This is a genomic window from Sphingopyxis sp. YF1 (assembly GCF_022701295.1).
In the GTDB taxonomy this organism is placed as follows: Bacteria; Pseudomonadota; Alphaproteobacteria; order Sphingomonadales; family Sphingomonadaceae; genus Sphingopyxis.
In genome coordinates this window covers 3,370,655-3,426,473 of sequence record NZ_CP033204.1, presented here as the reverse complement: position 1 = coordinate 3,426,473, position 55,819 = coordinate 3,370,655, and the positions used below count along the sequence as shown (strand labels likewise).

The window sequence follows — 55,819 nt, the reverse complement described above, 5'->3', positions numbered from 1 at the left end:
ATTTCCCACGCCGCTTCGATCCCGATCGCCAGCGCCAGCGCGATCCAGAGCGGCCGTGCCGGGATCAGCCAGCGCGCGAGGCCGTAGAATATGAAGCCGTGGATGATGTGGCTGAAGCTGTACCAGTCCGAAACCTGCTGGCTGTTCTGGTTCGACTGGACCGTGCCGTGCCACAGGCTGATCGTGCCGCACGGGCAGATCGGCGGACGCCCCATCGCGAAGAGGATTGCGGCGAACAGCGCGAGCAACGTCGCCGCGACGAGCCAGCCTGCTCGAGAAACCCCCAGGAACATCGCCGTCCTTCCCGCTTGACCGCCGCCTTCGCTCGCGCAATTAGCGCCCATGGCTGATAGCGTCCACCTCAACCGCCGCGGCGTGTTGTTCGTCCTCTCCTCGCCCTCGGGAGCGGGCAAGACCACCATTTCGAAAAAGATGCTCGCCGCCGATCCCGATATCGCACTGTCGGTGTCCGCGACCACGCGCCCGCCGCGTCCGGGGGAGGTCGACGGCAAGGATTATCATTTCGTCGATGTCGACAGCTTCAAGGCGATGGCGGCCGAGGGCGAATTCCTCGAATGGGCGCATGTCTTCGGCCACCGCTACGGCACGCCGCGCGCGCGCGTCGAGGAACTGCTCGCCGCGGGCAAGGACGTGCTCTTCGACATCGACTGGCAGGGCGCGCAGCAACTCTATCAGGAGGCGGGCCCCGACGTCGTGCGGGTGTTCGTCCTGCCGCCGACGATGGAGGAACTCGAACGCCGGTTGCGCGCGCGCAACACCGACAGCGACGAGGTGATCGCCGCGCGCATGGCGCGTGCCGCGAACGAGATCAGCCACTGGGACGGCTACGACTATGTGCTGATCAACGACCAGGTCGAGGAATGCTATGGCGAGGTCGTCGCTATTCTGCGCGCCGAACGGCTGAAACGCCGCCGCCAGATCGGCCTGATCGGCTTCGCGCGCGACCTGATCCGCTCGGTGCCCGATGCGGATACGAAGCTCTGATCCTTGGCGTCATTGCGAGGAGCCGCAGGCGACGCGGCAATCTCCAGTCATCCGCTTTGCCCAAGGCCGATAGCTGGAGATTGCTTCGCTCCGCTCGCAATGACGGATTTCGAAAGTTCAGGCCGGCTTCGCCAGCTTTTCTTCCAGTTCCGCGACCGTTTCCGCGCGCAGCGGTTTTGCCTGTCCGTCGGTGCGGCACACGACGACCGTGTCGCAGGTCGCAATCGCGCGGCCGTTCTGGAACATTGCCTGGACGATGGTCCAGCTCGAGGTGCCGAGGCGGCCGATGCCCGTCGCGATCTGGACCGGATCGGGGAAATGGCCCTCGGCGAGATAGTTGATCTCGACCGCGGCGACCATCGTGCGCTCGTTCGCGGGGCGCTCGCCGAGCGGGCGCACATCGCGGTTGAGCAGCACGCGGCCGCTTTCGAACAGCGCCGCAAAGGCCACATTGTTGAGGTGGCCGTTGACGTCCATGTCCTGGAACCGCGTCTGCAGGTCGAGGTGGACGGGGTAGCTGGCGGCGTTCAGCCGCCAGCTCTCCGGTTTCGGCATATCAGCGCGGACCCATGCGGATGCCGCCGTCGAGGCGCACGTCCTCGCCGTTGAAATAGCCGTTTTCGATCATGCACAGCGCAAGATTGGCATATTCGGCGGGGTTGCCGAGGCGCTTCGGGTTGAGCACCGAGGCGCCCAGCGCGTCGCGGACATTCTGCGGCGCGCCGGCGAGCAGCGGGGTGTCGAAGATGCCGGGCAGGATGGTGTTGACGCGGATCTTTTCGCTGCCGAGATCGCGCGCGATCGGCAGGGTCATGCCGACGACGCCGCCCTTCGACGCCGAATAGGCCGCCTGGCCGATCTGGCCGTCCTCGGCCGCGACCGACGCGGTGTTGACGATCGCGCCGCGGTCGCCGTCTTCTTGCGGTTCGAGCGTCATCATGCCCGCCGCCGACTTGGCGATGCAGCGGAAGGTGCCGACGAGGTTGATCTGGATGATCCAGTTGAAGGCATCGAGCGGGAAATGCTTGATGCTGCCGTCTTCCTTCGAACGGCTCGCGGTCTTGATCGCGTTGCCGGTGCCCGCGCAGTTGACGAGGATGCGCTCCTGGCCGATCGCGGCGCGCGCCTTTTCGAAGGCGGCATCGACCGACGCGTCGTCGGTGACGTTGCATTCGCAGAAGACGCCGCCGAGTTCTTCGGCCAGCGCCTTGCCCTTTTCTTCCTGCAGGTCGAAGATCGCGACCTTGACGCCCTTCGAGGCGAGCAGGCGCGCGGTCGCGGCGCCGAGGCCCGAGGCGCCGCCGGTGACGACGGCGGATACGGTGGAATCGAGTTTCATGTCATTCTCCCTTGAAACGTCGCCCCCGCGAAAGCGGGGGCCGTTGGCAGCCTTGCGCCACCTCGATAGCGGCCCCCGCTTTCGCGGGGGCGACGCCAAATTGCTTACAGCCGTTCGATGATCGTGACGTTGGCCTGGCCGCCGCCTTCGCACATCGTCTGGAGGCCATATTTGCCGCCCCTGGCGTCGAGCACGCCGAGCAGGGTCGCCATCAGCTTGGTGCCCGAGGCGCCGAGCGGGTGGCCGAGCGCGATCGCGCCGCCGTGGACGTTGAGGCGGCCATGGTCGGCGCCGAGATATTTGAGCCACGCGAGCGGGACGGGCGCGAACGCCTCGTTGACTTCATAGGCGTCGATGTCGGCGATCGAGAGCCCGGCCTTCTTCAGCGCCTTTTCGGTCGCGAACAGCGGTTCTTCGAGCATGATGATCGGGTCGCCCGCGGTCACCGAGATGTGGTGGATGCGCGCGCGCGGGGTCAGGCCATGATCCTTGAGCGCCTGCTCCGACACGATCAGCGCCGCCGAGGCGCCGTCGCAGATCTGGCTCGACGAGGCGGCGGTGATCGACCCGCCTTCCTGCAGGATCTTCACCCCCGCGATGCCTTCGAGCGTCGCGTCGAAACGGATGCCTTCGTCGACGGTGTGGAGCTGCGACCCTTCGGCGGTCTCGATCGCGACGGGCACGATTTCGCGCTGGAACAGCCCGGCCTCGGTTGCGGCCCTGGCGCGGCGATGGCTTTCGAGCGCGAAGGCGTCGAGGTCGTCCTTGGTGAAGCCGTGCTTCTTGACGATCATCTCGGCGCCCATGAACTGGCTGAACATGATGCCGGGATATTTTTCCTCGAGCCGCGGCGATTTGTAATTGCCGAGGCCTTCCTTCATGAACAGCGTCGCGACGCTGCCCATCGGGACGCGCGTCATGCTCTCGATGCCGCTCGCGAGCACCATGTCCTGCGTTCCCGACATCACCGCCTGCGCGGCGAACATCATCGCCTGCTGCGACGATCCGCACTGGCGATCGATCGTCACCGCGGGGATGCTGTCGGGCAGCTTCGATGCGAGTACGGCGTTGCGGCCGAGATCCATCGTCTGCTCGCCGCCCTGGCTGACGCAGCCGGTGATGACGTCGTCGATCTTCGAGGTGTCGAAATCGTTGCGGTCGGCGATCGCGTCGAACACCGCGGCGCCTAGGTCGACGGGGTGGACGCCGGCGAGCTTGCCGCCGCGGCGGCCACCGGCGGTGCGGACGGCGTCTACGATATAGGCGTGGGCCATGGGAGAATTCCTTTCTTGATTCCCCTCCCGCAGGCGGGAGGGGTTAGGGGTGGGCGCGAGCGGAGCGAGCATCTCGGAGGTAGGTAGCCCACCCCGCTGCGACTAGGGAGCAAGCTCCCAAGTCTCACTGCCCCTCCCGCTTGCGGGCGGGGAAATTACAGCTTGCGCCCGATCAGTTCCTTCATGATTTCGTTCGTGCCGCCGAAGATGCGCGTCACGCGCGCCGCGCGCCAGGCGCGGGCGATCGGATATTCGTTCATGTAGCCCGAGCCGCCGAACAGCTGGAGGCACTTGTCCATCACCTCCCACTGGAGGTCGGTGTGCCACAGCTTCGCCGCCGCGCCCTCTTCGGGGGTCAGTTCCTTCTTCATGTGACGCGCGAGCGCCCAGTCGAGGTGCGCCCAGCCGACCTGCAGCTTCGCCTTCAAATCGGCGAGCACGAAGCGGCTGTTCTGGAAATCGAGGATCGGCTTGCCGAACGCCTTGCGCTCGCGCGTATATTCGACGGTGTCGTCGAAGGCGCGCTGCGCCGAGGCCTGTGCGCTGACCGCGATCGACAGGCGTTCCTGCGGCAGTTCGCTCATCAGATAGATGAAGCCCTGGCCTTCCTCGCCGAGGCAGTTGGTGATCGGAACGCGCACGTCCTCGAAGAACAGCTCCGAGGTGTCGGCCTCGTCCTGTCCGATCTTGTCGAGGTTGCGCCCGCGCTTGAAACCTTCGCGATCGGCTTCGACGAGCACGATCGACACGCCCTTCCACGCCGGCTGCACCTCGGTGTCGGTCTTGACGCAGACGAGGATCAGGTCGGCGTTCTGGCCGTTGGTGATGAAGGTCTTCGACCCGTTGATGACATAGTGATTGCCATCCTTCTTCGCGGTCGTGCGCATCCCCTGAAGATCGCTGCCGGTGCCCGGTTCGGTCATCGCGATCGCGGTGATCACCTCGCCCGACACCATCTTGGGCAGCCAGTGCTTCTTCTGCTCTTCCGAGCCATATTTGACGATATAGGAAGTGACGATGTCCGACTGGAGCGAGAAGCCGGTGGTCGCGCGGCCGTAATAGGCGCTTTCCTCGTCGACGATCGCATTATAGCCGAAGTCGAGTCCGAGCCCGCCATAGGCCTCGGGAACCGTCGGGCACAGCATGCCGAGTTCGCCCGCCTTGGGCCAGATCGACTTGGGGACGATGCCGTCCTCGGCCCATTGCGCGGCGTTGGGCGCGACTTCCTTTTCGAGGAACTGGCGCACCGTCGAACGGAACGCCTCATGATCCTCGGTATAGGCCGTGCGCGAGAGGTTATCGAGCGACATCGTCTTCCTTTCCCTGATGGCGGCCGGACGAAATCGGGGAGCCGGCCGCGCCAACAGCCGCGCGCGGGGCACGGCCTTCGCCGCCACCTGACCTTACGTTTACGTGCACGTCAAGTGGAAATGCCGCTACGGCATGAAAGTCGGGCCGTCGCCCGTACAAAGCCTTGGCGGTGAATAGCTTTGCAGGCGCTGGGCAGCGGCGACGGCGCGCGCTAGGCACGGCGCCATGATCGACCTTCTTCTCGACGCCGGCGCGCTGCTCGGCGAATCGCCCCGCTGGCACGCCGACGAAGCCTGCCTCTATTGGGTCGATATCGACGCCTTTCGTATCCACCGCACCGATCCCGCGAGCGGCCGCGACGCGGTGATGCAGCTCGACGGCCCCGTCGGTTGCGTCGCGCCGCGTCGCGGCGGCGGGCTGATCGCCGCGCTCCGTGCCGGATGCGCGCTGATCGACGGATGGGGCGATATCCCGCGCGCCTTCGGCGAACCGGTGCTCGCCGACAAGCCGCACCAGCGCTTCAACGACGGTTGCGTCGACGCAGCGGGGCGCCTGTGGGTCGGCAGCCTGACCGCCGACAAGCCGAAGCGCGACGCGACCCTCTATCGCGTCGACCCCGACGGAGCGATCACGCCGGTGATCGATGGTTTGATGACGAGTAATGGTGCCGCTTTCAGCCCCGACGGGCGCAGCTTCTATCATGCCGACACGCCGACCCACCGGATCGACGTCTATGATGTCGATCCCGACACCGGCATGCTCGGCGCACGGCGCACCTTTCATCAGTTCGAGGAGGGCAGGGGGCGTCCCGACGGCGGTGCGGTCGATGCCGAGGGCTGCTACTGGTCGGCCTTGTGGGACGGCTGGCGCATCGTGCGCTTCTCGCCCGCGGGCGAGCTTCTCCAGACGGTCGAGATGCCGGTGCAGCGCCCGACGATGATCGCGTTCGGCGGCGCCGACATGCGCACCGCCTTCGTCACCAGCGCCGGCAAGAATTTGATCGACGAAGAGCGCAGGGCGCAGCCGCACGCCGGCGGCCTCTTCACCTTCCGCGTCGACGTGCCGGGGGTGGTCGTCCCGATGTTCGCCGGCTGATCGTGCCCGCGCAGCATTGCGCGGCCCGTCGCATCGCCGGCGCCGCAACCTTGCGCATCGCTGTCATATCTGGTTAAGACGCCCGCCGACATGGTTTCGTCCGAAACCTTTTCCGCCGGGAGATTCCGAATATGTCGCGCAACGCGCCCCGTTTTGTCCGTCGCCTGTCGACTCTGCTTGCATCGACTGCGATGCTCGCGGGTATGAGCCAGATGACGACTCTTGCTGCCGAAACCGCCAAGCCCGCCGCCGCGACTGCGCCAGCGGGCGAGAATCCGATGCTCGCGCCGTGGACCGGCCCCTATGAAGGGGTGCCGCCGTGGGACAAGATGGATCCCGAACTGTTCCCCGACGCCTTTGCCAAGGGCATGGCCGAGGTGAAGGCGCAGGTACAGGCGGTGATCGACAATCCCGAAGCGCCGACGTTCGAAAACACGCATGTGCCGATGATGCTCGCGGGCGACACGATGGAACGCGTTTATGCGCTGTGGGGCGTCCAGACGTCGAACAAGTCGAACGACCGCGTCGAGGACATCGACGCCGAATGGAGCCCCAAGCTCACCACTTTCTACACCGAGCTGTTCCTCGAGCCCAAGCTCTTTGCGCGCTACAAGGCGGTCTATGACGCCCGCCATCAGAGCGGCCTCAATGCCCAGCAGGTCCGCATCGTCGAACGCAGCTATGACGAGATGGTGCGCGACGGCGCGAACCTGTCGTCCGCCGACAAGGCGAAGCTCGTCGAAATGAACGCGAAGCTCGAGGGGCTGTTCTCGACCTTCTCGTCGAAGCTGCTCGGCGACGAGAAGCTCTACACCTTCGTCACCGACAAGAATGAGCTCGCGGGGCTCGAACCCGGCTTCATCGCCTCGCTCGCCGCGGCCGCCGAGGCCAACGGCAAGCCCGGCCAGTGGGCGATCAAGAACACGCGCTCGTCGGCGCAGCCGGTATTGCAGGGTGCCACCAACCGGGCGCTGCGTGAAAAGGTCTACAAGGCGTTCGTCAATCGCGGCGACAATGGTGACGCGAACGACACCAATGCGACGATCGCCGAGATTCTGAAGCTGCGCCAGCAGCGCGCCGAACTGCTCGGTTTCGCGACCCATGCCAATTACCGCATGGCCGACACTATGGCCAAGACCCCCGAAGCCGCGATGGGGCTGATGATGAAGGTCTGGCCCGCCGCCGTCGCGCGCGTGAAGGAAGAGGTCGCCGACATGCAGGCGATCGCCGACGCGGAGGCCAAGGCAAACAAGGGCGCGAAGATCACCATCGAGCCGTGGGATTATCGCTTCTATGCGGAGAAGGTCCGCAAGGCGAAATACGACCTCGATGAGAGCGAGGTGAAGCCATACCTCCAGCTCGACAAGCTGGTCGACGGCATGTTCTGGTCGGCGGGTCAGCTCTATGACCTCGGTTTCCGCGAGAATACGGGAACGATCCCCGTGTTCGATCCGAAGGTGCGCACGTTCGAGGTCTACAACCTCAAGACCAATGCGAATGTCGGGGTCTTCTACCTCGACAATTTTGCGCGCGACGGCAAGCGTTCGGGGGCGTGGATGACGACCTATCGCAGCCAGCAGACGCTTGGCGGCGAGCGCAATGTCCTCGCCTCGAACAACAATAATTTCACCGAAGCCGCGAAGGGCGAGCCGACGCTGATCAGCCTCGACGACGCGCAGACGCTGTTCCACGAATTCGGCCACGGCATCCATTATCTGTTGCAGCACGTCTATTATCCTGCGCTCGCCGGGGTGCCGCGCGACTTCGTCGAATATCCGAGCCAGGTGAACGAGAATTGGCTGATGACCCCCGAAGTGCTGTCGAAATATGCGACGCACTACAAGACGGGCGCGCCGATGCCGCAGGCGCTGGTCGACAAGATCCTTGCCTCGGACAAGTTCAACCAGGGTTTTACCACGGTCGAATATCTGGGCAGCGCGATCGTCGACATGAAGCTGCACGACCGCAAGATTCCGGTGACCGACCCCGACAAGTTCGAGCGCGAGACGCTCGCCGAAATGGGGATGCCGAAGGAAATCGTCATGCGGCATCGCCTGCCGCAGTTCGGCCACCTGTTCAGCAGCGACGCCTATTCGGCGGGCTATTATTCCTATCTCTGGTCGGAAACGATGGATGCCGACACCTGGGCGGCCTTCACCGAAGCCGGCGGGCCGTGGGACCGCAGCGTCGCCGACAAGTTCCGCACCATCCTGCTCATGACGGGCAACGAGACCGACCGCGCCGACGCCTACCGCGCTTTCCGCGGTCGCGATCCCGACGTGAAGGCGCTGCTCAGGAAGCGCGGCTTCCCCACCGAATAGGGCGGGCAAAACGGATCGAGGCAAAGGGGGCGATTTCGCCCCCTTTGTTTTGACCGTCCGGCTTTTTCTGCTCCATGGTCGCTGGAGGGCCCGCGGCCTTGCCCCGGCGCGGGGGCATGAGCGACCGGACGGGGCCCAACGAAAAAGGGCGACCCGCGGGCCGCCCTTTTCCTTGTTCGTTCGGAACCGAAATCAGTCCTGATGGGGCTGCAGGTTCACCGCCGCGAACTTGCCGCGGTCGTCGACTTCGATGTCGAAGGCGACGCGGTCGCCTTCCTCGAGGCCGGCCATGCCCGCGCGCTGCACTGCGCTGATGTGGACGAAGGCGTCGGCCTGGCCGTCATCGCGGGCGATGAAGCCGAAGCCCTTGGTGGTGTTGAAGAACTTCACCGTGCCCGAGGTGCGTTCGCCGGTCAGCTGGCGCCGTCCGCGCGCGCCGCCCGGACGATCACCGCCGCGATCGTCGCGCTGGCGGGGAGCGAATTCCTCGATCGGCATCGGTTCGCCTTCGATCTTGAGGTCGATCGCCGACACCTTGCCGTTGCGTTCCACGAGGGTGAAGCCGAGCGGCTGGCCCGAGGCGAGACCCTGAAGGCCGGCCTGTTCGACCGCGCTGATGTGGACGAAGACATCCTCGCCGCCATCGTCGCGTGCGACAAAGCCGAAACCCTTCGACGGGTTGAAGAATTTGACGGTGCCCTGACCTTCGCCAACGACCTGCGCGGGCATGCCGCCGCCACCGCCGCGTCCGCCGCCGAATCCGCCGCGATCGCCCCCGAAACCGCCCCGGTCCCGGTCGCCGAAGCCGCCACGGTCACCGCCGCCGAAGCCGCCGCGATCCCGGTCGCCGAAGCCGCCACGTCCGCCGCCATAGCTGTCACCGCCGTAGGGCGCGGGTTCGAAACTGTCGAAACCGCCGAAATCATCGCGCTTGCCACGTCCGCGGTGGCCGCGCCGATCCTTGTTGAAACTCATTGTCTGATAGTCGCTTTCGGTTCGTCCACGCCCCGTTCAATCCGGCTCCTTGCGCCGGACGGAGACGCAGTTCACCACGGGCACGGACTCGCCCCGTGCCGCCAACGGCGCAATATATAACCTAAATAAACGGCGTGGGCGAACAGAAAATATCATCATGGCAAGATGTAAAAACAAGGGGCGGTCGCGCCGGTCCGGCCGGGCGATCCGGTGCGCGAAACCAGTCATTGAGCCGCAAGGCGGCTTGGCCTAAAGGCGGGGCCATGACTGTCCATTTCCACGAAGAAGATCTGCCCGAAGGCGCACTCGGTCCGGGACCGGTCGCGGTCGACACCGAAACGATGGGACTCAACCCGCTGCGCGACCGGCTGTGCCTCGTCCAGATCAGCGACGGTTCGGGCGACGAGCATCTCGTCCGCTTCGGTCCCGGAAGCCATTATGACGCGCCGGTGCTGAAAGCGATTCTTTCTGATCCCAACAGATTGAAATTATACCATTTTGCACGCTTCGATCTGGCCGCGATCGAGCATGCGCTCGGCGTGATGGCGGCGCCCGTCTATTGCACCAAGATCGCCTCGCGGCTGATCCGCACCTACACCGACCGTCACGGGCTCAAGGAACTGGTGCGCGAATTGCTGGGGCAGGACGTGTCGAAGCAGCAGCAGTCGAGCGACTGGGGCGCGGCGACGCTCAGCGAAGCGCAGCGCGAATATGCCGCCAGCGACGTGCGCTTCCTGCACGCGATGAAAGAGGTGCTCGACGCGCGGCTGGTGCGCGAGGGGCGGATGGAACTCGCGCAATCCTGTTTCGATTTCCTGCCGACGCGTGCGCGGCTCGACCTCGCGGGCTGGCCCGAGATCGACATTTTCGCGCACAGCTGAGCGAATCGGAGAAACGGGTGTCCGAACGCGCCGATCATGACCGCACGATGCGCCAGCTCTGGGCGGCCAGCGGCTCGAATCACGATCGTGTCGTGCGCATCCTGCGTTTCGGCTTGCCGCTGATCATCGGCGTCGTCGCCGCGGTGCTGATCTTCTCGCCCTTCACCCAGCGCACCGAGATCAGCTTCCTCCTCTCGAAGGACAAGGTCGCGGTCGCGCAGGAACGGATGAAGGTGACGCGCGCCGAATATCGCGGGCAGGATTCGAAGGGGCAGCCCTTCGCGTTGATCGCGGGCAGCGCGGTACAGAAAAGCTCGGTCGAACCGATCGTGCGGATGAGCCAGCTGTCGGGCGCGATCCGGCTGAACGACGGTCCCGCGACGATCGCCGCCGCCGAGGGGCAATATAACATGGACACCGAAAAGGTCGCGGTGCCCGGGATGGTGCAGGTCAAGAGCGCCGACGGATACCGGATCGACGCCAGCAACGTCGCGATCGACCTCAAGACGCGCAGCCTCGTCGGCACCGGCGGCGTTGCGGGTACATTGAACATCGGCCATTTTTCGGCCAACCAGCTGTCCGCCGACCTCGACCAGCGGATCGTCCGCCTGTCGGGCAATGCGAAGCTGCGCATCAATCAGGGAGTGCTGAAATGACGTCATCGCCGCGCTTGTTCGGGCGGACGAGCCTGCTCCTCGCCGGCGCGAGCTTCGCGCTGACCAGCCTCGCGATCCTCTCCACCGGGGGCGGCGACACGGCGCAGGCGCAGGCGCTCGCCAATCACAACAGCAACGCCCCGGTCGATTTCGACGCGGGCAGCATCGAGGTGCAGGACCGCGCCGATCGCGTCATCCTCGCGGGCGGGGTGCGCGTGACGCAGGCGGGCATGACCGTGACCTCGCAGCGCATGACCGTCGCCTACAGCCGCCAGGGCGGCACCGACGTCAACCGGCTCGACGCGACCGGCGGTGTCGTCGTGACCAAGGGCGACGAGCGCGCGTCGGGCAATGTCGCGATCTATGACCTCGACCGCCGGCTGATCACGATGGTCGGCAACGTCCAGCTGACCCAGCGCGGCAATCGCCTCAATGGCGGGCGGCTGGTGATCGACCTCAATTCGGGGCGCGCGACGGTCGATGGGCGCGGCGCGGCGCGCGGGCCCGACGGCCAGCCGATCCAGGGCGGCACCGGCGGGCGCGTGACGGGCACCTTCACCGTACCGGAAAGAAAGCAGTAACCACGCGCCTTTGCGAAAGCGAAACCCTGCGGCGCGAAGCTGCGCGGCAGGGACCAGACCATCTGCGGCGCCGGGGGCGACGCCGCACCGGCAAGGTCAGGTTCGCCCCATGCGCTTCTCCCCCCTCGTCCCCCCGCGTCGCCCGCTGGCGGGCCGCCGCATCGATCCGCAACCGCCCACCGAACTGCCGGGTCCGACCCCGGCGGAGCGCCGGCTGATCGATCGCCTGCTGCGCCGCGCCGGCTATCGCGATTCGCGCTGACGCCTGCGCGCGCGCGCCGGGGAAGCGATTGTTAAGCCATCGCTTCGTCCCTACATGCGGGGGCGATGCCGCCCGACACGACCACCAGCGCCGATGCGAAGCGCGAACCGCCCGTCCTCGCGACGCTCAAGCGCTTCCTGCCCTATCTGTGGCCGGCGGGGCATCGCGAGCACAAGATCCGCATCATCCTCGCCGGCCTCATCGTACTCGCATCGAAGGGCGTGCAGCTGTCGATGGGCTTCCTCTATGGCGCCGCGATCGACAGGATGGCGCCGGGAATGGAGGAGGGCGTCGCGCTCGCGATCGGGCTGGTGCTCGCTTACGCCGGCGCGCGCTTCGCCGGGGTCCTGTTCGACAACCTGCGCAACGTCGTGTTCGAGCGCGTCGGGCAGGATGCGACGCGCGAACTCGCGATCGCGACCTTCACCCATCTCCATGCGCTGAGCCTGCGCTTCCACCTCGCGCGGCGGACGGGCGAGGTCACCAAGGTGATCGAGCGCGGGACCAAGAGCATCGACACGATGCTCTATTTCCTGCTGTTCAACATTGCGCCGACGGTGATCGAACTGGCTGCGGTGCTGATTATCTTCTGGACCAAGTTCAGCTTCGGCCTCGCCAGTGCGACCGCGCTGATGGTGATCGTCTACATCATCTTCACCCGCAAGGTGACCGACTGGCGCAACGCGCTGCGCACGCGGATGAACGACCTCGACACGCTCACCGTCGGGCGCAGCGTCGACAGCCTGCTCAATTACGAGACGGTCAAATATTTCGGCGCCGAGGAGCGCGAGACGGCGCGCTACCGCGACGTCGCCGACCAATATGCGCGCGCCGCGGTGAAGAGCGAAAACAGCCTCGCCTGGCTCAACATCGGACAGAGCTTCATCACCAACGCCGCGATGGCGGGGGCGATGGCCTATACCGTGTGGGGCTGGTCGAAGGGCATTTTCCAGGTCGGCGACGTGGTGCTGGTGAACACGCTGCTCGCGCAGCTTTTCCGGCCGCTCGACATGCTCGGCATGGTCTATCGCGTCATCCGCCAGGGGCTGATCGACATGGAGGCGATGTTCCGCCTGATCGACACCCCGCCCGAGATATCCGACGCGCCGGGCGCCCGGCCGCTGGTCGTGAACGGCGGCGCGGTGGCGTTCGACAATGTCGTCTTCGGCTACGAGCCCGACCGCACGATCCTCAATGGCGTCCGCTTCGCGGTTGGCGCCGGCGAAACGCTGGCGATCGTCGGGCCTTCGGGCGCGGGCAAGTCGACGATCGCGCGGCTGCTCTTCCGCTTCTACGACCCGCAGGGCGGGCGGATCACCATCGACGATCAGGATATCGCGCAGGTGACGCAGGCGAGCCTGCGCGCCGAAATTGGCATCGTCCCGCAGGATACGGTGCTGTTCAACGATTCGATCGGCTATAATATCGCCTATGGCCGCGAAGGCGCGAGCGCCCCCGAAATCGCGGCAGCTGCCGAGGGCGCGGCGATCGACGGCTTCGTTGCGCTCCTGCCGCAGGGTTATGAGACCGAGGTCGGCGAGCGCGGACTCAAGCTGTCGGGCGGCGAGAAGCAGCGCGTCGCGATCGCGCGCACGCTGCTCAAGAACCCGCCGATCCTGATCCTCGATGAAGCGACGAGCGCGCTCGACAGCCGCACCGAGGCGGCGATCCAGGACACGCTCGAACGCATCGCCGAACGCCGCACGACGCTGGTGATCGCGCACCGCCTGTCGACCGTGACCGGCGCCGACCGGATCATCGTGCTCGAGCGCGGCCGCGTCGCCGAGACCGGGACGCACGACCAGCTGCTCGGCATGCGCGGGCTCTACGCCGACATGTGGGCGCGGCAGCAGGCAGAGAAGGAAGAGGGCACGGTTTAGGGCGGTCGCGCGCACCTATCGCAACAAAATTGCTTGAGTTGGGTTGACCCGCCACGCCTGCGCCCCCTACGCAAGGTTCATGCCGCACGACACGACATTGATCGGAACCGTGGTCGCCGGCCTCGGGGTCGCGTTCCTGATGGGAGCGCTTGCACAGCGGGTGAAGATTTCGCCGATCGCGGGCTATCTGCTCGCGGGCATCCTCGTGGGGCCGTTTACCCCGGGTTTCGTGGCCGACACGGGCCTCGCCATGCAGCTCGCCGAGATCGGCGTGATCCTGCTGATGTTCGGCGTCGGGCTGCATTTTTCGCTCAAGGACCTGCTTTCGGTCCGCAAGATCGCCGTACCCGGCGCGATCGCACAGATCGCGGTCGCCAGCGGGCTCGGGATCGCGCTTGGCCTGTGGCTCGGCTGGTCGGTCGCGGGCAGCGCGGTGTTCGGACTCGCGCTGTCGGTCGCTTCGACCGTCGTGCTGCTCCGCGCGCTCCAGGCGCGCGACATGGTCGAGACCGAAAAGGGCCGCATCGCGGTCGGCTGGCTGATCGTCGAGGATCTGGCGATGGTGCTCGCGCTCGTCCTCTTGCCCGCGATGTTCGGATCGCGCGGTGACGAGGGGCAGGGCGCGGGGCTGCTCCAGTCGGCGGGGATCGTGCTGTTCAAGGTCGTCGCCTTCGTCGCTTTCATGGCGGTGATCGCGCGCCGCGTGCTGCCGTGGGTGCTGCACTGGGTGGCGCACACCGGGTCGCGCGAACTGTTCCGCCTCGCGGTGCTCGCCATCGCGCTCGGGGTCGCGTTCGGTGCGGCGGTGGTGTTCGATGTGAGCTTTGCGCTCGGTGCCTTTTTCGCGGGCATGATCCTCGGCGAAACCCAGCTCAGCCGCCGCGCGGCGGAGGAGACGCTGCCGCTGCGCGATGCCTTTGCGGTGCTGTTCTTCGTGTCGGTGGGCATGCTCTTCGACCCGATGGTGCTGGTCGAGCAGCCGGGGCCGGTGATCGCGACGGTGGCGATCATCGTCGTCGGCAAGTCGGTCGCCGCCTACTGGATCGTCCGCGCCTTCGGCCACGGGTCGCAGACCGCGATGACGGTGTCGGTCAGCCTCGCGCAGATCGGCGAATTCTCCTTCATCCTCGCGGGGCTCGGGGTCGGGCTCCAGGTGCTGCCCGAAACCGGGCGCGACCTGATCCTTGCCGGTTCGCTGCTGTCGATCCTGTTCAACCCGATCTTCTTTACCCTCGCGGTCAAGCGCATCCGGTCGGAGGATGCGTCCGGGGCCGAAGCGGAAGCTGCCGCGCCCGCGTCCGACGCGCCCGCGCCGTGCAACGCGGGGGTGGTGCTGATCGGCTTCGGCCGCGTCGGCAGCCATATCGGCACGCTCGTCTGCGGCCGCGGCGAAGGGCTGACGGTGATCGAAGACCAGAAGGACATGGCGGCGGCGGCGGAAAAGGCGGGCGCGCGTGTGATCGTCGGCGACGCGACCAAGGAGAGCATCCTGCGCCAAGCGGGCATCGAGGATGCGTCGACCCTGCTGATCGCGATCCCCGAGGGGGTCGAGGCGGGGGCGATCGTGCGCAAGGCGCGCGCGATCAACGCCAGGCTGGTGATCGTCGCGCGCGCGCATTCGGACGAAGAGGTCGACGATCTCGTGCGCCGCGGCGCCGATCATGTCGTGATGGCCGAACGCGTGACCGCGGCGCGGATGGCCGAGCGGGCAATGCTCGCGCGGGCGTAAAGCCCCTCCCCTTCAAGGGGAGGGCTTGGTTTCACATCGCATCCGCCCTATCGCGCCCCCCATCATGACCGCCGACGCGCTGCTTCCCCTGCTCAAATCGACCTTCGGCTTCGACCATTTTCGCGGGAAGCAGGCCGATGTCGTTGCGCGGGTGATGGCGCGCGCACGCACGCTCGCGGTGATGCCGACGGGGGCGGGCAAGTCGCTGACCTACCAGCTGCCCGCGGTTGCGCTCGATGGCTGCGTCGTCGTCGTGTCGCCGCTGATCGCGCTGATGCACGACCAGCTGCGCGGTGCGCGCGCGGCGGGGATCCGCGCCGCCAGCCTGACCAGCGTCGATGCCGACTGGGCCGAGACGCGGCAGCGTTATCGCGACGGCGACCTCGACCTGCTCTATATCGCGCCCGAGCGCGCGACGGGCGAGGGGTTCCGCGCGCTGATGGAGGCGCGCCGCCCGGCGCTGTTCGCGATCGATGAGGCGCATTGCGTTTCGGAATGGGGGCACGACTTTCGCCCCGACTATCGCCTGCTCCGTCCGCTGCTCGACGCCTTTCCCGATGTGCCGCGGCTCGCGCTCACCGCGACTGCCGACAAGCACACGCGCGAGGATATTCTCGTCCAGCTCGGCATTCCCGAAGACGGGCTGATCCTTGCGGGTTTCGACCGGCCGAACATCCGCTATGCGGTGCGCCCGCGCGTGTCGCCGGCGAAGCAGCTCACCGATTTCATCGCCGCCAATCCCGGCCCCGGCATCGTCTATTGCCCGACGCGCGACGGAACCGAACGCATGGCGGCGAAGATCGCGGCGACCACCGGGCGCCGCGTCGCCGCCTATCACGCCGGGCTTGACCCCGAATTGCGCGCGCGCGTCCAGCACGACTTCGTCGCGTCGGAAGACGGGATCGTCACCGCGACGGTCGCGTTCGGCATGGGGATCGACAAACCCGACGTGCGCTTCGTCGCGCACGCCGGCCTGCCCAAGTCGATCGAGGCCTATTATCAGGAAACGGGGCGCGGCGGGCGCGACGGTGACCCTGCGGAGGCGCTGATGCTGTGGGGCGCCGACGATTTTGCGCGCGCGCGGATGCGGCTGTCGGAACTGCCCGAACTGCGTATCGCGGGCGAACGCGCGCGGTTGAACGCGATGGCGGCGCTGGTCGAAACGGTCGAATGCCGCCGCGCGTTGCTGCTCCGCCATTTCGGAGAAGACCCGCCGACACGCTGCGGCAATTGCGACAATTGTCTCGAACCCCCGGCGCAGATCGATGCGACGGTGCTCGCGCAGAAACTGCTCAGCGCGGTCTATCGCACCGGACAAAGCTATGGCGCGGGGCATGTCGAGGCGGTGCTGACGGGCAAGGGCGACGAGCGCATCGCGAGCCGCGGTCACGACAAATTGTCGGTCTTCGGCATCGTCGGCGGCGACGAGGCGCGGCTGATCAAGCCGCTCGTTCGCACCCTCGTCGCGCGCGAGGCGCTCGAGACGACCGAGCATGGCGGGCTGATGTTCGGCCCCGCCGGGCGCGCGGTGATGAAGGGCGAGACGCCGGTGCTGATCGCCGAGCCGCCGGCGCGGCGCTTGCAGCGCGGCGGGCGCGGTGGCGCGGGCGCCGCGGCCAACCCGGTCGGCGACCCGCTGTTCGACGCGCTGCGCAGCGTCCGGCGCGAACTCGCGGCCGAGGCAGGGGTGCCGCCCTATGTGGTGTTCCACGACGCCGTCCTCCGCGCGATGGCGAGCGAGAAGCCCGACAATCTGCACGCGATGGGACGGATTCCCGGCGTTGGCGCGAAGAAGCTCGAAGCGTGGGGCGACGCGTTTCTCGATGTGATCCGCCAGTTCTGACGAGCGCTGTCGCCCATGGGCGGGGCGGCTTTTGCGATGTCGGAAAACGACCGGTAGCGGCCATTCTTCTCCCCTCCCGCTTGCGGGAGGGGTCGGGGGTGGGCAGCGGCGTCGCGATGGCCCACCCCGCTGCGGCTAGCCGGCAAGCCTCGCTGCCCCTCCCGCACGCGGGAGGGGAAACCGGTTCGCCACTCAGTCGGCTGCTTCCCACCCCAAAGCTGCCGTCGTCGCAAACGCTCGCCAGCGCGACGATCGCAGGCGGCGGCTTTCACGCTTGTCAGCACCGGTCCATCGGCACTAGACCGGCCGCATGAGCGATTTTCGTCCCCTGTCCGCCGACTATAGCGTCGCCCCGCAAATCTCGATCGAGGATGTCGCCGCGGCGAAGGCGCAGGGCTTTGCGCTGATCGTCAACAACCGCCCCGACGGCGAGGAACCCGCGGCGCCGCAAGGCGACGCGATCGCGCACGCCGCGGCGGCCGAGGGACTGGCCTATGCCGCCATTCCCGTCGGCCATGCGGGTTTCAGCCACCCGCAGCTCGATGCGCTCGACAAATTGCTCGTCGCCGCGACGGGGCCGGTGCTCGCCTATTGCCGGTCGGGCACGCGCTCGACGCATTTGTGGGCGCTGGCGCGGGCCCGCGCCGGCGACGACATCGATGCGATCTGCGACGCGGCAGCGAAGGCGGGCTATGATCTTTCGGGGCTGCGGCCGATGATGGACGCGCTCGCGGGCGACAAGTGACAACGGCGTTTCTCGTCCAGACCGGGGCGTCGCTAGCCGCGGTGCTGGTCGTCGTCTGGCTGGTCAAGGCGATGGGGCTCGGCACCGATCCGCGCATCGCCGACGCCGATCATGCGATCCGGCTTGCCGAAGAGGCCGAAGCGGGGTTCGGCGGCGTCGATGTCGCGCGCGACCGGGCGGGTTTCGCGGCGATCGTGCGCAATCGCGAAGGGCGGATGATGCTCGTCCGCGCGCACGGCAATCATTTCGCGGCGCGGCCGGTCGATGCGAGCGTGATCGGGAGGCTCGACAAGGATTTCCTGACGCTCGAAACCCCCGAGCGAACCTTCGGGACGGTGACGCTGCAACTGGGGAAGGAAGCGGGGATGTGGGCGAGCCGGATGCGGGATCTGAACTGTGGATAGCCTGCCCGATCCCGTCGTCTATGCGGTGCCCGCCTTTCTGCTGTTGCTGATCGCCGAGATGCTGGTCGCGCTGCGCCGCGACAGGAGCCGTTATGAAGCGCGCGATACGCTGACCTCGCTGGTGCTCGGGACGGGCAGCCAGGTCGCGGGCGCTCTCGTCGGCGCGGCGGTCGTCGCCATGTCGGTGTGGGTGTATCAGTTCCACCTGTTCGACATCGGGATCGAATTCAAGACGTGGTGGTGGGCGTGGATCCTCTGCTTCTTCCTCGACGATCTCGCCTATTATGCCTTCCACCGCAGCGCGCACCGCATACGCTGGTTCTGGGCGAGCCACGTCATCCACCACAGCTCGCAGCATTATAATCTGTCGACCGCGCTGCGGCAGACCTGGACCGGCTTTTTCAGCCTGACCTTCCTCTTCCGTTTGCCTTTGTTCCTGATCGGCTTCCCGCCCGCGATGGTCTTTTTCTGCGCGGGGCTCAACCTGATCTACCAGTTCTGGATCCATACCGAGGCGATCGGGCGGATGCCCAAATGGTTCGAGGCGGTGATGAACACCCCGTCGCACCACCGCGTCCACCATGGCGTAAACCCGCGTTACCTCGACGCCAATTATGCCGGCGTCTTCATCATCTGGGACAAGATGTTCGGCAGCTTCGTTCCCGAGCGCGACGACGAGCCGGTGCGCTACGGCATCGTCAAGCAGCTCGGCAGCTTCAACATCCTCTGGGCCGCGGTGCACGAATGGGTCGGCATCGCGAAGGACGTCTGGCACGCGCCGTGGAAGCACAAGCTTTCGTACATGTGGCGCGAACCCGGCTGGAGCCACGACGGCAGCCGCGCGACCAGCGCGATGATCAAGGAACGCTGGGCGGCGGGGCGGCCGGGCGAAGAGACGGCGAAGTGAGTGCCGCGCGCTGGCGATATTGGGATGTGCTGGCTCTCGTCGCCGGTGCGGTCCCGATCTTTCTCGCCGTGATCGCGAGTGCCAATGATCTTCACTATGGCGGCTCGGCGATCTTCATCGGGTCGGCGGGTGCGTCATTCGCGCTGGCAGCGCTGCTGTCCGTCATCGTCTTCCCGATGAGCGCCGCTATGGGTTGGCGATCTGGAAACCGCTGGCTGATTGCTGCAGGCGGTGTGTTGCTGCTGCTGAGTGCTGCGCCTTCGCTGCTCCTGCTGGCGGGCTGCGCTCGGGGCGATTGCATCTGACGACTGCCGCATCTGGCCTCTTGCTTCGCCTTCTAATGACATTCATGTAAGTCCCGAATGACCACCGATCGGGTGGCGAGGGAGAGCAGCGCGTCATGGATCAGTTCGACATCATCGTCATCGGCGGCGGCAGCGCGGGGAGCGCGGCGGCAGGACGGCTCGCCGCGGACGGGTCGCGCAGCGTGTGCCTGATCGAGGCGGGCGGGACCAACGACACCGTCCGCGTCAAGACGCCGGGCTTCATGCCCTTTATCCCCGATGCGTCCAATTATCGGTACGAGACGGTGCCGCAAAAGGGGCTGAACGGGCGCACCGGCTACCAGCCGCGCGGGCGGGGGCTGGGCGGGTCGAGCGCGATCAACGCGATGGTCTATATCCGCGGGGTGGCCTTCGACTACGACCAGTGGGCGGCGCTGGGGGCGACGGGCTGGAGCTATGCCGATGTGCTGCCCTTCTTCAAGCGCAGCGAGGGGAACGAGCGCGGCGGCGACGACTATCATGGCGCCGACGGTCCGCTCAACGTGATGGACCAGCGCTGGCCCAATGTGACGAGCCGGCGTTTCGTCGAAAGCGCGGCGGCGCTGCAACTGCCGCAGACGCCCGACTTCAACCGCCCCAGCAACGAAGGCTTCGGCCTCTATCAGGTGACGCAGAAGGCCGGCGAGCGCTGGTCGGCGGCGCGCGCCTATGTCGAGCCGCTGCGCGGTCGCGCCAATTTCGACATTCGCACCGGCGCGCTGGTCGAGAAAATCCTGGTCGAGGAGGGTCGCGCGGCCGGGGTCGTGATCCGGCGCGGCGGCCGGCGCGAAACGCTGCGCGCGCGGGGCGGGGTGATCCTGTCGGCGGGGGCGTTCAACAGCCCGCAAATCCTGATGCTGTCGGGGATCGGCCCGGGCGCGCATCTTCGCGAGCATGGCATCGACGTGGCGCTCGACCGCGCCGGGGTCGGCGACAATCTGCAGGACCATATCGACTATGTGTCGAGCTGGGAGACGCGCTCGACCGACGCCTTCGGCAACAGCCTCGGCGGCACCTGGCGGATGGTGAAGGCGATCCTCGAACACCGCCGCCGGCGCACAGGGATCATGACCACCTGCTTCGCCGAGGCGGGGGGATTCTGGAAAACGCACCCCGACCTGCCCGCGCCCGACATCCAGTATCATTTCGTCCCCGCGATGCTCGAGGATCACGGCCGCACCAAGGTGAAGGGGCACGGTTTTTCGGTCCACGCCTGTGTGCTGCGTCCCGAAAGCCGCGGCACGGTGCGGCTTGCCGCCGCCGATGCCGCCGCCGCGCCCGCGATCGATCCGGGTTTCCTGACCGACGACCGCGACATCGCGACGCTGCGCGCCGGGGTGCGGATGATGCACCGCATCGTCGCCGCGCCGCCGCTGTCGGACTATGCCGGGGTCGACCGGCATCCGGTGGCCATCGACGACGATGCCGCGCTCGACGCGCTGATCCGCAGCCGCGCCGACACCGTCTATCACCCCGTGGGCACGTGTCGCATGGGCAGCGACGCCGACGCGGTGGTCGACCCGACGCTGAAGGCCAATGGCATCGACGGGCTGTGGGTCGCCGACGCGAGCATCATGCCGCGGCTGGTCAGCGGCAACACCAACGCGCCGAGCATCATGATCGGCGAACGCGCCGCCGATTTCGTGAAGGCCGCGCTGCAATAGGCCGCCCGCCCTTGCGCGAGAGCGCCCTCATGCCCGGCAGGCCTCCGCCAGCATCCGCCCGCGTCCGGTGAGGTCGTAGCGGCTCGCCGGCGGCCGCCCGTCGATCACTTCGCGCACGACCAGCCCATGCCCGCCGAGCGCCGCCAGCCCCTGCGACAGCGCACGCGGGGTCGCGGGCGCCAGCAGCCGCGACAGCGCGTTGAACCGGTCGTGCCCCGCGCCGATCCCGGCGACGAGCGGCAGGCCCCAGCGCGTCGCGGCGCCGGGGGCAAGGCCGATCGCGGCCTGCGCCGCGGCGACCGTGGCGGCGCGCGCCGCCGCCGCCGTCCCCGCCTCGGTCAGGATATATTCGGGGCGCAGCGGATGGCCGTGCCCCGGATTGCGCTGCACCCACCCCTGCACCGCCGCGGCGTCGAGCGTGCGCGCGAGGCTGTCACGCGACAGCGCGAGCCGGTTCAGCAGCTCGACGAAGCGCGCCCCGCCATGCCCCGCAAGATCGGCGAGCAGCGGGACCAGCCAGCGGTGGCTGGTCAGCTGCGCGAGAAGGGGATCGGGGATGCTTGACGGCATTTGCTAGTAACTATACAAACCGGACTATCGGTGCAACGGGAATCGCGCGCGGCATCGTTCGCGCGACCGCAGAGGGAGCATTTTATGGCGCTGAAGATCGGATCCGAACTTACCTGTTCGATGGGGGTCAGCGACATGACCGCGTCGATCGCCTGGTACGCGCGCGTGATGCAGTGCGAACTGCTCTACCGCGCCGACGAGATCGGCTGGTGCGAGATGAAGACGCCGATGGCGGGGGTGAATATCGGGCTCAGCGAGGTCGAGGATGTCGTGCAGGGCGGCGGCGCGACCAATGTGTTCGAGGTCGCGGATATCGCCGCGGCCAAGGCGCATCTCGATGCCGAAGGGGTGCGGCAGGACGGCGACATCCAGCATATTCCAGGGCTGGTCAAACTGCTCACCTTCTACGACCCCGACGGCAATGCCTTCATGTTCTCGCAGTCCGAAGCGGCGAGGTGATCGCCGCCTGGCTGGCGCCGCTGTTCGCGATTGCGGCGCCGGTCGGCCCGGAGCGACGCGAATCGCGTGCTGGCCGCGTGCATGTTTGGTGCCGCGCGACGCGGCTGCTGCGCCATCGCCGCAATACGCGCTGAAAAATGCGGCTTCGGCGCGGCCTTCATGCTGCGCACAAAAAAAGAGGGCCGGGACTTGCGTCCCGGCCCAGCCTTTCAGGCTCTCCCCTCCTGAAACTCTTGATGGTTGAATGCCACATTAATGCCATTGTGGGAAGGCCTAAATTTGCAGCAACCGTGCCTATTTATTGTGCGCCTGCGAAGGCGGTTTCGGCGCGCCGGGCCGCTACCGCGCCCGGCGCGGTTTTGCGCCATCCGCGCGATCGCTCCTGATCGAATGGCGGCGCTGCGATGCCGTCCTGCCGCAGCATAAGAGGGTGGCCGCGAGCTGCGGCAACCCGGCCACAATCCAAAAAAGAGGCCGGGGACAAGCCCCGGCCAGTGGTTCGCAGGAGGAACCTGGTCGGACCCCGCCGCCTTTTTTTGAGGAGAGAGCGGCGGCGGGTGTCCTGTCTCGTGTCAATAATTGTAGGCGCGCTCGCCATGCTCGCCGAGGTCGAGGCCTTCGCGCTCCACCTCTTCGGAGACGCGCCCGCCGGTGACCGCCTTGGCGACAGTGAAGGCGATGGCGGAACCGACCGCCGACCAGAGGACGGCGACACCGACCGACTTGACCTGGATCCAGAGCTGCGAGCCGAGGACATAGTCGTCGCCTGCCGGACCGCCGAGCGCCGGAAGCATCGTGACCGCGGTCAGCACCGAACCGATCAGGCCGCCGATGCCGTGGATGCCGAACACGTCGAGCGAGTCGTCGAAGCCGAGGCGCGGCTTGAGCTTCATTACGAACCAGCAGCAGACGATGCCGGCGATCGCACCCAGCAGGATCGCGCCGAACGGACCCGAATTGCCCGCAGCCGGGGTGACCGCAACCAGTCCGGCGATCGCACCCGAACAGGCGCCGAGCAGCGACCCCTTGTGGCCGAGTGCGCGTTCGGTGAGCATCCAGAAGAGCACGCCGGCGGCGGTGGCGGTGAAGGTGTTGATCAGCGCGAGGCCGGCCGAACCATTGGCTTCGAGCGCCGAACCGGCGTTGAAGCCGAACCAGCCCACCCAGAGGAGGCCGGTGCCGATCAGCGTCATGGTCAGCGAGTGCGGCGCCATGATATCCTTCTGGTATCCGGTGCGCTTGCCGATGATGAAGCCGCCGACGAGCGCCGCGATGCCCGCGTTGATGTGGACGACGGTCCCGCCCGCGAAGTCGAGTGCGCCCCAGCCGAAGATCAGGCCGGTCGACGCATCGTCGCCGCCGAGATACCAGACCATGTGCGCGATCGGATAATAGACGATGGTCAGCCAGACGATCGCGAAGACCATCACCGCCGAGAATTTCATGCGCTCGACCAGCCCGCCGAGGACGAGCGCGACGGTAATCGCCGAGAAGGTCATCTGAAAGGCGATGAACACGAATTCGGGGATTTCGACGCCGTCGGTAAAGGTCGCGACCGCCGAATCGGCGTTGACCCCGGCGAGGAAATATTTGCCCGACGAGACGAACTGGCTCGCGTCGCCGCCGAAGGCGAGGCCATAGCCGTACATCACCCACAGGATCATCGCGAGCGCGGCGACGGCGATGATCTGGGTCAGCACCGACGCCATATTCTTGGTGCGGACGAGCCCGCCGTAGAAGAGCGCGAGCCCCGGGACGATCATCGCCATGACCAGCACGGTCGCGGTCATCATCCAGGCGGTGTCGCCCTTGTCGACGGTTGCGGCAGGCGCTGCCGCGGCGGCCGCCTCCTGCGCCCAGACGGGCAGCGCGGCGAACAGTGCGAGGCCCCCGGCCCCGGCGGTCGCCGCAGATTTATGTGCGAAGTTCATTGCTTCCCCCTTCATTCTTTTCAGAGAGCCGCCTCGCCGGTCTCGCCGGTGCGGATGCGCACGGCCTGACCGACGTCGAGGACGAAAATCTTGCCGTCGCCGATCGACCCGGTCCCGGCGCTTTGCTGCAGTGTTTCGACGACCCGCGGCGCGAGCGCGTCGTCGCAGACGAGCTCGATCTTCACCTTTGGCACCATGTTGGTCGCATATTCGGCGCCGCGGTAGATTTCGGTCTGCCCCTTTTGCCGGCCGAAGCCCTTGACTTCGGTGACGGTCATTCCGGCGATGCCCAGCCCGGTGAGGGCTTCGCGCACCTCGTCGAGCTTGAACGGTTTGATGATAGCCAGGATCAGCTTCATGACGCCCCCTTTTGCTTGTTGCAAAATGCTGCGGTGCAACAGCCGTGCCAAATTACGCGGACGCGGCGTTCAGCGACATTTTCTGAAGAAAAGGGTGGCGATCACGACCGTTTCGATCCGAATCTTGGGCAGCGACATCACGGCTGTGCTTAAATTTTGGGCAGGGGGCTTCGAGGCGAAGGACGGTGTGGGGGCGGGGAGCGGGCATCGGTTGAGCGTCGCTCCCGCGAACGCCGGGGCCGCATCCGGTTCGCGCCGCGCTGGCGGATCGGGTCGCCAGCGGCCGCGTTCCAGGACGCGTGACTCCGGAACGCCCTTTGCGGGGACGATGGTCTTTTCTCCCGATCTCCTCGTCGCGCAGCGATGGGGAGGGGGCCGACGAGGCGCGGATCAAGGGGTCGCTGCGCGGCGTCATCCCGTCATGTGCGGCCGCGGTCCCGCACCATCTGCGCCTCCTGCATGACCGTGCTGCAAGCAGGGGTTATCGCAGAGCCAGTGCTACAGGTAATTCACCGTCAGCGTGAAGCTGCCGCTGTAGTCGCCCTCGGGCTGGTTTGCGGGGACGGTCAGCGTTCCGCCGATATAATAGGTCTGCACGCCGCTCGGCAGCAGCGTCGCCGAGGTGCCGAGCAGCGCGATGCCGCCGCCGCTTGTCGTCGCGGCGCGTGTCAGGCTTGCGGTCAGCGGCGCCGCGCCGCCGCCCGCACGCATCAGGCTGACGCTGTTGCTGCCGGTGACGGTGATCAGGATGATCCCGCCGGTGCCCTGGAAGATCGCGCGCTGTTCGCCGCCCCCCACGGTGGTGACCCCGCCTGCGGCCGTGCGTGCACCGGTCGCGGCGTTGATCGTCACCGTGCCGCCGCTCGTGCCGCTGATCAGCGTCCCGAAATCGAGATCGTCGGTCTTCACCAGCGTGTTCGGGCGAACGACGGTCGCGGTCGCCGTGCCCTGGTGATCGGCGGCGTGCGCGGGTGCGCACAGCGCGGCGAACGCCGCGGCGGCAGTCAGGGCGCGCGGTGCGCCCCGGTCGGTTCTGGTCCCTCGAATCCCCACGATCCTGCTCCTGTCCGGCACCGGCTATGCCGGTCGGACATGAATCGACGATGCGCGGGGTTGGTAAAGCCGCTGTTTACCCTGGGCGCGCGGGAGCGGGCGGGCTGGTTCTTGCCGGCAATCGACCTTGTTCGGCGACGCCGCCGGCGTTCAGCCCTTGTCGGCGATCCCGCCGATCAGGACAAAGCGCCGGTCGCAATAGCCGCAGTCGGCAAAGCCGTCGTCGGGATCGATCTCGAGCCACACGCGCGGATGGCCGAGCGCGGCGTTGGCGAGCCCGTCGCCGGTGCCGTCGCAGGCGATGCGGGTCTTGGGCGTGCGGATCGTTTCGGGGACGTTCTGGGTCATCGAGCGCGCCCATAGCAAGTGGGGGACAACGCCGCAATCGGGTCTGCGCGGGCTATTGATAGTTGAAGGTCACCGAAAAGCTGCCGCTATAGTCGCCTTCGGTCTGGTTGGCGTTGACGCGCAGGCGCGCGCCGACGGCAAAACCGATCACGCCGTCGGTGGCGGTGATGCGGTAATTATTGCCGTTGCCGATCGGCGACAGGCCGGTGAGCGCGCCGATCTCGAAATCGTCGACGCGCATCGGGGTGCCCGGGCCGGTCAGGAATATCTGGTTCGACCCGGTCCTGATGACGACGCGGTCGGCGCTGCCTTGACCCGCGAACCGCGCCGGCCGCGCGTCGCCCGAAGCCGCGACGACTCCGCCCGAACTCGTCACCGCGCCCGACGGGGCGACGGTGACAAAGCCGGTGGTCGCCGACGGAATCACCGATCCGAAGTCGAGCGGCTCGACGCCGATCAGCGACATCGGGCGGAGCACCAGCGCGCTCGCCCGGCCCTGCGTCTCCTGCGCCGCCGTCGGCGCCGTCCACAGCGCCGCCATGACGGCACCGGCAAGCGCGTTTCCCCCGAAACGCGCCAGTGGTCTTCCGGTGCCGTCCCCCCACATGCGGCGGTCAGAGATAGTTGAGGGTGATGGTGAAACTGCCCGCATAGTCGCCCGGTGCCTGGTTGGCGCCGACCTCGAGCGTCGCGCCGACCGGGAAATTATAATTGCCGAGCGGCGAGGTGATGCGGAAGCGCGTCGGCGTGGTCGACAGGATCGCGGTCGGGGTGCTGCCGATCTCGAAATTGCGCACGCGCATCGGCTGCCCCGGACCGGTGATCCAGATGCTGTTCGCACCCAGCGCGATATTGACCTGGCGGTTGAAACTGCCCAGCCCCGCGAAACGCGCGGGTTCGCCGCCCGATCCGGCCAGCGTCACGCCCCCGGTGCGGCTGCGCGACCCGTCGGGGGCGAGCGTCACGGTGCCCGCCGACGCCGACGCGACGATGTCGCCGAAATCGAGATCGTTAACCTTGAAGAAGGAGAGCGGCCGCAGCACGATGGCTTCGGCGTCGCCCTGCGCGCCGGCCTGCGCGTGCGCCGACGATGCGGCGAACGGCGCAAAAATGAGCGCGATAGCGGTCAGGCTCCACTGCGCGGGCAGCGGGCGATTTGTGTGTCTGGTCCTCACGCCGCCCCTCTTAGGCGCGATGTGACAAAATATGCTTACCCGCGATGGTAAAATATTCCTTGCCCGAACACGGGCTTTCGCATGCCCGGGCGCGCGGCTATGGAAGCGGCCATGAGTGAAGCCGCCATCCGCATCGACGCCGTCTCGAAACTCTATGCCGGCGGCAAGCAGGCGCTCGACAATGTCAGCTTCGACGTGCCGCGAGGGGCAATCTTCGGGCTGCTGGGGCCGAACGGCGCGGGCAAGTCGACGCTGATCAACATCCTCGCGGGTTTGGTCAACAAGACGAGCGGACATGCGAGCATCTGGGGTTTCGATATCGACGCCGATCCCCGCAACGCCAAATATTCGATCGGCATCGTGCCGCAGGAAATCGTCTTCGACCCCTTTTTCACGCCGTTCGAGACGCTCGAGAATCAGGCCGGCCTTTATGGTGTGCCCAAGGGGCGGCGCATTTCGGACGAGCTGCTCGCCGCCGTCCACCTCAGCGACAAGCGCGACGCCTATGCGCGCACGCTGTCGGGGGGCATGAAGCGCCGCCTGCTCGTCGCCAAGGCGATGGTGCATTCGCCGCCGATCATCGTGCTCGACGAACCGACCGCGGGGGTCGACATCGAGCTTCGCCAACAGCTCTGGGAATATGTGCAGTCGCTGAACGATCGCGGCGTCACGGTGGTGCTCACGACGCACTATCTGGAGGAGGCCGAGGAACTGTGCGACCGGATCGCGATCATCAACCATGGCAAGCTGATCGCGAACAAGCCGACGCGCGAGCTGGTCGACATGGCGCGCGAGAAGATCGTCGTCGTGACTTTGGATGCCGACGTGACCGAGCTGCCGACGCATCCCGCCTTCGACAAGGTCGAGCATGAAGGGACCCGCGGCCTCGCGATCCACTACAACAAGGACCGCACCAATGCAGGCGAGGTGCTCGCCGCGGTCAATGCGATGGGGCATGGCATCGTCGACGTCTCGACCCGCGAGGCCGATCTCGAGGACGTCTTCCTCAACCTGACGCGCGCGGCGAATGGGTGAGGGCGCTTGCCCTTCTCCCCTCCCGCGGGCGGGAGGTTTGCCATGCCATTGCTATTCCGCTCGCGCTGAGCTTGTCGAAGCGCCGTCCTTCCTTTAGCGCCAAAGAAATACGGTCCTTCGACAAGCTCAGGACGAACGGTTGAGAGGGACGCTTATGGCCTCGCAGCATAGCGAACACGACGTCATCATCGTCGGCTCGGGCGCCGCCGGGCTCACCGCCGCGATCGCGCTCGCCGATCATTGCCGGGTGCTCGTGCTCGCCAAGGGCGAGCTCACCGGCGGGTCGACCGCCTGGGCGCAGGGCGGGATCGCCGCGGTGCTCGACGCGGGCGACACGTTCGAGAACCATATCGAGGACACGATGGTCGCGGGCGCCGGGCTCAACCGGCGCGAGACGGTCGAGTTCGTCGTCGAAAACGCCCCGCATGCGATCGAACGCCTCGTCGAGATGGGCGTGCCTTTCAACAAGGACAGCGACGCGCTCCACCTCACCCGCGAGGGCGGGCATTCGCACCGCCGCATCGTCCATGTCGACGACGCGACCGGCTGGGCGGTGCAGGCGGCGCTATTGAAGACCGCCGAGGCGCATCCGAACATCACTTTGCTGCCGGGGCAGGCGTGCGTCGATCTGATCACCGGGCGGCACGAGGAGCGCTATTCGGGCTCGGGTCGCGTCTGGGGCGTCTATGCGCTCGACGAGAAGAGCGGCAAGGTGCGCGCGCATGTCGGCCGCGCGACGATCCTCGCCAGCGGCGGCGCGGGGCGCGTGTACCAGTTCTCGACCGCGCCGCGGGGCGCGACCGGCGACGGTATCGCGATGGCCTGGCGTGCGGGCGCGCGCGTCTCGAACATGGAAATGATGCAGTTCCACCCGACCTGCCTCTACAATCTCGAGGTCAAGAATTTCCTGATCACCGAGGCGGTGCGCGGCGAGGGCGGCCTGCTCAGGCATCCCGAGACCGGGCATCGCTATATGCCCGATTATGACGAGCGCGCCGAACTCGCGCCGCGCGATATCGTCGCGCGTGCCAACGACGACCAGATCAAGCGCTACGGGCTCGACTATGTCCATCTCGACATCAGCCATCTCGACCCCGATTTCGTCGCCGGGCATTTTCCCAACATCTATGACAAGCTGCTGACGCTCGGCATCGACATGACGAAGCAGCCGATCCCGGTGGTGCCCGCGCAGCATTATACCTGCGGCGGCATCCTGATCGACCTCGACGGCCGCACCGACCTCCCCGGGCTCTACGCCGCGGGTGAATGCACCGAGAGCGGGCTGCATGGCGCCAATCGCCTCGCGTCGAACTCGCTGCTCGAATGCTTCGTCTTCGGCGAGGCCGCGGCCAGGGACATCGTCGCGCGCTGGGACGCGCTCGAAGCGCCGCCGCCGATCCGTGCGTGGGACGAAAGCCGCGTCACCGACTCCGACGAAGAGGTGATCATCAAGCAGAACTGGACCGAAATCCGCCGCTTCATGTGGAACTATGTCGGCATCGTGCGCACCACCAAAAGGCTGGAACGTGCGCAGCACCGCATCAACATGATGACCCACGAAGTCGAGGACTATTACGGCCATTTCCGCGTCACGACCGACCTGATCGAACTGCGCAACCTGCTGCAATGCGCCGAACTGATCGTGAAGAGCGCGCTCCACCGCAAGGAAAGCCGCGGGCTGCACTATACGCTCGACTATCCGGCGATGCTGCCGCAGGCGGTCGATACGGTGCTGGTGCCCTGAGGCGGGAAAGGGCGCGCCGCGAACCGCCCGTCCGCGGCGCGCCAGCCGTGTCGACCCGTCGATCGCGGGCGCGATGGCACCGTCGATCGGGGCCCCACGCCGGGGCCGTCACGGACGGTGCCTGCTTGTGACGATTCGCGCGTTCGCGCCTTGATCGGCGTCAAATTTTCACGATGGGCATCAACCGAACAGCAGTCGCCCGACGAAGATCAGCACGATCGCGCCGACGACCGACGCGAAGCAGCCCGCACCATGAAATTCGCGCTGCCCGCGCGAGGTGACGAGCCCCGCCAGCAGCGACCCGCCGATGCCGAGCAGGATCGTTGCAAGCCACCCCATATCGACCGCGCCGGGATAGAAGAAACGCGCGAGCGCCCCGATGAGCAGGCCCGAGATGATGGCGCTGAGGATGTTGATCATGCGCTGAATCCCTCGTTCAGAAACCGCTCCGCCAGCGCCGCGTGCAGCGCCGCGCCGCGTGCCATGACCTTTTCATCGAGGACCATGCGGTTCGAATGGAGGCCGCAGCAGCTTCGCCAGTCGCTCCCTTCGTGGCTCGCGCCGAGCCAGAACATCGCACCCGGCACCTTTTCGAGGATATAGGCGAAATCCTCAGCGCCCATCACCGGGTTGTCCATCGTCAGCCAGGCGGCCTCGCCAAAGGTCTCCTCGACGACGCGCTGGCCGAAGGCGGCGGCGCGGCTGTCGCAGACGGTGACGGGGAATCCTTCCTCGATATGCACCTCGGCGGTGCAGCCATGGGCCTCGGCGATCGCGGGGGCGAGGCGCTTGAGTTCTGCGGCGACCATCGCGCGGCGGTGCGGCGACAGCGTACGGATCGTGCCCAGCATCTCGGCGCTCTCGGGGATGATGTTGTTCGTCGTGCCTGCTGCGATCCTGGCGATCGTGATCACCGCGGGGTCGAACACCGATATGCGGCGCGTCACCATCGTCTGGATCGCGGTGACGATCGAACAGGCGACGGGGATCGGATCGATCGCGTCGTGCGGCATCGAAGCATGGCCGCCGGCGCCCTTGACGGTGATCGACAGGACATCGGACGAGGCGAGCAGCGGCCCGGGCTTGCCCGCGAACACGCCGTGCGGCGCATTGGGCATGATGTGGAGCGCAAAGGCCGCGTCGGGCAGCGGGTCGATCAGCCCGTCGTCGAGCATGAAGCGCGCGCCATGATGACCCTCCTCGCCCGGCTGGAACATGAACATCACGGTTCCCGGCAGGCGGTCGCGTGCCGCACACAGCAGCTTCGCCGCACCGACGAGCATTGCGACATGCGTGTCATGCCCGCAGGCGTGCATCGCGCCGTTTGTCTCGGAGGTGAAGTCGAGCCCCGTGTCCTCGACCAGCGGCAGCGCGTCCATGTCGCCGCGCAGCAGCACCGTGCGCCCGTTTGCGGGGCCGCGCAGCGTCGCGACGAGTCCCGTCGTCGACGGCCCCTCGCGAAATTCGAGCGGGAGGCCGGCGAGCGCGTCTTTTATCTTCGCGAGCGTCTTGGGGTTCTGCAGCCCCAGTTCGGGCTCGCGGTGGATCGCGCGGCGCAGGTCAACGAGGTCGGGAAGGATGGTGTCGGCCTCAGCGGGCCAGCTGTGATTGAGAGTGTCCATGCGGCGAGTGTGGCGCGAAGCCATGTCCGTGTCGAGGGAGCACGGACAGACCGGGACGCTCGCCCAGCGTTTCGGGGGTCTGCACGTCCCACAGCAGCCCGAACCGTTCGCCGAGCCGGATCAGCGCATAGCCCCAGTCGCTCTGCCCCGGGTGCAGCCCGATGCGCGCCGACCCCGGATAGGCGTGATGATTGTTATGCCACGCCTCGCCCATCGTCGGGATCGCCGCCCAAGGCACGTCATAGGCCTGCACGCCATGCGCATCGACCGTCCAGTGCTGCGGCCCGCGATTGTGCGCGAGATGGCCGACGAGCCAATGGCCGTGATTGGCGACCGCGACGCGCGCCGCGACGCCCCACATCACCCAGCCCCAGCCGCCGATCGCGAAGAAGAGCAAAGCGACGGGCAATTGCTGCCAGCGCCAGCTCCTTTCGAGCCAGCCGATGAAGGGGTCGCGGTCGAGTTCCGCAAAATCGAAGCGTGGCGGGCGCTTGAGGTCGAGCCGGCAATAGATCTGCCACCAGGCGTCGCGGACGATATTTGTGCCGTGGCGCAGGAAGGGGTGGCAATCGGCCTGCCTTTGCGCCCAGTCGCGGGTGTCGTGCGCGCGGACGATGCCATAGGGCCCCGCCATGCCGACGAAGGCGCCGAACCAGATCAGCGTCCGCGCCAGCCAGCGCCGTGTGGCGAAGCTGCCGTGGATCATCATCCGGTGATAGCCGACGCTGTGCCCGAGCAGCAGCGCGGCGCCGGTGGTGAGGAAGAAGAGCGCGATTGTCCCCGGGGTGACAAAGAAGGGACCGGCGACCATCGCGACCAGCGCCATGCCGCCGTTCCAGGCGATGCTCGGGATGTCGGCGCGGACGGTGCCAGCGACCGGATCGGGGCAATAGCCGGGGGCCGGCGTATCGATCAGGAAATTCACCGCATGGGGATCGTCACCGCTCCGCATCGCCCGACTCCTCGCTCGCAAAGAATATAAGTAATTACTTAAATAAATTATTGCTTGTCAAGGCCGGGCGAAATGCCCATTTCGGGACGATGGAACGGGTTTTTCAGGCATTGGCGTCGACGCCGCGGCGTCGAATTCTCGCCTATCTCGCGCATGCCGAATTGAGCGCGGGCGACATCGCCGCGCGTTTCGAGATGAGCAAGCCCGCGGTGTCGCAGCATCTGTCGGTGCTCGAAAACGCCGGGCTGATCGCGAGCGAAAAGCGCGGCCAGTTCGTCTTCTACCGCCTGATCCCCGATGCGCTGACCAATGTACTCAACGGATATGTGCAGGAAGTCTGCCCGGTCTCGCGCCCGCTGAAAGCCGAATCGCGCGCGCTGGCGGAGAAGGCGAAGGCGGGGTCGCCCGATTGAGGTGGCGTGACCGAATGACTGCCGTCCGGTTTCGGGTGTTTGCGGACATAACAATCCTCCCTGTGGCCGCAGGCCATGGGGAGGGGACCGCTCGCGCAGCGAGTGGTGGAGGGGCCGAAAGACCACACGACGCCTGACGGCGTCGGCCCCTCCGTCAGCGCTTCGCACTGCCACCTCCCCATCGCTGCGCGACAGGGAGGAGCGGGGTCGCTTCGACCGGCTACGGGCTTGTCTTTCATCATCACCCCGGACTTGATCCGGGGCCCATAACTTCGACGCTGCTATGGATCCCGGATCAAGCCCGGGATGACGAAGTCAGGCGGGAACGTCCGCTCCCCACCCCAAAGCTGCCTTCCGCGCGGCACCCTCGCAGGCTAGCGCTTGCCCCCGAACAATTGCCGCCCCGCGAGGTCGAGCATGATTTCCTCGCTGCCGCCGCCGATCGCGTTGACGCGGACCTCGCGGTAGATGCGCTCGACCTTGCTGCCGGTGATATAGGAGGCGCCGCCCAGCACCTGCGCCGCCTCGCGCGCGACGCTCTCGAGCATGCGTGTCGCCTGCACCTTGAGCATCGCGAAATCGGCGGGGCGGTCCTTGCCGCTCTTGACCTGCCAGGCGGCGAGGTCGACCCACGCTTGCGTCGCCTCGATCTGGCGCTCCATGTCGGCGAGCTTGATGCGGATCGATTGGTGGCCGACGAGCGGCTTGCCGAAGGTCTCGCGCTGCTGTGCCCATTCAGCCGCCTCGGCGAGCGCGACGCGCGCATAGGCGCAGCAGCCCATCGCCATGCCCAGCCGCTCCGAATTGAAATTGCGCATGATGCCGATGAAGCCACCATTTTCGGGCCCGATCAGGTTCGTCGCAGGGATGCGCACATCGCTGAAATGGATCGCGGCGGTGTCGCTGCACCGCCAGCCCATCTTGTCGAGCCGCGTGCGCTCGACCCCGGGTGCGTCCATCTCGATGAGCAGCAGCGAAATGCCTGCCGCGCCCGGCCCGCCGGTGCGCACCGCGCAGGTCAGCCAGTCGGAGCGCATGCCCGACGTGATGAACATCTTGCCGCCGTTGACGATGTAGCTGTCGCCGTCGCGCACCGCCGTGGTCTTGAGGTTGGCGACGTCGCTGCCGCCGCCCGCTTCGGTGATGCCGAGCGCGATGATCTTCTCGCCCGCGAGCACCGGCGGCGCGACGCGCTGCTTGAGTTCGTCCGACCCCAAAGCGAGGATCGGCGGCAGCCCGATGCCGTGCGTCATCAGCGACGCGCCGAGCCCGCCTGCGCCGACCGCGGCGAGTTCCTCGGTCAGCACGAGCCCGTGGAAATTGTCGAAACCCTCGCTGTGTCCGCCATATTGCTCGGGATAGCGCAGCCCGAGTATGCCCGCTTCGGCGGCCTTTTTGTGCAGCTCGCGCGGCAGTTCGCCCTCGGCCTCCCAGCGGTCGATGTGGGGCGCAATCTCGCGCTCGACGAAGCGGCGGATGCTCTGTGCAAGCGCCTCGTGGGTTTCGTCATAATAGGGCGAACGCGCGCGCCAGTCGTCGAAAGCTGTCATGCGTGCGATGCTGCGCGGGGTTGACGTAAACGTCAAGCGAAGTTCGCGCGCAGCGAAGCTGCCATTTCCGGGTTTGCACGAAGATGCAAAGGCGCGAAGATGTCGCTTTCGACCTCTTCGTATCTTCGTGCGAAACCATCGGGTGCGGTCTTTCGGTCGAACAGTTCGTCTCGGGCTTGCACCGTCTGATCAACGCATTAGGGTCACGCGCCATGACAAAGTCGCACCTGCTCGCCGGCCTCGCCGCCTTCGCCCTCGTCTCCACCCCCGCTCTGGCGCAGAAGACGCCCGAGGCGATCGCCGAGGCGGCCTTGAAAAAAGCGCCCATCTTCGACGGGCACAATGATGTGCCCTGGGAACTGCGCGGCAGCGTCGGCAATGTCATCAACGATTTCGACTTCAACGACACCACCAAACCCAAGCCCGACGACAGCGTGATGCACACCGACATCCAGCGGCTGCGCAAGGGGCATGTGGGGGCGCAATTCTGGTCGGTTTATGTGCCGTCGAACAGCAACGAACAGCAGGCGGTGCAGCAGACGATCGAACAGGTCGACGTCGCGAAGCGGCTGATCGCGCGCTACCCGAACGACCTCGGTTTTGCATCGACCTCGGCCGAACTCGAGAGCCAGATGAAGGCGGGCAAGGTCGCGGGCATGCTCGGGGCCGAGGGCGGTCAGTCGATCGGATCCTCGCTCGCGGTGCTGCGCCAGCTTTATGGCATGGGCGTGCGCTACATGACGCTGACGCACGGCAAGACCACGCCCTGGGCCGACAGCGCAACCGACGCGCCGCAGCACGACGGGCTCACCGATTTCGGCAAGCAGGTCGTTCGCGAGATGAACCGCCTCGGCATGATCGTCGATTTGAGCCACGTCAGCGAGGCGACGATGAAGGACGCGCTTGAAGTGACGAAGGCCCCGGTGATGTTCAGCCATTCGGGCGTGCGCGCGGTCAACGACCATCCGCGCAACGTGCCCGATTCGGTGCTGCCGGCGGTCAAGGCGAACGGCGGCGTCGTGATGGTCGTGCTCTATGCCGCTTTCCTCGACCCCAAGCTGCGCGCACACGGCCTGTCGCGTACAGCGGAGAGGGCGCGGCTCGACGCGCTCTACCTCGGCAATCCCGACGGTGCGGCCGCGGCGCTCAAGGCCTGGGACGCCGCCAACCCTGCGCCGCAGACGCCGATCGGTATCGCGGCGGACCATATCGACCATCTGAAAAGGACGATCGGCGTCGATCATATCGGCATCGGCGGCGATTATGACGGGATGGACGCGACCCCCGTCGGGCTGGAGGATGTCACCGGCTATCCGCGCCTGTTCGCCGAACTCGCGCGGCGCGGCTACACGCAGGCCGAGCTTGAAAAGATATCGAGCGGCAACATGCTGCGCGTGCTCAAGGCGGTCGAGGCCTATGCCGCAAGCCAGAAGGGCCAGCCGCCGATCGAAACGCCGGTGGCGAAATAGGGCAAATCCTCTCAGCCGTTCGTGCCGAGCCTGTCGAAGCACCGTATTTCTTCCGTCAACGGCGGAAAGAAAGAACGGCCGTTGGCGCTACGCGCCCTCTTCGAGTCCGGCGGGCTCCGCCCAGGCGGATTCACGACGGAGCCTTCCTCTCGAACGGCCAATCCACCGCGCCGCCCGCCCACAAAGCCCACCAGATGATCAGCGGCTGCAGCGCCAGTCGCGGGCCATGGTACCACCAGCTCAGCGTTTCGCCGCCGATCGCGACATTGGCGAGCGCGTGGTGGAAGTTCGCGGGCCAGACGCAGAGTGCGTAAAGCGCGAGGCTCAGTCCTGCCGCCTTGCGCAGCCGCGGGATCATGAGCCCGATGGCGCCTGCCAGCTCGGCGACGCCTGTGGCGGCGACCACTTCGGAGGGGAAGGGCACCCACGGCGGGGTGATCGCGAGGAAGGGCGCGGGCGTCGCGAGGTGGCGCCAGCCCGCATAGCTATAAGCGAGCACGAGCAGCCAGCGCAGCGCCGCGCGCGCCGTCACCGCCCGATCGCGGCGAGCATCGCCTCGACGCTGGTGAATTTCTCGCGCGGGTTGCCGTCGAGCGCGGCGGCTACCTCGGCGGCCTCGATCTTGCGCCAGTCGCGGAAGGTGACCGGCGCGATGGTCCGGCTTGCGAGCAGCGCGTCGAGTCCGGCGCGCCCGGCCTTGTCGCCGCCACGTCCGATATCCTCGAGCAGCATTTCGGCGATGCGTGCGCCGTCGGGCTTGTTGGTGCCGATGGTTCCCGACGGCCCGCGCCGCGCCCAGCCGACGCAATAGAGGCCGGGCAGGATCCTCCCCTCGTCGCTCGCAAAGCGGCCGCGGCCATGTTCGTACGGCACGCCCGGGATCGGCGGGGTCTGATAGCCGATGCAGCTCACCACCAGCCCTGCCTCGATCGCATAGGTCTCGCCGGTGCCGTGGCTGCGCAGGTCGGCGTCGAGCGTCGTGCGCTCGACGATCACGCGCTGGACCTTGCCGTCGCCCTCGATCGCGACGGGCATGGCAAAGAAGTCGAACTCGATCGTCACCGGTTTTGCGACGGGGTTGGCGGCGAAGGCGCGCAAATGCGTCACCGACTTGCGCATCCCGGGCTCAAGCAGCGCATCGTCGCCCTCGGGCGGCAGGTCGGCGGGGTCGACGCGCGGGCTGGCGCGTTCGAGATGGCCCAGTTCGCCGAGCTCCTTGGGGGTCATCGCGATCTGGTGCGGGCCGCGGCGACCGAGGATGTGGATCTCGCGCACCGCGCTCGCAGCCAGCGCCTGGCGCGCGTGCACGACGATGTCGCTGCCCGCGAATTCGGCCGGGGTCTTGGCGAGGATGCGCGCGACGTCGAGCGCGACATTGCCGTTGCCGATCACCGCGACTCCCGCCGCGTTCAGCTGCGGATCGAGCGCGGCAAAATCGGGATGGCCGTTGTACCAGCCGACGAAGGCGGCGCTGCCGATCACCCCCGGCAGGTCGGCGCCGGGGATGTCGAGCGGTCGGTCGTTGGGTGCTCCCGTCGCGAGCACCACCGCGTCGTAGAGCCGGGTGAGCTCGTCGATGGTGATGTCGGTGCCGACCGAGACATGGCCGACGAAGCGGACATTGTCGGTGAGCGCGACGCCCTCATAGCGGCGCGACACCGCCTTGATCGACTGGTGATCGGGCGCGACGCCCGTGCGAATCAGGCCGTAGGGGACGGGCAGGCGGTCGATGACGTCGATCGCAATATCCTCGGCCTTCTGAAGGGATTCAGCAGTGTAATAGCCGGCCGGACCCGACCCGACGATCGCGACATGACGCATTCAGCCCACTCCTTGGGTGGCCGGCGCGGCGGCGCGGCCCCTCTTTGTTATCGCGGCGATGCTAGCGGCGAATTGCGGCAGGGCAAGCCGCCATCGTTGCGCGGACGCTTCCATTGCCGCAGCGGTCTTGACAGCGCGCGCGTCGGATCATAATGCGCCCGCCTCGTTGCCCCGTCGTCTAATGGTAAGACTACGGATTCTGATTCCGTCTATCGAGGTTCGAATCCTCGCGGGGCATCCAGACTTCCTCTACAGCGCCGATGCTCAGGCCTCCTAGCCGAGCGCGTCAATTTGCCCGTCGAGCGCGGCGATGACGAGTGCGGTGTAGTCGGCCTTGCCCGCGGTCCGGGCGATGACGGGCAGGCCGGAGAGGAAGCCCGTCAGGCTCGAAATCATCAGCACCGCGCGTACTTGCGCCTCGGTTTCGGTCAGTCGTCCGCCCGTCGTCTGCACGATCAGCTCGGTCGCGAGCTCGATGCCGGGGCGCCACAGTTCGGCGTAGAGAATCTCGAAGGCGGGGCCGGGGCTCGCGATTTCGCGCTGCACGAACAGCGACGGATTTTGTGCCCCCGGGGTCGCGAGCAGGAAGCGCGCGAGCGCCGCGAACAGCCGCTTGAGGAGGGTGCGCGCCGCGCCGGGGGCCAGCGGTTCCTGGAGTGCGGCATAGGAGGTCAGCGCCACGGCGCCCATGCCTTCGCGATAGCGCGCGACGATCGCGTGCGCGCAGGCAAGGTAGAGGCCGCGCTTGTTGCCGAAATAATAGGTGAGCGCGGGCAGGTTTACCTCCGCCTCCCTGGCAATCTGCCGCGTCGTGACGCTGGCGAAGCCGCTGTTGCCGAACGCGGCGAGCGCGACGGAGAGGATGCGCGCGCGCGTCTCCTCGCCCTTGCGATAACCGTCGGAGGCAGTGCGGAGCGGGGCGATCGGGGTTGCGGGGCGGGGCATCGGCAGGGTCTGTCCGTTCGGCTTGAATTTATATCGTTTGATATATATGATTGCGACCATCTCGTCGAGGGGGAGAGGAACATTGATCACACGCACGGCGCTCGACAATCTGTGGGCCAGGGTCGAATCGCAGCGGGACCGGGTGCCCGCGATGTACGGCAAGGTCGATTTTCGGGCCGTTCCCGAACGCTTCACTGCGACCGCGGGCGATCCGACCGCGCTGTCGGGTAAATATGATCGCGACCGCGATGCGCTGCTCGCCGACCCTGACCGCCTCGAATTCATCCGCGCCTATACGATGATCGGCGACGTCACCGCCGACGCCTATGCCGCGCTGATGCGCGAATTTGGTTTCCGCACGCTCGTCGACATGCTGACGCGCGCCTGCGACGAGGGGGTCGAGAATGTCCCCGACGCGCCGCCCGAACTGGTGGCCTTCATCCGCGACATGGAACGGGTGCCCGACTGGCTCGACATGAAGCTGGTCGAGGAGGGGGCGCGGATCGACCGCAATTCGGCTGCGAACTTCGGCCCGTTCATCATCCGCGGTGCCTTCATTGCGACCTTCATGAACAAATATGCCGCGCTGCCGATGGCGATCACCGGCACGCTGTCGCGCCAGACCGCCGCACGGCGCGTCAAGGACACCGCGACCTTCTTCACCACCTCGCTGCTGCCCGGCGCGCTCGAACGACACGGTCCGGGTTTCAAGGCGGCGGCGATGGTGCGGCTGATGCATTCGATGGTGCGCGCGAACGTGCTGCGGCGTCCGAAGGAATGGGACATGGACGTCTACGGCATCCCGATCCCGCAGGTCGACCAGATGCCCGCCGGGCTGATCTCGGTCTTCCTCCTGTCGTACAAGATGATCGAGGAGGGGCGCCACGAATTCACCCCCGCCGAACGCGCGACGGTCGAACTCGCCCGCTATCGCTGCTTCCTGCTCGGGCTGCCCGAGGAACTGCTCGCCGACACGCCGCAGGGAATCGTCGATCTGATGAACGCGCGCAGCGGTACGCTGCGCAGCGGCTATGACGACAGCACCTGCGGCGAATTGCTGCGCGCGACGATGGCGGCGGACCTGCGCCCCGACGATTCATGGCGCGCGCGCCTGCACGAAACCTTCGAGCGCGCCTTTGCCAAGCTGTTCTTCGTCAAGAGCTTCATGGGCGGCGACAAGGCAAAGGCGGCGTCGATCGGGGTCGATTTGACCGCAGGCGACGTCGCGCTGGCGGCGCTCGCCGGACTGTTCATCTATACGCGGATTCGGCTCTATGCGATCGCCGCGCATATTCCTGGCCTGCGAACGATCGCCGACCGGCGGCTGATTGCAAAGCTCCGGGCGCAGCTCGCCAGCTACGGCCACGCCGATTTCACCACCGACGCGGCGCAATATCGCCCGTCGCCGGCGCCTGTTCCCGCCGAGTGAGTTTGAGGGGCGCCGACCAAGGCGCCCCATTGCCTACACTTTGGGGATGGCGGCTTCCATCATCCGCACCGCCGCGCTGTCGAGCGGGCGGATGTCGAGGTCGGCGCGGACACGCTCGATCGGGTCGGCGATGCGCAGGTGCCAGGGAACCGCCATCAACTGCTGCGTCGCGCGGCCGTGCCGCCAGCCGTCGAAGGTCACGGTCAGCAGCAGGTCCATCAGCGCGGGCATGTCGACCGCGGTCTTGGTCGCCACCGTGGCGAGAAAGCGGGTCGAATAATTCTGGCCGAACTGCGCCATCTGGAAACCCGAGATCGCGACTTCGCCGGCGGGGGTGAAGCCATATCCGCCAACCAGATGCCAGACATCGTGGAGCTGGAGGATGCGCCGGTTGGTCCGGTTCTGCGCCGGATAGTCGCCGGGCAGGACGACGGTGTCGGCGTCGATCACCTCGATATCATAGCCGTTCGCGTTCAGCATCGACAACAGGTCGTGCGCCAGGCTGTCGGTCGAATGCCGCTCGAGGTCGGCGGTGGTCAGGCGGACCTCGGGTTGCGCGATCAGCTCGTGGACACTTTCGAATTCGAGCAGCGCGGCTTCGCAGGCGTCGATCATCCGCTGGTCATAGTGATTGCCGAGTGCGACGACCGCGAGCGTCAGGTCCAGCTCGCCGTCGGTGGGCGATCGGGGCCGGCCGATGATGTCCCAGAACCCGTCCCACAGGGGGCGCGGGGCGGCGACACGCGGCTTGCCGTCGGTCACCCACGGCAGCGCGGCAGTGATCCGTGCCGCGCGTTCGGCGGGATCGCCGCTCGCCGATGTGGCGTCTGCAATCGCGTCGAAGATCGGTACCTGCGCGACGGGATCGATGAAAGCCGCGGTGGTCATCAGCGCCGCGAGGCCCAGCGCCGGCTCTTCCGCCAGCGGCGGGCGGGCCGTTTCGACCCAGGCTTCGAATTCCTTGCGCATCGCCACGTCGATCATCGTCATCCATCTCCCAAATTTCGTTGACCGGGAGATTATCCTATAAGAATAGAATGATCAACTTATATAGCTGGCGCTTCGCGCGGCATTGATTATAAGCGGCGCATGGACGAACCAGCCAAAGTCAGTTTCCCGCGGCGCGCTGCGGCGAAGGCGCGGACGCGCCAGCGTATCGAGGAGGCCGCGCGGCGGCTGTTCGTGACGCTGGGCTATGGTGACGCCACGATGGCGGCGATCGCCGAGGCCGCCGATATCCACATCACGACGCTGTTCACGCATTTCGCGTCGAAGCGCGACCTCGCTGCGGCGATTGCCGTCACTGCGGGGACGCGGTTCGAGGCGGTGGTCGCGACCCAGCGCGCGCAGGGGGTGCCCGTGCTCACCTTCTGGCGCAATCAGGTGGTGCGGCTCGCGCATGCCTATGAACGCGACGGCGACGGCCAGATCAACCTCGGCCGCGCGCTCGCCGGCGAACCCGAACTCCTGCCGGTGTGGTACGGGCATCAGCGGCTCCAGATCGACCTGATGACCGACTATATCGCCGACGAACTCGGCATCGATCCCGCAGTCGATCGCCGCGCCCAGATGGCCGCCGCGATGCTGGTCGCGGGCGGCCGCATGGCGTTCGACGCGTGGATCGAAAGCGGCCGCGCGGGCGATCTGGTCGCCGAGAACGAGCGTCTGCTCGACGCTGCCGAAGCCCTGCTCGCCAGCGGCCTGCCGCTGGTCCGGCGCGACGGCTTCTAGCCGGGATGTCCGGTCGAGCCGACCCACGCCATCATTCCGCGGCTGCTTCGCCCAGTTGCCGGATATTCTCCAGGTGGCGCGACCGGGTGATCGGATAATAGGCGAGGCAGATGATCGCGATGACGGTCGCGGCCGACAGCGCCGCGATATAGATGGTCGCCAACCCGTGCAGCGCCTCGGCGCCGACCTGGCCGGGCTGTGCATTGTCGGGGAAACCGACGAAGGCCAGCAGCAGCCCTGCCAGCATGATTCCCATCCCCGAAATCGCCTTGTTGACCATGGTGGCGGCCGAAAATAGCAGCCCCTCGGAGCGGCGCCCGGTCTCGAGCTGGATCTGGTCGGTGACGTCGGCGACCATCGACACCGCCAATATGCCCCCGGCGATCGCCGTCATCATGTTGAAGGCGAACTGGCCCATCAGCAGCCCGAGAAGCAGCGGGTCGCCATTGGCGGGAAACAGGCCGGCGAGCCGCAGGATCAGCGGTAGCACGCTCGATATCAGCGACAGGGCGAACATCAGCATCGCCGCCGGCTTCTTCCCGACGCGCGCCGAGAGAGGCAGCACGACGACGAAGGCGAGCAGGATCCCGATCACCGCGGTCGAGGCGACCGTGGCGATCTGGGTGGCGCTGAGCTCCCAGAAATAGGTCGAGAAATAGACCCCGAGCGACAGGTTCAGCCCCGACGCCACCGCGAAAAACAGGCTGGCGAGCAGGATCGAGACATAGGCGGGATGCACGAGTACCCCCAGCATCTCGCGCAACATCTGGCCTATCGGAACCTTGGCGACGGGCGGCGGCGGCGGGCGTTTCAGCACTTCCTTCTGCGTCCCCAGCGACGAGATCAGCACCGACAGCATCATGATCGCGGCGGCGACCCACGCATAGGTGACATAGCCGCCCGCGTTGAGATGGCCGACCGGTTGCGCCGCCGTCGGTTGCAGGAAATAGCCGAAGGTGACGACCGTCATCGCGATCCCGCCGCACACGCCAAAGAAATAGCGCGCGGCGACCAGCTTGGTGCGCTCGTCATAGTCGCTGGTAAATTCGGCGAGCAGCGCGGTCGAGGGTATCTCGTAGAGGCTGATCGAGAAACGCACGAGGATCGCGGTGGTGACGAGCCAGGCGAACTGGGCGCCATGCGCCATTTCGGGCGGCGTCCACAGCAGGAGGTAAAAGAGCGCGATGGGCAGCGCAGCGGCATACATGAACGGATGCCGCCGTCCCCAGCGCGTGCGGACATTGTCCGAATATTGCCCGAGCAGCGGATCGAACAGCGCATCGGCGATCATCGCGATCATGATCGCCGTTCCCACCCAGGCCGCCGGAAGCCCGACGACCTGGTTGTAGAACAGCATCAGCAGCGCGTTGAAACCATGATCCTTGACCCCGAAGGCGATCGTGCCCGACCCGTAGAGCAGCCGCGTCTTCAGCGGCAGCGTGTCGGCCGGGCGTGCGTCGATCCTGTCCACGCGGGCCGCCTAGCGGAACCGGAATTCGAGCTGGAGGCCATAGGTTCGCGGCGGCGTGAACGAATAGGATTGCGCGACATCAAGGGTCGGCGACGAGGCGAGCAGATTGCCCTGCGCGTTGTCATAGCCCTTGCTGTCGAACAGATTCTTCACATAGCCGATGACGCGATACCGGTCGTCGGGGCCGGTCCAGATCGCCCGCAGGTCGACCTGATCCCAGGACGGCATGCGGTTGTACGCGCGGTTGAAAATCTTGCTGTACGCCGAACTGCGCAGGACATAATTGCCCGACAGCGACAAGGTGCCGGGTCCGACATCGATGCTGTACATCGCGTTCAGCGCCAGCTTGTGGCGCGGCGTGTCGGACAGCCGGGCCCCGGCAACGCTTTGCGGTTGCTGGAAGCCAAGGGGTGGGCCCGACGGCTGTGCCCCCGGCTGGATGGCCAGCGGATCCTGATCGTCGACAAAGCAGCAGCCGTCGTCGATCCGCGAATTGCCATAGCCGTAATTGACCGACAATTGCAGCGGATCGGCGGGTTGCCACGCCAGTTCGACCTCGGCGCCATAGCTTTGCGAGCTTTTGAGGTTGAAGAACTGGGTCAGCTGCGCGCCGCCCGGCTGCGACACCGTCAGCGGCACCTGAAGCCCCTGATAGTCGTAATAGAAGCCCGCGAGATTGACGCGCAGTCGCCGCCCGACCGAACGTTTGTAGCCCGCCTCGAACGCGTCGACATGCTCGGCGCCGGTCTGCGGCAGCACCGAAATGCCGCCCGCGTTGAACCCGCCCGATTTATAGCCGCGGCTGTAGCGCAGGAACGCCAGCTGGTCGTCGGTGGGTTGCCATTCTATGGCGACGGTGCCGGTGACAGCGTTCCAGCTTTGCGCGAGCCCGCGGCGCGCGATTCCGGTGGCGGGGTCGATGGTTACCGCCGACGCGACGCCCGGCGCGGCGAGCGTCGAGATCTGCGACGCGGTGATGTCGAGCGCCGGGGTCGCCGACCCGTAGAGGTCGGGAGAGAAGCCGCCGCAGCCGAAGCAGAGGATGCGGAAGGATTCGTCGCCGCTTTTCCGGTCGTGCGTGTAGCGCAGCCCCGCGGTCACGCGCAGCGCGTCGGTGAAGCGATAGTCTATCTGGCCGAAGACCGCCGACGATTTGGTGGTCAGCGTCGACGCGGCATAAACGAAGTCGCCGAGCGGGTTGGCAGGGCCGTTCGCCGGCGCGCGCAGCTGCAGCTGGTTGGGCGCATTGAAATGCGATTCCTGCGTCAGCGTTTCCTGATAATAATAGACCCCGGCGACCCATTGCAGCGGCCCGTCGGTGTTCGACGTCAGGTTGAGTTCGCCGCTGCCGAAGCTCTTGTCATTGTGCAGGTTGAGCTGCGTCGACGGGAAAGCGGTGAGCGGGGTGCAGCCCGGAATGAAGGCGCAAAAATTCCCGGCGGGATTCAGCGGGAAAGCATAGGAAATCACGCTCGTCCCGTCGAGTTCGTAGGTGTTGTCGATGCGATATTCCTGATAGCCGCCGAGCAGGCGGACGTCGAAGGTCGGCAGCGACCATTTGATGTCGCCGGTCGCGCCGAAATTGCCGCGCATGCGTTCGGTCTGGGTCGTGTCGGCGCTGAAGCGCCGGATGTTGGTGGCGCCCGGCGGGACGGGATTGGGATCGAGCGCGACGACGCCCGGGATCAGATAGCCGAAGGCGGCGCCCGGCGTGATCGCGCCGGTCGGGTAGGGGAAGAAGTCATAGGGCCCGACGCGGTTGAGCGGATGGGGGTTGAGGTCGGTGCGGCCCGAAAAGACCTTGGCCCAGGCGGTCACGTCGGGACCGAGGTCGGCTTCGAGCTGCAGTTCGACATAGCGGCGTTCGCCGCGGCCGCCCTCGCTGACCCCGCCGGCGACATTTTTGAAATAGCCGCGTTCCTGCTTGCTGTATCCGCCCGCCAGCCGCGTGCGCAGCCCCTTGGTGAGCGACCCCGACGCCGACGCCTCGATCGTGTAGAGGCCGTAATTGCCGACCGTGCCGCGCAGGTCGGCGCTGAAATCCTCGGTCGGGCGCTTCGAGATCGCGTTGATCGCGCCGCCGATCGAGTTGCGGCCATAGAGTGTGCCCTGCGGGCCGCGCAGCACCTCGATGCGCTCGATGAAGAAATCGGACGCGGCGATCGAGGTGGTCGAGGCGTCGTAGATGCCGTCGGTATAGGTCGAAACGCCCGGGTCGCTGCCGTTGGTGTTGGTCTGGCGCCCGATGCCGCGGATGAAGACGCGGTCGTTGCCCGCCGAATAGCTGAGGCCGGGGGTGAAGTTCGCAAAATCCTGGAGCGTGTTGATGCCCGCGAGCTGGCGGGCGTCGGAGGTATAGGCCGATATGGCCAGCGGCACGTCCTGCAAATTGACGCTGCGCTTTTCCGCCGTGACGACGATTTCGGTCAGCCCCGACCCGTCTTCGGCTGCCGGGGGCTGCGCCCCCGCGGTCGCCGAACCCTGCGTCTGTGCCGCAGCCGGCATCGCCATGAATGCGACGCCCGCAAACATCCAAGAAATATTCCGCATACCACGCCTCTCCCGCCGCCAGCGATCCTGCTGGTCGATTATTGGCGCGATGGGCCCGCTGATGCGGGTCCCACGCTATGGACGGTGAAATGCCATGCCAGCATCCCCCACACCCATCGTTATAGGTGTTTCATATATTAGTCTATAACCATATATTGAATGCGGCGATTTTGCCGATGGCCAAGCGGTTTTCGGCGAATTTGCGCGGATTTTCGTCGCGGGTCCGGGCGCCCTATCCCCTTGGCAACGCACGCAGAGGCCATCGCGGCGATTTCCGCGCCGGCGCATATTGCCATTGCATGATATATTTTTCTACTATTATAGAATCATTGCATCCGGCTCGCGACTGCGGGTCGGCAGAAGCCGTCGTCACAAAGAGGGCGAGGCCCAAGGGAGAAGGCAGGATGGACCGAGTGTTTCGTACCAGGGATCGGCGGACGGCATCGACGCGCGGCATCGATGGAGGGCGCCGCTGATGGCTTCGACCGCCGAGACGCTCGCCGAACTCAACGCGCGCCCCGTACCCGACTGGTATCAGGACGCGAAATTCGGCATCTTCATCCACTGGGGCGCCTTCGCCATCCCGGGCTTCGCGCCGCGGCTCGGTTCGATCGGCGAAGCCTTTGCGAAGGATTATGACCGCGCCGTCGCGATGGTCCCCTATACCGAATGGTATTGCAACGCGATCAAGGTGGAAGGGACGCCGTCGGCCGAATTCCACCGCACGCACTACGGCGACGCGCCCTACCGCGATTTCAAGCAGCCGTTCGAGGCCGGGCTCGCCCAGTGGGATCCCGCCGCCTGGGCCGAGGCGTTTCGCGACGCCGGCGCGCGCTATGTCGTCCTCGTCACCAAGCATCACGACGGGCTTTGCCTGTGGCCGAGCGAGGTCGAGAACCGGCACGAACGCGACTGGACGACCGCACGCGACATCGTCGGTGAGCTTGCCGCCGCGGTCCGCGCGGCCGGGCTGCGGTTCGGTGTCTATTATTCGGGCGGGATCGACTGGACCTTCAACCGGCGGCCGCTGCGGACGCTCGGCGATTTCATCGCGTCGACCCCCGGCGGCGACTATCCGGCCTATGCGATGGCGCAGGTGCGCGAGCTGATCGATCGGTACGAACCGTCGGTGCTGTGGAACGACATCAGCTGGCCGACGCGGCCGGGGCCGCTCTATCGCCTGTTCGCCGACTATTATGCCGCGGTTCCCGACGGGGTGGTCAACGACCGCTGGGTTGCGGGCAGCGTGCAGCGCGACCTGCTCCGCATCCCGCTGATGCGGCGCTATGTCGACCGCAAGATCAAGGCGGCCGTCGCCAAACAGGGCGCCGACGCGTCGAAGGGAATCATTCCGCCGGAGATTCCGCACAGCGATTTCCGCACCCCCGAATATGCCGCCTTCGCCGAAATCCAGGCGAAGAAGTGGGAGGCGACGCGCGGCATGAGCCACAGCTTCGGCTTCAACCGCAACGACGGCGAAGACGATTATGCCAGCGCCGAAACGCTGATCCACGATTTCATCGATGCCGTGGCGCGCAACGGCAATTTGTTGCTCAACGTCGGCCCGCGCGCCACCGATGCCGGGATTCCTGGCGAGCAGCTCGAACGGCTGCGGCGTTTCGGCGGCTGGCTGCGCGCGAACGGCGAGGCGATTTACGGCACCCGCCCGTGGACGCGTTCGGACGCGGAGACCGCGTGCGGTCAGGCGGTGCGCTTCACCGCCGCGCCGGGCCGCGTAAACCTGATCTTCAAGGGGCCCGTCGCGTCGAACCGCATCGTGGTCCGCAACCTGTCGATCGAGGGCGTCGCCCGGCGGCTCGACGATGGCAGCCCGGTCGCGCTCGAGGCGCTCGGACCCGACTTGTTGCTGACCTTTGCCGGACCGTGCGGCGATCCGCTCGCAACCGCGGTGACGATCGAAGTGTCGGGCTGACCGGCGCGCCGACCCCCGGCCCGACGGTCAGGCCGGGGCGGGCAGCGACGGGTCGAGCGTTCCGAGCCACGCGACGAGCGCGAGAATGGCGAGGCCAGCCGCCGCCTCGATGGCGAGGCTGCGGCGGATCGCGCCGATTGCCGTCCGCGGATCGCCGTCGGCGAGCGACGCGGCCAGCGCGGGGGTCAGCCGCCAGCGATTCGCCGCGGCCAGCGCGAGCATCGCGCCGAAAAGCAGGAGCTTGACGAGCAGGAGCTGCCCGTAGGGTGTGGCGATCATCGCGGCGGAATGGCCGATTCCGAAGATCATCTGGGCGTTGATCATCCCGGTCGCGGTCAGGACGAGCACGCACACCGTCCCCGCGGCGGCGAACCGGTCGAGGCTGCGCGCGGCGAGCGCGGGCGTGGCGATCGCATGCTGCGGCCGCAGCAGGAGCAGGAACGCCATGATCGCGCCGAGCCAGGCCGCGGCGGCGATCATGTGCGCGGCGTCGCTGGCGCGATGGAGCGTTCCGGGAAGGCCCTCGCCGGCGCCGGCATGGCCCGACCATGCCAGCGTCGCAAGCGCGACCGCGCCGGCGGCCGCCACGGTTGCGAAGGCCCGAACCGACCCCGTGCCGGGCCGCCGTGACGTCCACAGCGCGACCGCCAGCGCGATCATGCCGGCGATCCACGCCGCGCCGACGTCGGTCTCGCCGATCATGGTGCGCAGCATGGCGGCATCGATCTCGACCGGCGCGACGCCGTGCATATTGGCGGTCAGCACGACAAACCCCGCCGCCGACAGCAGCAGCGCGATCGCGCAAAGCCCGCGCAGCGGGCGGGCGAGGATCGCGGCGATCGCCGGGTGGCGGCGGTCGTCGCGGGCGAAGGCGTAGAGCGGGAAGGCGGCGAGCCCCGTGAGAAGCATGAGGTCGGCGTAGAGGGCGAACCGCACGCCTTTCACGAGGAGGTCGGTCATCGCCCTATTTCACCGCGAAGCTGAATTCGCTGCCCATGCGGTGCGTGTCGGCGCCCGCCGCCGACCATTTGACCTTGTAGGTGCCGGGGACCAGCGCGCGCTTCGGTTGCAGCGTCATCGACTTGCCGTCCTTGCCCATCGCCGAACTGAACGGGATCTTCATCGGCGGATGGTCCTTCATGCCGGGCATGCCGGTCATCACCAGTTCGGCCTTGACCGTCGAGGCGATGAGCTTTTCGCTGAACTTCAGCTGGACCGACGTCACTTTCGACACGGCGGCGTTCGCGGCCGGGGTCGAGGCGACGAGCCGGGCGTGCGCCAGCGCGGTGCCCGGCATCGACGCCAGCGCGATCGCGGCGGCGAGGTGGAAGGGGAGCCACTTGTTCATAAAAAACTCCAATTGAATGTCCGTCTTGGCTATTACGCATCATCGCGGCGGCGCCCTCGGAAAAAAGGGATGCGCCGACAGCCGGGGACGATGAGGGGGAAGGCGCCGGGGCGCGTATGACTCCTCTGAAAGGATAGGCGGAAACAGCCGATGGACGACGAACTTCGGATATTGAAAGCGGCCGGGATGCCGGAGACGCTCGACGCGATCGACGATCGCGTGCTGCACCTGCTCGCGGCGCGCCAGCGCGAGGCCGCGGCGATGCGGCGGACGATCGCGCTCGCCGCGTTCGTCTCGCTCGGCGGCGGGGTGATCGCGGGGAGCGCCTTTGCGCCCTCCGCCGTCGCGGCGAGCCCGCTCACGCCGCTCGTCCCCGCCAGCCCGCTGGCGCCGTCGACGCTGCTGGATTCGCGCTGATGGGGTCTTCGCGCCGTTTGCTGATCGTTGGGCTGATCGCCTTTCTGGCGGCGCTGGCCGGGGTGTTCATCGGGCGGGCGCTCGTCGATGCGCCGCGTCCGAACGAGACCGAGTTGCATGCCCTGCTCCACCGTGAGCTGAAGCTGTCGCCCGCGCAGGAGCAGAAGCTTCGCTCGATCGAGGCCGGGTTCACGGCGCGGCGCGAGGCGCTCGAGCTTGAAATGCGCGCCGCCAACATCCGGCTCGCGCAGGCGATCGAGGCCGAGCATGGCTATGGACCGCAGGTCACCAAGGCGATCGACGAGACGCACGAGGTGATGGGCGACCTGCAAAAGGAAACGCTCCAGCATCTGTTCGCGATGCGCAGCGTGCTCGATCGCGATCAGGCGGCGATGTTCGACAAGGTCGTGGTCGAGGCGCTGACCGCCGATGCGCGGTGAGCCTCGACCTGTCGTCATGTAGCGACGGCGAACTCGCCGCGCTGGCCCGCACCGGGCGGCAGGATGTCTACCGCGAGTTCCTGGCGCGCTACAAGGCGCCGGTCTTTCGCCTGATCCGGGGCAATGTCGCCGATGCCGACGAGGCGATGGATTTGACGCAGGAGACTTTCGTGGCGGGTTTCGCGGCGCTGGCGCGCTACGACGGCGAGCGGCCGTTCCGGCTGTGGATTTCGCGTATCGCGCTCAACAAGTGCCGCGACTGGGCGCGACGGCGCGCGGTGCGCGCCTTTTTCGCGCGCGCGCTGCCGCTCGAAAGCGCGCACGACGTGGCGATCGATGCGCCCGCGCCCGACGTCGAGGCGGAGGCGCGCGCCGAACTCGCGCGCGTCCGCGCCGCGATGGCGGCGCTGCCGCACAATCTGCGCGAAGTGCTGGTGCTGCGCGGGGTCGAGGATCTCAGCCAGTCGGAGGCGGCGGCGGTGCTGAACGTCAGCGAAAAGACGGTCGAGACGCGGCTCTATCGTGCGCGGGCGAAGCTGCGCGTGCTCCTCGACGGGGGCGGGGGAGCGGCCGGCGGTCCGCACCCCGATAATCTTTGACGCGGGCAAGGGGCATCGGGCCCCGCTGCGTAAATAGGTGCAGACAGGCACAAGTATCAGGAAGATCATGCAGATAGACAGGCGTCGTTTCGTTGGCGGAGCATTGGGTGGCGGGACGGCCGTCGCGCTTGCGTCGTGGTTCCCGGCGTGGGCGCAGCCGGTGTCGCCCGGGATCGCGTCGACGCTGCCCACCGTGTCGGGGAACGACATTACGCTGCGCATCGCGCGCCAGACGATGCGCATCGACGGCAAGGTCAGCCGCGCGATCGGCATCAACGGCACCGTGCCCGCGCCGCTCGTTCGCCTCAAGGAGGGGCAGCGGGCGAAACTCACCGTGATCAACGATCTCGACGAGGACAGTTCGATCCACTGGCACGGGCTGATCCTGCCCTTTCACATGGACGGGGTTCCGGGGGTGAGCTTCCCCGGCATCAGGCCCAAATCGACCTTCGTCTACGAATTCCCGGTCGTCCAGTCGGGCACCTACTGGTACCACAGCCATTCGGGCCTCCAGGAACAGCTCGGCCATTATGGCCCGATCGTGATCGACCCCGCGGGCGCCGACCCGGTCGGCTACGACCGCGAGCATGTCGTCGTGCTGTCGGACCACAGCCCGCTCGCGCCCGAGGAAATCTTCCGCAAGATGAAGGTCAACCCGGGGCATTTCAACATGCAGCGCCAGACGCTCTCGGGGCTGCTCGCGGGCAAGGACCAGCCGCTGGGGGACCGCCTCGAATGGGGGCGGATGCGGATGGACCCGACCGACATCGCCGACGTCAACGGCTCGACCTACACCTTCCTCGTCAACGGCCACGGCCCGCGCGACAACTGGACCGCGCTCTTCCGCCCGGGCGAGCGCGTGCGGCTGCGCATCATCAACGCCTCGGCGATGACGATCTTCAACCTGCGCATTCCCGGGCTGCGCATGACGGTCGTCCAGGCCGACGGGCTCAACGTCGTCCCGGTCGAGATCGACGAGTTCCAGATCGCGGTCGCCGAAACCTATGACGTCATCGTCACCCCGGTCGAGGACCGCGCCTATACGCTGGTCGCCGAGGCGAACGACCGGTCGGGCATGGGCCGCGCGACGCTCGCGCCGCGGCCGGGCATGGTGGCAGAGGTGCCGCCGCTGCGCGAACGCCCGCTCGCGACGATGACCGACATGGGCATGGGCGCGATGGCGGGCGGCGACGCGTCGTGCACCGCCGAGCATGCCGCGATGGGGCACTGCACCCCGGCGCCGGCGGACGCCGCGGGGCAGGATCATGCCGCGATGGGGCATGGCGCGGCGGCGGGCGGCATGAGCCACAGCATGCGCGACTTCAGCGTCGCGCCGCAGGTCCGCCGCGACCCGAGCGTCCAGTCGATTTCGCCGATGCCCGTCGACCGCACGGGCGAGCCGGGGCAGGGGCTCGAGAACGCCGGGCACAAGGTGCTGACCTACCACGACCTGACCGCGCTCGAACGCAACCCCGACGTCCGCGCCGCGTCGCGCTCGCTCGACATCCACCTCACCGGCAACATGGAACGCTTCATGTGGTCGTTCGACGGGGTGAAGATGTCCGATTATCACGACCCCATTCCCTTCATCGAGGGTGAGCGGGTGCGGATCAACCTGATCAACGATTCGATGATGAGCCACCCGATCCACCTGCACGGCCATTTCTTCGAACTGGTCACGGGCAAGGGCGACCGATCGCCGCGCAAGCACACCGTGCTCGTCCAGCCGGGCGGCACCGCGAGCTTCGACTTCACCGCCGACGCGCTCGGCGACTGGGCGTTCCACTGCCATCTCCTCTACCATATGCACGCGGGGATGATGCGCGTCGTCAGCGTCCGTCCGAAGGGAGAGGCGGCATGACGCGGATCGCGCTCCTCCTCGCCGGTATCGCGCCCTTCGCCGTCGCCGTGCCTGCCGCGGCGCAGACGATGGACCATTCGATGCACGGCGCCGCCCCCGCGGCGCAGCCCGCCCCCGCCGAAGCGCCCGGCTGTACCCCCGAGCACGCCGCGATGGGGCATTGCACCCCCGAGGCCGCGCCGGCCGCGGACGGGGATGCCCACGCGGGACATGGAAAGGGGCATGGCAAAGGGCATGGCGCCGGGCATGCGATGGATCCGGCCATGGATCAGGCGCCGGATCAGGCGCCGGCGCCGTCCGATCCCGACTGTCCGCCCGAACATGCGGCGATGGGGCACTGTACCCCGAAGCAGGCCCCCGCGCACGGCGAGGCCCGCGAACCCGCGGTGCCGGGCGCCAGCGGCACCGACCTGCCGCCGGGCGACGCCCCGGCCCCGCCGCCGCCGGGCGACTGGTACGCCGACCGCCTCTTCCCGAAAGAAGAGATGGAGCATTCGCGGCACGAGATGATGAAGGAAAACGGCGCGCAGACGATCGCCTTCATCAGCATCAACCTCGCCGAATATCAGGCGCGCAAGGGGCATGACGGGTTCCGCTGGGACGGCGAAGCCTGGTACGGCGGCGACATCAACCGGCTGACGCTGAAGAGCGAGGGCGAGGCGGCGTTCGGCGAAGGGCTGGAAAGCGGCGAGATCCAGGCGGTCTACAGCCGCGCGATCGGACCCTATTTCAACGCGCAGGCGGGGATTCGCCAGGACATCGGCCGGGGTCCCGACCGCACCTATGCGACCGTCGGTTTCGAGGGGCTGGCGCCCTATTGGTTCGAGGTCGAGGGCGCGCTGTTCCTTTCGACCAGGGGCGACCTGCTCGCCCGGATCGAGGGCAGCTACGACCAGCGCATCACCCAAAAGCTGGTCCTCCAGCCCGCCGCCGAGATCAATTTCGCGCTGCAGGACGTGCCCGAAAGCGGTATCGGGTCGGGGCTTTCCGACGTCGAGCTCGGGTTGCGGCTGCGCTACGAGATCGTCCGCGAATTCGCGCCCTACGTCGGCGTCGAATGGGCGCGCAAGATCGGCGACACCGCCCGTTTCGCCCGCGCCGCGGGCGAGGATGTCGGCGGCGTCAGCGTCGTGATGGGCATCAAGACGTGGTTCTGATGCCGCCCGCCGTGGCGGCCGCCGAAGGATGACGAGGAGCGAAGCGATGAACCGCCGCAGCCTGATCGCCGCGCTCGGCGCGGGGACGGTCGTGTGGCTCGCCGGCTGCGACGCCGCGCCGCGGCCGCCGGTTGCCGGCGAGGATGCGGCGACGCCGCCGGAACCGGCGGCTCGGGGGTCCTCGATCCATGTCTATCGCGATCCCGAATGCGGATGCTGCGAGGCATGGGCAGCGATCGCGCGCGACGCGGGATATGCGGTGACGGTCGAAAGCCGCACCGACATGTCGGCGATCAAGGCGCGCCACGGCGTGCCCGACGAACTCCATTCGTGCCACACCGCGATCGCGGATGGCTATGCGATCGAGGGGCATGTGCCGCTGGCGAGCGTCGCGCGCCTGCTCGCCGAGCGGCCGGCCGATATTCGCGGGATCGCGGTGCCGGGCATGCCGCGCGGTTCGCCGGGGATGGAGATGCCCGACGGCAGCGTCGATCCCTATCGGGTGATGGCCTTCGGTGCGGCGGGCCGGATTTCGGTGTTCGGCGCCTGAGTCGAACCGCGCCGGCGATTCGGTGCCGGCGACCCATCGCCGCCCCTTTTGGCCGACCGGGGCCGCGGGCGCGCAGCACCCGCGCCTGATCCGCGTGCCGTATCCGCACCAGGGCGCCCGGATGCCCGCGAGCGTCGCCTGCGCACCGGCGCGGCCTGTTTTTTCCGATATTTCCTTTCGCTACCTCCCGGCACGATGATCGTTCGTTGCCGATGGCGCGCCCGCGGCGAGAAAAAAGTTCAAACTGCATGAGGGGTGTCCGCGCCCCGTGCGTATTACCCATACCCGGATCGTGTCCAAAACTTGATTTAACTAAATGAAATAATTCAGAAATTTTCTGTTGACCTGTATATACATTTGATGCTCCCTGCCGCCATCAGACAGCCAACAGGGGGTCCGTCATGACGACCAGGAAATTTTTGCTCACGAGCGCGGCCGTTGCCGCAACGATCGCGGCGCCGGCCTTTGCGCAGACCGGCGGCACCCCGCAGGCGGCGCCCGACGCCGCCGAATCGGATCGCGCATCGGACATCGTCGTCACCGGGTCGCGCATCCGCCGCCAGGATCTTGCGGGCGTCGGACCCGCGACGGTCGTCTCGGCCGAACAGATCGAGAATACCGGCGTCGTCAACATCGAGACCGTGCTGCAACGCCTTCCCGCCAATGCGGGTTTCGCGGGCAACCAGACCTCGGCCTATTGGGCGAACAACGGCTATGGCACCGCGCAGGTCAATCTGCGCGGGCTCGGCATCAAGCGCACCCTCGTGCTGCTCAACGGCCGCCGCCTCGTCGCGGGCGGCACCGGCGCCAACTCGTCGCCCGACCTCAACATGATCCCGGTCGTCGCGCTCGCGCGCACCGATGTGCTCAAGGACGGCGCCTCGGCGATCTACGGCGCCGACGCGATGGCGGGGGTCGTCAACCTCGTGACGCGCACCGACTATGAAGGGCTCGGGGTCAGCCTGCGCCAGGGAATCACCGAAAAGGGCGACGGTTCGGATTTCACCGCCGACCTGATCTGGGGGATCCGCAATGACCGCGGCGGCGTGATGGCGGCGGTGACTTACCAGAAGACCCGCGCGGTCAACATGGCGACCCGCGCACCCTGTTCGCTCGCCGAAACGACGCCGGGGGCGCTTGGCTGCGTCAACAGCGCGTCGACGATCGGCGGCCGCGCCGTGCTGCCCAATGGCCAGCAGATCAATTTCAACCAGCGGCTCGGCGGCGACGGCGACTTCTTCGAGCCGTACAGCGCCGCGAAGCATAATTTCAATTCGAACCCGTTCCTCAACGCGGTGAGCCCGGTCGAACGCGTCAGCACCGCCTTTTTCGCCGACTATGACCTCACCGACAATATCGAGGCCTTCGGCGAATTCCTCTACACCTTCCGCAAGTCGAACCAGATCGCGACGCCCGGCACGCTGCGCAACCTCGCGATCGCGGCGAGCAATCCGACCAACCCGACGGGAGAGAATATCGTCCTGATCCAGCGCCGCCTCGCCGAGCCCGGGCCGCGCCAGTTCTTCCAGGAAACCGACACCTGGCAGGGCACTTTCGGGTTGCGCGGCAAGCTGTCGAACGACTGGGCGTGGGAGGTTTCGGGCGCGTTCGGCCGCAACACCGCGGTCGACGGTTCGACCAATATCGCCAACCTCGAGCGCGTGCGCAACACGCTCGACACGACCAAGTGCA

General features: G+C 67.0%; 55 protein-coding genes and 1 tRNA gene (2 of these 56 cut by a window edge). 31 read left to right on the top strand and 25 right to left on the bottom strand.

Annotation, left to right across the window (positions count from 1 at the left end; all coding sequences use genetic code 11):
- Positions 1–293 carry the 5' portion of a DUF2585 domain-containing protein gene (locus EAO27_RS16625; protein WP_242771858.1) on the bottom strand. The gene continues 274 nt to the left of window position 1, outside the view, so 293 of the gene's 567 nt are visible here — the first part of the coding sequence; its start codon is at positions 291–293; the stop codon falls past the left edge of the window.
- Between the two features lie 49 nt (positions 294–342).
- Between EAO27_RS16625 and gmk the strand changes: the two genes are divergently transcribed.
- Positions 343–1,005, top strand: coding sequence for a guanylate kinase (gene gmk / locus EAO27_RS16620; protein WP_242771855.1), 663 nt, complete (start codon positions 343–345; stop codon positions 1,003–1,005).
- Between the two features lie 117 nt (positions 1,006–1,122).
- On the opposite strand, the gene EAO27_RS16615 is transcribed toward gmk, so the two are convergent.
- The 4 genes from EAO27_RS16615 to EAO27_RS16600 form a co-directional block, all read right to left on the bottom strand.
- The gene (locus EAO27_RS16615; RefSeq protein ID WP_242771852.1) at positions 1,123–1,560 is read right to left on the bottom strand and encodes an acyl-CoA thioesterase; all 438 of its coding nucleotides are present in this window, start codon (positions 1,558–1,560) and stop codon (positions 1,123–1,125) included.
- A gap of 1 nt (position 1,561) precedes the next feature.
- Positions 1,562–2,344 carry an SDR family NAD(P)-dependent oxidoreductase gene (locus tag EAO27_RS16610; protein WP_242771849.1) on the bottom strand — a complete coding sequence of 261 codons (783 nt, stop codon included), beginning with the start codon at positions 2,342–2,344 and terminating at the stop codon, positions 1,562–1,564.
- A 104-nt stretch (positions 2,345–2,448) separates the two neighbouring features.
- Positions 2,449–3,618, bottom strand: coding sequence for an acetyl-CoA C-acetyltransferase (locus EAO27_RS16605; RefSeq protein WP_242771846.1), 1,170 nt, complete (start codon positions 3,616–3,618; stop codon positions 2,449–2,451).
- A 155-nt stretch (positions 3,619–3,773) separates the two neighbouring features.
- Positions 3,774–4,928 carry an acyl-CoA dehydrogenase family protein gene (locus EAO27_RS16600; protein ID WP_242771843.1) on the bottom strand — a complete coding sequence of 385 codons (1,155 nt, stop codon included), beginning with the start codon at positions 4,926–4,928 and terminating at the stop codon, positions 3,774–3,776.
- A gap of 226 nt (positions 4,929–5,154) precedes the next feature.
- Between EAO27_RS16600 and EAO27_RS16595 the strand changes: the two genes are divergently transcribed.
- Positions 5,155–6,024, top strand: a complete 870-nt coding sequence (locus EAO27_RS16595; RefSeq protein ID WP_242771840.1) for an SMP-30/gluconolactonase/LRE family protein — start codon at positions 5,155–5,157, stop codon at positions 6,022–6,024.
- 212 nt (positions 6,025–6,236) lie between these two features.
- On the top strand, positions 6,237–8,345 hold the full coding sequence (locus EAO27_RS16590; RefSeq protein ID WP_242771837.1) for a M3 family metallopeptidase: 2,109 nt from the start codon (positions 6,237–6,239) through the stop codon (positions 8,343–8,345).
- A 192-nt stretch (positions 8,346–8,537) separates the two neighbouring features.
- Here EAO27_RS16590 and EAO27_RS20950 read toward each other — a convergent pair whose 3' ends face one another.
- Positions 8,538–9,320 carry a cold-shock protein gene (locus EAO27_RS20950; protein WP_278190103.1) on the bottom strand — a complete coding sequence of 261 codons (783 nt, stop codon included), beginning with the start codon at positions 9,318–9,320 and terminating at the stop codon, positions 8,538–8,540.
- 263 nt (positions 9,321–9,583) lie between these two features.
- Here EAO27_RS20950 and EAO27_RS16575 point away from each other — a divergent pair, with 263 nt between their 5' ends.
- The 12 genes from EAO27_RS16575 (at position 9,584) to EAO27_RS16520 (ending at position 21,195) form a co-directional block, all read left to right on the top strand.
- Positions 9,584–10,201: a ribonuclease H-like domain-containing protein gene (locus tag EAO27_RS16575; RefSeq protein WP_242771835.1), complete on the top strand. Its 618-nt coding sequence runs from the start codon at positions 9,584–9,586 to the stop codon at positions 10,199–10,201.
- 17 nt (positions 10,202–10,218) lie between these two features.
- A complete protein-coding gene (gene lptC / locus EAO27_RS16570) occupies positions 10,219–10,857 on the top strand; it encodes an LPS export ABC transporter periplasmic protein LptC (RefSeq protein ID WP_242771833.1) in 639 nt (212 codons plus the stop codon).
- Entirely contained in the window at positions 10,854–11,438 is a 585-nt protein-coding gene (locus EAO27_RS16565) for an LptA/OstA family protein (protein WP_242771831.1), read from the top strand. Before lptC ends, EAO27_RS16565 begins: the two co-directional genes overlap by 4 nt.
- A gap of 109 nt (positions 11,439–11,547) precedes the next feature.
- On the top strand, positions 11,548–11,700 hold the full coding sequence (locus EAO27_RS16560; protein ID WP_242771829.1) for a hypothetical protein: 153 nt from the start codon (positions 11,548–11,550) through the stop codon (positions 11,698–11,700).
- A gap of 65 nt (positions 11,701–11,765) precedes the next feature.
- Positions 11,766–13,580, top strand: coding sequence for an ABC transporter ATP-binding protein/permease (locus EAO27_RS16555; protein ID WP_242771827.1), 1,815 nt, complete (start codon positions 11,766–11,768; stop codon positions 13,578–13,580).
- A 79-nt stretch (positions 13,581–13,659) separates the two neighbouring features.
- Positions 13,660–15,309 carry a YbaL family putative K(+) efflux transporter gene (gene ybaL / locus EAO27_RS16550; RefSeq protein ID WP_242771824.1) on the top strand — a complete coding sequence of 550 codons (1,650 nt, stop codon included), beginning with the start codon at positions 13,660–13,662 and terminating at the stop codon, positions 15,307–15,309.
- Between the two features lie 64 nt (positions 15,310–15,373).
- Entirely contained in the window at positions 15,374–17,152 is a 1,779-nt protein-coding gene (recQ, locus tag EAO27_RS16545; RefSeq protein WP_242771821.1) for a DNA helicase RecQ, read from the top strand.
- Between the two features lie 310 nt (positions 17,153–17,462).
- Positions 17,463–17,897 carry a TIGR01244 family sulfur transferase gene (locus EAO27_RS16540; RefSeq protein WP_242771818.1) on the top strand — a complete coding sequence of 145 codons (435 nt, stop codon included), beginning with the start codon at positions 17,463–17,465 and terminating at the stop codon, positions 17,895–17,897.
- A complete protein-coding gene (locus EAO27_RS16535) occupies positions 17,894–18,301 on the top strand; it encodes a hypothetical protein (RefSeq protein ID WP_242771815.1) in 408 nt (135 codons plus the stop codon). Before EAO27_RS16540 ends, EAO27_RS16535 begins: the two co-directional genes overlap by 4 nt.
- Before the next feature lies 1 nt (position 18,302).
- Positions 18,303–19,208, top strand: coding sequence for a sterol desaturase family protein (locus EAO27_RS16530; RefSeq protein ID WP_242780615.1), 906 nt, complete (start codon positions 18,303–18,305; stop codon positions 19,206–19,208).
- Complete coding sequence (locus EAO27_RS16525; RefSeq protein ID WP_242771812.1) at positions 19,205–19,513, top strand: hypothetical protein; 309 nt, start codon at positions 19,205–19,207, stop codon at positions 19,511–19,513. The genes EAO27_RS16530 and EAO27_RS16525 overlap by 4 nt, the downstream gene beginning before the upstream one ends.
- Before the next feature lie 95 nt (positions 19,514–19,608).
- Positions 19,609–21,195 carry a GMC family oxidoreductase N-terminal domain-containing protein gene (locus EAO27_RS16520; RefSeq protein WP_242771810.1) on the top strand — a complete coding sequence of 529 codons (1,587 nt, stop codon included), beginning with the start codon at positions 19,609–19,611 and terminating at the stop codon, positions 21,193–21,195.
- Positions 21,196–21,222: 27 nt separating this feature from the next.
- On the opposite strand, the gene EAO27_RS16515 is transcribed toward EAO27_RS16520, so the two are convergent.
- Positions 21,223–21,765 (bottom strand): winged helix-turn-helix transcriptional regulator, encoded by a 543-nt coding sequence (locus EAO27_RS16515; RefSeq protein ID WP_242771808.1) that lies wholly within the window; start codon positions 21,763–21,765, stop codon positions 21,223–21,225.
- Between the two features lie 84 nt (positions 21,766–21,849).
- On the opposite strand from EAO27_RS16515, the gene EAO27_RS16510 reads away from it, so the two are divergent.
- The gene (locus EAO27_RS16510) at positions 21,850–22,224 is read left to right on the top strand and encodes a VOC family protein (RefSeq protein ID WP_242771806.1); all 375 of its coding nucleotides are present in this window, start codon (positions 21,850–21,852) and stop codon (positions 22,222–22,224) included.
- A gap of 572 nt (positions 22,225–22,796) precedes the next feature.
- Here the strand turns inward: EAO27_RS16510 and EAO27_RS16505 are convergent.
- The 6 genes from EAO27_RS16505 to EAO27_RS16480 all read right to left on the bottom strand — a co-directional run bounded on the left by EAO27_RS16505 (position 22,797) and on the right by EAO27_RS16480 (position 27,090).
- A complete protein-coding gene (locus EAO27_RS16505) occupies positions 22,797–24,155 on the bottom strand; it encodes an ammonium transporter (protein ID WP_242771804.1) in 1,359 nt (452 codons plus the stop codon).
- 20 nt (positions 24,156–24,175) lie between these two features.
- On the bottom strand, positions 24,176–24,514 hold the full coding sequence (locus tag EAO27_RS16500; RefSeq protein ID WP_003043080.1) for a P-II family nitrogen regulator: 339 nt from the start codon (positions 24,512–24,514) through the stop codon (positions 24,176–24,178).
- A 498-nt stretch (positions 24,515–25,012) separates the two neighbouring features.
- Complete coding sequence (locus EAO27_RS16495; protein WP_242771802.1) at positions 25,013–25,567, bottom strand: DUF4402 domain-containing protein; 555 nt, start codon at positions 25,565–25,567, stop codon at positions 25,013–25,015.
- A gap of 150 nt (positions 25,568–25,717) precedes the next feature.
- Positions 25,718–25,915: a zinc-finger domain-containing protein gene (locus EAO27_RS16490; RefSeq protein ID WP_242771800.1), complete on the bottom strand. Its 198-nt coding sequence runs from the start codon at positions 25,913–25,915 to the stop codon at positions 25,718–25,720.
- A 52-nt stretch (positions 25,916–25,967) separates the two neighbouring features.
- Entirely contained in the window at positions 25,968–26,456 is a 489-nt protein-coding gene (locus tag EAO27_RS16485) for a DUF4402 domain-containing protein (protein WP_242771798.1), read from the bottom strand.
- A 73-nt stretch (positions 26,457–26,529) separates the two neighbouring features.
- Positions 26,530–27,090 carry a DUF4402 domain-containing protein gene (locus EAO27_RS16480; RefSeq protein ID WP_242771796.1) on the bottom strand — a complete coding sequence of 187 codons (561 nt, stop codon included), beginning with the start codon at positions 27,088–27,090 and terminating at the stop codon, positions 26,530–26,532.
- Positions 27,091–27,201: 111 nt separating this feature from the next.
- Here EAO27_RS16480 and EAO27_RS16475 point away from each other — a divergent pair, with 111 nt between their 5' ends.
- Positions 27,202–28,125: an ABC transporter ATP-binding protein gene (locus tag EAO27_RS16475; protein WP_242771793.1), complete on the top strand. Its 924-nt coding sequence runs from the start codon at positions 27,202–27,204 to the stop codon at positions 28,123–28,125.
- 154 nt (positions 28,126–28,279) lie between these two features.
- Positions 28,280–29,869: an L-aspartate oxidase gene (gene nadB / locus EAO27_RS16470; protein ID WP_242771790.1), complete on the top strand. Its 1,590-nt coding sequence runs from the start codon at positions 28,280–28,282 to the stop codon at positions 29,867–29,869.
- Between the two features lie 180 nt (positions 29,870–30,049).
- On the opposite strand, the gene EAO27_RS16465 is transcribed toward nadB, so the two are convergent.
- Genes EAO27_RS16465 through EAO27_RS16455 form a run of 3 tightly spaced genes read right to left on the bottom strand, consistent with a single transcriptional unit; the run spans position 30,050 to position 32,443 of the window.
- The gene (locus tag EAO27_RS16465; RefSeq protein ID WP_242771788.1) at positions 30,050–30,289 is read right to left on the bottom strand and encodes a GlsB/YeaQ/YmgE family stress response membrane protein; all 240 of its coding nucleotides are present in this window, start codon (positions 30,287–30,289) and stop codon (positions 30,050–30,052) included.
- A complete protein-coding gene (locus EAO27_RS16460; RefSeq protein ID WP_242771786.1) occupies positions 30,286–31,491 on the bottom strand; it encodes a M20 family metallopeptidase in 1,206 nt (401 codons plus the stop codon). The genes EAO27_RS16465 and EAO27_RS16460 overlap by 4 nt, the downstream gene beginning before the upstream one ends.
- On the bottom strand, positions 31,460–32,443 hold the full coding sequence (locus EAO27_RS16455; RefSeq protein WP_242771784.1) for an acyl-CoA desaturase: 984 nt from the start codon (positions 32,441–32,443) through the stop codon (positions 31,460–31,462). Before EAO27_RS16455 ends, EAO27_RS16460 begins: the two co-directional genes overlap by 32 nt.
- 89 nt (positions 32,444–32,532) lie before the next feature.
- On the opposite strand from EAO27_RS16455, the gene EAO27_RS16450 reads away from it, so the two are divergent.
- On the top strand, positions 32,533–32,856 hold the full coding sequence (locus EAO27_RS16450; protein WP_242771782.1) for a metalloregulator ArsR/SmtB family transcription factor: 324 nt from the start codon (positions 32,533–32,535) through the stop codon (positions 32,854–32,856).
- Between the two features lie 374 nt (positions 32,857–33,230).
- Here the strand turns inward: EAO27_RS16450 and EAO27_RS16445 are convergent, their stop codons facing one another.
- A complete protein-coding gene (locus EAO27_RS16445) occupies positions 33,231–34,406 on the bottom strand; it encodes an acyl-CoA dehydrogenase family protein (protein ID WP_242771780.1) in 1,176 nt (391 codons plus the stop codon).
- Between the two features lie 212 nt (positions 34,407–34,618).
- Between EAO27_RS16445 and EAO27_RS16440 the strand changes: the two genes are divergently transcribed.
- On the top strand, positions 34,619–35,875 hold the full coding sequence (locus tag EAO27_RS16440; RefSeq protein ID WP_242771778.1) for a dipeptidase: 1,257 nt from the start codon (positions 34,619–34,621) through the stop codon (positions 35,873–35,875).
- A gap of 130 nt (positions 35,876–36,005) precedes the next feature.
- Here EAO27_RS16440 and EAO27_RS16435 read toward each other — a convergent pair whose 3' ends face one another.
- Both EAO27_RS16435 and EAO27_RS16430 read right to left on the bottom strand, forming a co-directional pair.
- Entirely contained in the window at positions 36,006–36,407 is a 402-nt protein-coding gene (locus EAO27_RS16435) for a DoxX family protein (protein ID WP_242771776.1), read from the bottom strand.
- Complete coding sequence (locus EAO27_RS16430; RefSeq protein ID WP_242771773.1) at positions 36,404–37,696, bottom strand: FAD-dependent oxidoreductase; 1,293 nt, start codon at positions 37,694–37,696, stop codon at positions 36,404–36,406. The genes EAO27_RS16435 and EAO27_RS16430 overlap by 4 nt, the downstream gene beginning before the upstream one ends.
- A 167-nt stretch (positions 37,697–37,863) precedes the next feature.
- Here EAO27_RS16430 and EAO27_RS16425 point away from each other — a divergent pair.
- Positions 37,864–37,937: transfer RNA gene (locus EAO27_RS16425), tRNA-Gln, on the top strand.
- 32 nt (positions 37,938–37,969) lie between these two features.
- Here the strand turns inward: EAO27_RS16425 and EAO27_RS16420 are convergent.
- Positions 37,970–38,641: a CerR family C-terminal domain-containing protein gene (locus EAO27_RS16420; protein WP_242771771.1), complete on the bottom strand. Its 672-nt coding sequence runs from the start codon at positions 38,639–38,641 to the stop codon at positions 37,970–37,972.
- Between the two features lie 82 nt (positions 38,642–38,723).
- Here EAO27_RS16420 and EAO27_RS16415 point away from each other — a divergent pair, with 82 nt between their 5' ends.
- The gene (locus tag EAO27_RS16415) at positions 38,724–40,070 is read left to right on the top strand and encodes an oxygenase MpaB family protein (RefSeq protein WP_242771769.1); all 1,347 of its coding nucleotides are present in this window, start codon (positions 38,724–38,726) and stop codon (positions 40,068–40,070) included.
- 33 nt (positions 40,071–40,103) lie between these two features.
- Here EAO27_RS16415 and EAO27_RS16410 read toward each other — a convergent pair whose 3' ends face one another.
- Entirely contained in the window at positions 40,104–41,060 is a 957-nt protein-coding gene (locus EAO27_RS16410; RefSeq protein WP_242771767.1) for a Coq4 family protein, read from the bottom strand.
- Positions 41,061–41,159: 99 nt separating this feature from the next.
- Here EAO27_RS16410 and EAO27_RS16405 point away from each other — a divergent pair, with 99 nt between their 5' ends.
- Positions 41,160–41,801, top strand: a complete 642-nt coding sequence (locus tag EAO27_RS16405; RefSeq protein WP_242771765.1) for a TetR/AcrR family transcriptional regulator — start codon at positions 41,160–41,162, stop codon at positions 41,799–41,801.
- 31 nt (positions 41,802–41,832) lie between these two features.
- On the opposite strand, the gene EAO27_RS16400 is transcribed toward EAO27_RS16405, so the two are convergent.
- Together EAO27_RS16400 and EAO27_RS16395 are read right to left on the bottom strand one after the other, a co-directional pair.
- A complete protein-coding gene (locus EAO27_RS16400; protein WP_242771763.1) occupies positions 41,833–43,272 on the bottom strand; it encodes an MFS transporter in 1,440 nt (479 codons plus the stop codon).
- A 9-nt stretch (positions 43,273–43,281) separates the two neighbouring features.
- Entirely contained in the window at positions 43,282–45,783 is a 2,502-nt protein-coding gene (locus EAO27_RS16395; RefSeq protein ID WP_242771761.1) for a TonB-dependent receptor, read from the bottom strand.
- A 514-nt stretch (positions 45,784–46,297) separates the two neighbouring features.
- Here EAO27_RS16395 and EAO27_RS16390 point away from each other — a divergent pair.
- Positions 46,298–47,755 (top strand): alpha-L-fucosidase, encoded by a 1,458-nt coding sequence (locus EAO27_RS16390; protein WP_242771759.1) that lies wholly within the window; start codon positions 46,298–46,300, stop codon positions 47,753–47,755.
- Positions 47,756–47,782: 27 nt separating this feature from the next.
- Here the strand turns inward: EAO27_RS16390 and copD are convergent, their stop codons facing one another.
- A complete protein-coding gene (gene copD, locus EAO27_RS16385; RefSeq protein ID WP_242771757.1) occupies positions 47,783–48,715 on the bottom strand; it encodes a copper homeostasis membrane protein CopD in 933 nt (310 codons plus the stop codon).
- Positions 48,716–48,719: 4 nt separating this feature from the next.
- Positions 48,720–49,103, bottom strand: a complete 384-nt coding sequence (copC, locus tag EAO27_RS16380; RefSeq protein ID WP_242771755.1) for a copper homeostasis periplasmic binding protein CopC — start codon at positions 49,101–49,103, stop codon at positions 48,720–48,722.
- Between the two features lie 150 nt (positions 49,104–49,253).
- On the opposite strand from copC, the gene EAO27_RS16375 reads away from it, so the two are divergent.
- The 7 genes from EAO27_RS16375 to EAO27_RS16345 all read left to right on the top strand — a co-directional run.
- Positions 49,254–49,520, top strand: a complete 267-nt coding sequence (locus EAO27_RS16375; RefSeq protein WP_242771753.1) for a hypothetical protein — start codon at positions 49,254–49,256, stop codon at positions 49,518–49,520.
- Entirely contained in the window at positions 49,520–49,960 is a 441-nt protein-coding gene (locus EAO27_RS16370) for a periplasmic heavy metal sensor (protein ID WP_242771751.1), read from the top strand. The genes EAO27_RS16375 and EAO27_RS16370 overlap by 1 nt, the downstream gene beginning before the upstream one ends.
- Entirely contained in the window at positions 49,957–50,559 is a 603-nt protein-coding gene (locus tag EAO27_RS16365) for an RNA polymerase sigma factor (RefSeq protein ID WP_242771749.1), read from the top strand. The genes EAO27_RS16370 and EAO27_RS16365 overlap by 4 nt, the downstream gene beginning before the upstream one ends.
- Before the next feature lie 67 nt (positions 50,560–50,626).
- Entirely contained in the window at positions 50,627–52,420 is a 1,794-nt protein-coding gene (locus EAO27_RS16360; RefSeq protein ID WP_242771747.1) for a copper resistance system multicopper oxidase, read from the top strand.
- The gene (locus EAO27_RS16355) at positions 52,417–53,577 is read left to right on the top strand and encodes a copper resistance protein B (RefSeq protein WP_242771745.1); all 1,161 of its coding nucleotides are present in this window, start codon (positions 52,417–52,419) and stop codon (positions 53,575–53,577) included. Before EAO27_RS16360 ends, EAO27_RS16355 begins: the two co-directional genes overlap by 4 nt.
- Before the next feature lie 46 nt (positions 53,578–53,623).
- Positions 53,624–54,127, top strand: a complete 504-nt coding sequence (locus EAO27_RS16350) for a DUF411 domain-containing protein (protein WP_242771742.1) — start codon at positions 53,624–53,626, stop codon at positions 54,125–54,127.
- 401 nt (positions 54,128–54,528) lie between these two features.
- Positions 54,529–55,819: the beginning of a TonB-dependent receptor gene (locus EAO27_RS16345; protein ID WP_242771739.1), read on the top strand. Its footprint extends 1,418 nt past the window's final position; only the first 1,291 of its 2,709 coding nucleotides appear in the window; it begins with the start codon at positions 54,529–54,531; its stop codon lies off the right edge, out of view.

Bases quoted from the DNA above. Each gene is read 5' to 3' on its own strand.
- gmk (WP_242771855.1), top strand. From the start codon at position 343: ATGGCTGATAGCGTCCACCTCAACCGCCGCGGCGTGTTGTTCGTCCTC.
- EAO27_RS16615 (WP_242771852.1), bottom strand. From the start codon at position 1,560: ATGCCGAAACCGGAGAGCTGGCGGCTGAACGCCGCCAGCTACCCCGTC.
- EAO27_RS16610 (WP_242771849.1), bottom strand. From the start codon at position 2,344: ATGAAACTCGATTCCACCGTATCCGCCGTCGTCACCGGCGGCGCCTCG.
- EAO27_RS16605 (WP_242771846.1), bottom strand. From the start codon at position 3,618: ATGGCCCACGCCTATATCGTAGACGCCGTCCGCACCGCCGGTGGCCGC.
- EAO27_RS16600 (WP_242771843.1), bottom strand. From the start codon at position 4,928: ATGTCGCTCGATAACCTCTCGCGCACGGCCTATACCGAGGATCATGAG.
- EAO27_RS16595 (WP_242771840.1), top strand. From the start codon at position 5,155: ATGATCGACCTTCTTCTCGACGCCGGCGCGCTGCTCGGCGAATCGCCC.
- EAO27_RS16590 (WP_242771837.1), top strand. From the start codon at position 6,237: ATGACGACTCTTGCTGCCGAAACCGCCAAGCCCGCCGCCGCGACTGCG.
- EAO27_RS20950 (WP_278190103.1), bottom strand. From the start codon at position 9,320: ATGAGTTTCAACAAGGATCGGCGCGGCCACCGCGGACGTGGCAAGCGC.
- EAO27_RS16575 (WP_242771835.1), top strand. From the start codon at position 9,584: ATGACTGTCCATTTCCACGAAGAAGATCTGCCCGAAGGCGCACTCGGT.
- EAO27_RS16565 (WP_242771831.1), top strand. From the start codon at position 10,854: ATGACGTCATCGCCGCGCTTGTTCGGGCGGACGAGCCTGCTCCTCGCC.
- EAO27_RS16560 (WP_242771829.1), top strand. From the start codon at position 11,548: ATGCGCTTCTCCCCCCTCGTCCCCCCGCGTCGCCCGCTGGCGGGCCGC.
- EAO27_RS16555 (WP_242771827.1), top strand. From the start codon at position 11,766: ATGCCGCCCGACACGACCACCAGCGCCGATGCGAAGCGCGAACCGCCC.
- ybaL (WP_242771824.1), top strand. From the start codon at position 13,660: ATGCCGCACGACACGACATTGATCGGAACCGTGGTCGCCGGCCTCGGG.
- recQ (WP_242771821.1), top strand. From the start codon at position 15,374: ATGACCGCCGACGCGCTGCTTCCCCTGCTCAAATCGACCTTCGGCTTC.
- EAO27_RS16540 (WP_242771818.1), top strand. From the start codon at position 17,463: ATGAGCGATTTTCGTCCCCTGTCCGCCGACTATAGCGTCGCCCCGCAA.
- EAO27_RS16520 (WP_242771810.1), top strand. From the start codon at position 19,609: ATGGATCAGTTCGACATCATCGTCATCGGCGGCGGCAGCGCGGGGAGC.
- EAO27_RS16515 (WP_242771808.1), bottom strand. From the start codon at position 21,765: ATGCCGTCAAGCATCCCCGATCCCCTTCTCGCGCAGCTGACCAGCCAC.
- EAO27_RS16510 (WP_242771806.1), top strand. From the start codon at position 21,850: ATGGCGCTGAAGATCGGATCCGAACTTACCTGTTCGATGGGGGTCAGC.
- EAO27_RS16505 (WP_242771804.1), bottom strand. From the start codon at position 24,155: ATGAACTTCGCACATAAATCTGCGGCGACCGCCGGGGCCGGGGGCCTC.
- EAO27_RS16500 (WP_003043080.1), bottom strand. From the start codon at position 24,514: ATGAAGCTGATCCTGGCTATCATCAAACCGTTCAAGCTCGACGAGGTG.
- EAO27_RS16490 (WP_242771800.1), bottom strand. From the start codon at position 25,915: ATGACCCAGAACGTCCCCGAAACGATCCGCACGCCCAAGACCCGCATC.
- EAO27_RS16485 (WP_242771798.1), bottom strand. From the start codon at position 26,456: ATGGCGGCGCTGTGGACGGCGCCGACGGCGGCGCAGGAGACGCAGGGC.
- EAO27_RS16475 (WP_242771793.1), top strand. From the start codon at position 27,202: ATGAGTGAAGCCGCCATCCGCATCGACGCCGTCTCGAAACTCTATGCC.
- nadB (WP_242771790.1), top strand. From the start codon at position 28,280: ATGGCCTCGCAGCATAGCGAACACGACGTCATCATCGTCGGCTCGGGC.
- EAO27_RS16465 (WP_242771788.1), bottom strand. From the start codon at position 30,289: ATGATCAACATCCTCAGCGCCATCATCTCGGGCCTGCTCATCGGGGCG.
- EAO27_RS16460 (WP_242771786.1), bottom strand. From the start codon at position 31,491: ATGGACACTCTCAATCACAGCTGGCCCGCTGAGGCCGACACCATCCTT.
- EAO27_RS16455 (WP_242771784.1), bottom strand. From the start codon at position 32,443: ATGCGGAGCGGTGACGATCCCCATGCGGTGAATTTCCTGATCGATACG.
- EAO27_RS16450 (WP_242771782.1), top strand. From the start codon at position 32,533: ATGGAACGGGTTTTTCAGGCATTGGCGTCGACGCCGCGGCGTCGAATT.
- EAO27_RS16445 (WP_242771780.1), bottom strand. From the start codon at position 34,406: ATGACAGCTTTCGACGACTGGCGCGCGCGTTCGCCCTATTATGACGAA.
- EAO27_RS16440 (WP_242771778.1), top strand. From the start codon at position 34,619: ATGACAAAGTCGCACCTGCTCGCCGGCCTCGCCGCCTTCGCCCTCGTC.
- EAO27_RS16430 (WP_242771773.1), bottom strand. From the start codon at position 37,696: ATGCGTCATGTCGCGATCGTCGGGTCGGGTCCGGCCGGCTATTACACT.
- EAO27_RS16420 (WP_242771771.1), bottom strand. From the start codon at position 38,641: ATGCCCCGCCCCGCAACCCCGATCGCCCCGCTCCGCACTGCCTCCGAC.
- EAO27_RS16410 (WP_242771767.1), bottom strand. From the start codon at position 41,060: ATGACGATGATCGACGTGGCGATGCGCAAGGAATTCGAAGCCTGGGTC.
- EAO27_RS16405 (WP_242771765.1), top strand. From the start codon at position 41,160: ATGGACGAACCAGCCAAAGTCAGTTTCCCGCGGCGCGCTGCGGCGAAG.
- EAO27_RS16395 (WP_242771761.1), bottom strand. From the start codon at position 45,783: ATGGCGATGCCGGCTGCGGCACAGACGCAGGGTTCGGCGACCGCGGGG.
- EAO27_RS16390 (WP_242771759.1), top strand. From the start codon at position 46,298: ATGGCTTCGACCGCCGAGACGCTCGCCGAACTCAACGCGCGCCCCGTA.
- copD (WP_242771757.1), bottom strand. From the start codon at position 48,715: ATGACCGACCTCCTCGTGAAAGGCGTGCGGTTCGCCCTCTACGCCGAC.
- copC (WP_242771755.1), bottom strand. From the start codon at position 49,103: ATGAACAAGTGGCTCCCCTTCCACCTCGCCGCCGCGATCGCGCTGGCG.
- EAO27_RS16375 (WP_242771753.1), top strand. From the start codon at position 49,254: ATGGACGACGAACTTCGGATATTGAAAGCGGCCGGGATGCCGGAGACG.
- EAO27_RS16370 (WP_242771751.1), top strand. From the start codon at position 49,520: ATGGGGTCTTCGCGCCGTTTGCTGATCGTTGGGCTGATCGCCTTTCTG.
- EAO27_RS16360 (WP_242771747.1), top strand. From the start codon at position 50,627: ATGCAGATAGACAGGCGTCGTTTCGTTGGCGGAGCATTGGGTGGCGGG.
- EAO27_RS16355 (WP_242771745.1), top strand. From the start codon at position 52,417: ATGACGCGGATCGCGCTCCTCCTCGCCGGTATCGCGCCCTTCGCCGTC.
- EAO27_RS16350 (WP_242771742.1), top strand. From the start codon at position 53,624: ATGAACCGCCGCAGCCTGATCGCCGCGCTCGGCGCGGGGACGGTCGTG.